Origin of the sequence: Sinomonas sp. ASV322 (assembly GCF_030908245.1) — a bacterium.
In the GTDB taxonomy this organism is placed as follows: domain Bacteria; phylum Actinomycetota; class Actinomycetes; order Actinomycetales; family Micrococcaceae; genus Sinomonas.
Genome location: NZ_JAVFJJ010000001.1, coordinates 1 through 55600 on the forward strand (window position 1 = coordinate 1; position 55600 = coordinate 55600).

Genomic DNA, 55600 nt, shown 5'->3' on the forward strand with positions numbered 1-55600 from the left:
ACACGCGCACCCGACCCCCCAGGGGGCCCGGACGCACCGCAACCCAGACATCCCACCCCCACCACAAAACCGGGGGCAGCGGAGAACAGGTTACGGCGGCCATAGCGTGGGGGAAACGCCCGGACCCATCCCGAACCCGGAAGCTAAGCCCCACAGCGCCGATGGTACTGCACCCGCCAGGGTGTGGGAGAGTAGGACACCGCCGGACAACACCACCCGAGGGCCCCACAACGACGTGGGGCCCTCACCCACTTAACAGGACCCCCCCGGAGCACCCGAGGCCCAACCCGCAGCACCCGAGGCCCGACCCCGGAGCACCCGAGGCGGGAACACGACTTCCCCATTAGACTGGATTGTCAGCTTTCGCCCGGCATCGGGCAGAGCGCCACAGGATTTATTGGCCGCGGCCGATCGCCGCGCTGTTTGCAGCCGCCCCATTGCGCCTGCACGAGGAGAGGAACCACATGGCAGAGGACTTCGGACGCGGTCAGGGCGGACGGGGGTTCGGTGGCCCGCGTCGCGGGGCCGGGTCGGGACGTGGCTCTGACCGCTCGGGTGGTGCCTTCCGCAGGACGAACAGCTCGGGCGGAGAGCCTCGCGGGTTCAGGGACCGTCGTCGCGATGGCGGCGAGGGCCGTCCTTACGGGGAGCGCAGCGACCGTCGTCCGTACGGTTCGGGGGAACAGAGTGAGGGCGGCGAGCGCCGCCCCTTCGGTGATCGCGAGCAGCGTGGTGAGCGTCGGCCGTACGGGGATCGCGGGGATCGTCCGCGGTTCGACCGCGGCGAGCGCGGCGAAGGCCGTCCCTTCGGCGATCGCGAGCAGCGTGGAGAGCGTCGTCCGTTCGGCGACCGTGACCAGCGTGGAGAGCGTCGTCCGTTCGGCGACCGTGACCAGCGTGGAGAGCGTCGTCCGTTCGGCGACCGTGACCAGCGTGGTGAGCGTCGGCCGTACGGGGACCGTGGGGATCGTCCGCGGTTCGACCGCGGCGAAGGCCGCCCCTTCGGTGATCGTGAGCAGCGTGGTGAGCGTCGCCCCTTTGGTGATCGCGAGCGTCGTCCGTTTGGCGATCGTGAGCAGCGTGGTGAGCGTCGCCCGTACGGGGACCGCGGGGATCGTCCGCGGTTCGAACGCGGCGAGCGCGGCGAAGGCCGCCCCTTCGGTGATCGCGAGCAGCGTGGTGAGCGTCGCCCCTTTGGTGATCGCGAGCGTCGTCCGTTCGGCGACCGCGAGCAGCGTGGTGAGCGTCGCCCGTACGGGGACCGTGGGGATCGTCCGCGGTTCGACCGTGGCGAACGCGGCGAAGGCCGTCCCTTCGGTGATCGCGAGCAGCGCGGTGAGCGTCGCCCGTTCGGCGACCGTGAGCAGCGTGGTGAGCGTCGCCCCATTGGCGATCGCGAGCGTCGTCCGTTCGGCGACCGTGACCAGCGCGGTGAGCGTCGCCCGTATGGTGACCGTGCCGAGCGCCCCGAGCGGCCGCCGCAGGATCGCGAGCGTCGCCCGTACGGGGACCGTGGGGATCGTCCGCGGTTCGACCGCGGCGAGCACGGCGAAGGCCGCCCGTTCGGCGACCGCGAGCAGCGTGGTGAGCGTCGCCCCTTCGGCGACCGTGAGGGCCGCCCGTTCGGCGACCGCGAGCAGCGTGGTGAGCGCCGCCCGTACGGGGAACGCGGGGATCGTCCGCGGTTCGACCGTGAGGACCGCGGCGGGCGGGGCGGCTTCGGAGGGCCCCGCCATGAGACGCGCGAGGACCGCGGAGAGGGTTTCCACCGCGAGCACAATGCTGCCGACCTGAGGGCTTCCAACCGCGCCGACCGGGAGCGTTCGCCCGAGATTGACCCTGACGTGACGGGCAAGGAGCTCGACCGCGGCACGGCCGGGCAGCTCCGGACCCTCGAGAGCCGCAGCGCTGAGTGGGTCGCGAAGCACCTCGTCATGGCTGGTCGCCTCATCGACCTTGATCCGGAGCTCGCGTTCCAGCACGCGCTGGCGGCGAGCCGCCGTGGTGGTCGGATCGGTGCCGTGCGGGAGGCCGTCGGCATGACGGCGTACGCGGCGGGCCACTACGACGACGCCCTGCGCGAGTTCCGCACCTTCCGGCGGATCACGGGCTCGAGCATCCACCTTCCGCACATGGCGGACTGCGAGCGCGGTCTTGGCCGCCCGGAGAAGGCGCTTGAGCTGGCCCGCTCCGAGGAGCAGAACATGCTCGACGCGGCCGGCAAGGCCGAGCTCGCGATTGTCGCGTCCGGCGCCCGCGCCGACCTCGGTGACTACCCGGGCGCGGTCGAGGAGCTTGAGATCCCGCAGCTTGACATCAACCGGGCGTTCTCCTTCAGCCCGCGGCTGTTCGAAGCCTATGCGGACGCGCTTTCGGCAGCTGGCCGTTCGTCCGAGGCCGCCAAGTGGTACCGCCAGATCGGCGTCGCGGAGAGCGCGCTCGGGGTCGGCGAGTTCGAGGAGCCGGACATCCTTGACCTCGGTTGGGACGAGGAGGAGGAGCGCCGCGAGGAGGAAGCCCGCCGGGATCGCGAGCACGAGGCTGCTCCGGCGGAAGGCGAGGCTGCTCGGGTGGAAGGCGAGGCTGCGGCCGAGGAAGTAGAGGAAGACGAGGAAGGCGTCGAGGACTCTGATGCCGACGAGCCCGCCCAGGGCCTCGCCGAGGATGAGATCGGCGTGACCGAGCGCGACGCGGCTGAAACAGAGGCATCCGCCGTTGAGGCAGCCGAGGCGATGGGCGTCGACGAAGAGCCTCGCGACGGCGGCGCCGAGCACGGCGCCTGACATGCGTGCGGCCTTCATCGACGCGTTCGACGCGGTCCTGTCCGATCTCGACGGCGTCGTCTATGCCGGCCCGCATGCGATCCCCGGGGCGCCAGAGGCGCTCCGGGGACTCGCGTCACGCGGAGTGCGTCTCGGCTATGTGACGAACAATGCGTCGCGTTCGCCCGCCGAGGTCGCCGCGCACCTGCGCGAGCTCGGGGCACCCGCGGAAGAGAACGACGTCGTCAGCTCGGCCCAAGCTGGCGCCGAACTGCTCGCGCGGAAGGTCGCTGCAGGCTCGAGAGTCCTCGTGACGGGCAGCGCGGCTCTCGCGCATGAGGTGGAGATCCGGGGGCTCGTCCCGGTGCGCTCGGCGCAGGACGGCCCGGTCGCCGTCATCCAGGGCTTCAGTCCCGACCTCGGCTGGCGCGATCTGGCCGAGGCATCCTACGCGGTTGCCGCGGGGGCCGTGTGGGTCGCGACGAACACAGACTGGTCGATCCCGCAGGCCCGCGGTATGGCGCCCGGCAACGGCACTCTCGTCCACGCGGTCCGCGCCGCAACCGGCAAGGAGCCGCTCGTTGCGGGCAAGCCCGAGGCGCCCCTGTTCCTCGCTGCGGCCGAGCGGCTCGGCGCCAAGCGGCCCGTCGTCGTCGGCGATCGCCTCGACACGGACATCCTCGGGGGCAACCGCGCGGGATTTGCGACGGCGGCGGTGCTCACGGGCGTCGACACGCCCGAGACGATCCTCGCGGCCCGTACGGCAGAGCGCCCTGGCTACATCCTCGCGACGCTCTCGGACCTCTACGCGCCCTACCCCGATGTCGAGGCAGTCGACGGCGGGTGGCGGGCTGGCGGTTCAACGGCCCGCGTCGACGGCAGGGTGCTGCGCGTGAGCGGGGCACGCGGCGATCTCGACGCGTGGCGCGCCGCGTGCGCCGCCTGGTGGGACGCGCGCCCGCACGCGGACGAGGCCGCGGCGCCTGAACTGGTCTGGGAGGACTGAAGATAGCCGCCTCGATAAGCTGGGGTGCATGAGCCACGAGCCTCTCGACGAACAGGCCGCGCCTCCGGCCGATGACGGTTCCGGCGTGGTGGACCGCGCGCTGAACCTGCTCGAGGCCGCGCAGGCGCTTCCGGGCGCCGAGCGCGCGGAGGCGTTCGAACGGTTCCACGATGCGCTCGCGTCAGCCCTCGACGAGGAGCCGGGGGCGTAGCGCGTGCCCCGACTCGATCTGGAACTCGTGCGGCGCGGGCTTGCGCGGTCGCGGACCCATGCGGCGAAGCTCATCGCCGACGGCCACGTCGCGGTGCGCGGGAAGGCCGCGGCCAAGGCATCGCTCGACGTTGCGGAGGACGATGCGATCGACGTCGAATCCTCCGACCACGACCGCTACGCGAGCCGCGCAGGCCACAAGCTTGCGGGGGCCCTCGCCCGCTTCCCCGACATCGATCCACGCGGCCTCCGCTGCCTCGACGCGGGCGCGTCGACGGGCGGGTTCACCGACGTCCTGCTGGAGCGCGGTGCGGCGCGGGTCGCCGCCGTCGACGTCGGGCACGGCCAGCTCGTTGACCGGCTCCGCGACGATCCGCGCGTCGACGTCTTCGAGGGGCTCAACGTCCGTGATCTGGTGCCCGAGTCCATCGGCGGGCCCGTCCAGCTCACGGTGGCGGATCTCTCGTTCATCTCCCTGACCCTCGTCGTCGGCCCCCTCGCGGGCTGTACCGTCCCGGGCGGCGATCTGCTCCTCATGGTCAAGCCCCAGTTCGAGGTGGGCCGGGAGCGGCTCGCGAAGACCGGCGTCGTCAGCTCGCCCCGCGAACGACGGCGCGCGGTCGCCACCGTGGCGCAGGCCGCGGTCGACGCCGGCGTTCGCCTTCGCGGGCTTGCGGAGAGTCCCCTGCCGGGTCAGGACGGCAACGTGGAATACTTCCTGTGGCTGACCAGGCCACGCGCGGACGACGCCCATCCCGACGGCGCGACGGCTATCGAGGAGCTCCTCGCGACCGTGTGGCCCGAGTCGACTGAACCAGCGGTACCGATTGCACGAGGAGAGGCACCACGATGAGTCGACGCGTCCTCGTCCTCGCCCACACGGGCCGGGAGGATTCGATGGTCGCCGCACGCGAGGCGTGCGCCCAGCTCCACGGCTCGGGACTCGTGCCGGTCATGTCCAACCAGCAGCAGCGGGACCTCGAGGTCCATTTCGGAAGCCTCGACCACCCCACCGAGATCCTCGGAGTGGACGTCGAGCTTGCCGAGGTGGAGCTCGTCATGGTCCTCGGCGGCGACGGCACCATCCTGCGGGCCGCAGAGCTCGTCCGTGGCGTCGATGTGCCGCTCTTGGGCGTCAACCTCGGCCACGTCGGGTTCCTCGCCGAAAGCGAGCGCGCCGACCTCGCGCAGACCGTCCAGTGGGTCGCGAGCCGGAGCTATTCGGTCGAAGAACGCATGACGATCGACGTCACGGTGTGGGTCCAGGGGCACAAGGTCGCGCACAGCTGGGCGCTCAACGAGGCCGCGATCGAGAAGGCCAGCCGCGAGCGGATGATCGAGATCGTGACCGAGGTCGATGGGAAGCCGCTCACGTCCTATGGCTGCGACGGGATTGTGCTGGCCACCCCGACCGGCAGCACGGCCTACGCCTTCTCAGCGGGCGCCCCCGTCGTGTGGCCGGAGGTCGAGGCGCTCCTCATCGCCCCCATCAGCGCCCACGCACTCTTCGCGCGGCCGCTCGTGGTGTCGCCGCATTCACGGCTCGCGGTGGAGGTGCTCAACCGCACCGATGCCCAGGGCGTCCTGTGGTGCGACGGCCGGCGGAGCTACGAGCTCCCACCCGGGGCGCGGGTCGAAGTGACCCGCTCGCCGCGACCCGTGCGGCTCGCCCGGATCAGCGCGACCCCGTTCTCGGCGCGCCTCGTGCGGAAGTTCGAACTGCCGATCCACGGCTGGCGCGGTCCGGTACCGGTCGGAAGCAACGGAAGCGGCCAGGTTCCGGAGCTGCCAGCTCAGCCGTGGGCCGGCAAGAGCCTCGGCCCGCGGAGGTTCGCGGGCGAGGACGGGAAGGAGATCGACGAGTGATCGAGGAACTCCGCATCCGCGACCTGGGCGTCATCGCCGACGCAACGCTTCCGCTGGGCCCCGGGCTCAGCGTCGTGACGGGCGAGACAGGCGCGGGCAAGACCATGGTGGTCACGGCCCTCGGCCTCCTGCTCGGCGGCCGCTCCGACGCGGGAGCGGTGCGGGTCGGAGCGAAGTCCGCGCTCGCCGAGGCGAGCGTTCGCCTCACGCCCGGGCACGCCGCCGTCGAGCGCGCGCTCGAGGCGGGCGCTGACGTCGAGGAGCACGACGGCGTCGCCGACCTCCTCGTGGCGCGCACCGTGGGCGCGGACGGCCGGAGCCGAGCGCACCTCGGCGGCCGAAGCGCCCCCGTCGGAGCGCTCGCCGAGGTGGGGCAGCAGCTCGTCGTCATCCACGGCCAATCGGAGCAGCTGCGGCTCAAGGGAGCGGCGGCCCAGCGCGAGGCGCTCGACCGGTTCGCGGGCGAGGAGTTCGGGGACCGGCTCGCCGACTACGCGTCCGTCTACGAGCGGTGGACGGCGGCCCAGCGCGAGCTCTCTGCGCTCACGAACGCCTCGCGCGAACGGATCCGCGAGGCGGAATCGCTCGAGGCGGCCCTCCGGGAGATTGAGGCCGTCGATCCCCAGCCCGGTGAAGACAACGAGCTCCGGGCCGAATCGCTCCGCCTCTCGAACCTCGAGGGGCTTCGCCTCGCCGCGCAGCAGGCGCACGAGGCGCTCGTCGCGGAGGACTTCGGCGAGGCCGGAGACGCGACGACGCTCGTGGACGCCGCGAAGCGCGCGCTCGAGCACGTCGCCGAACACGATCGGGCGCTCGGGTCGGCGGCCGAGCGGCTCGCCGAGGTCGGCTATCTCCTCGCGGACATCGCGAGCGAGCTCGCGAGCTACGGCGCGGCGCTCGACGCCGAGGGACCCCAGCGCCTCGCCGAGGTCGAGGAGCGGAGAGCCGCGCTCGGGAATCTCGTGCGGAAGTACGCGCCGTCCGTCGACGAGGTCATTGCCTGGGCCGAGACGGGCCAGAAGCGCCTCTACGAGCTCCAGGACGACGGCGGGCGCATCGAGGCGCTGACCGACCAGGTGGCGCACGATGAGGAGCGCCTGTGGGGCCTCGCCCGCGAGCTCACGGCGCGGCGCCGGGACGCGGCGGCGGATCTCGCGGCCCGCGTGAGCACCGAGCTGGCAGCGCTCGCGATGCCGGACGCGACACTCCAGGTCTCGATCGAGGAGACGGACACGCTCGGCTCCCGTGGCGCCGACGACGTCGCGATCCTGCTCCAGCCCCATGCGGGTGCGCCCGCACGCCCCCTCGGCAAGGGCGCCTCGGGCGGTGAGCTTTCGCGCGTCATGCTAGCGATCGAGGTCGTCCTCGCCGCCGTCGACCCCGTTCCCACGTTCGTGTTCGACGAGGTGGACGCGGGCGTGGGCGGGCGCGCCGCCGTCGAGATCGGACGCCGGCTCGCGATGCTCGCCCGGCACGTCCAAGTCCTCGTGGTGACGCACCTTCCGCAGGTCGCGGCGTTCGCGGACCGGCACATCCGGGTGACGAAGACGTCAGTTGCTTCAGCAGATTCAGCGGGGCGCGGGACTGATGGGATGGGCGGAGTCGCGGGCTTCACGTCGAGCGACGTCTCGCTCCTCGGCAACGACGAACGCGTCGTCGAGCTCGCCCGCATGCTCGCGGGCCAGGAGGATTCGGCGTCCGCGCAGGCCCACGCCCAGGAGCTCCTCGACGACGCGCGGAACAATGCAAGGCCCGCGACCCGCCAACGGGCGGGAAAGAGATGATAAGCTCGAATTCCGTGGTGCATCGTTCTCATTCCCGTTTCTCAGACGCCGACAAGACGACGAAGCAGATCTTCGTGACCGGAGGCGTCGCCTCCTCGCTTGGAAAGGGTCTGACGGCTTCGAGCCTTGGGCACCTTCTGCGGGGCCGCGGGCTCTCCGTCACGATGCAGAAGCTCGATCCCTACCTCAACGTGGATCCTGGAACGATGAATCCGTTCCAGCACGGCGAGGTGTTCGTGACCGAGGACGGTGCCGAGACGGATCTCGACATCGGCCACTACGAGCGTTTCCTCGACGAATCCCTCGACGGCTCCGCGAACGTCACGACGGGCCAGATCTACTCGACCGTCATCGCCAAGGAGCGCCGCGGCGAGTACCTCGGCGACACCGTCCAGGTCATCCCGCACATCACCGACGAGATCAAGCGCCGCATGCGCCTCCCCGCGGAGGGCTCGGACGCGCCGGACGTCATCATCACCGAGATCGGCGGAACGGTCGGCGACATCGAGTCGCAGCCATTCCTCGAGGCCGCCCGCCAGGTGCGCCAGGACATCGGGCGCGGCAACGTCTTCTTCCTGCACGTCTCGCTTGTGCCGTACATCGGCCCGTCGCAGGAGCTCAAGACCAAGCCCACCCAGCATTCCGTGGCCGCGCTGCGCTCTATCGGCATCCAGCCCGAGGCGATCGTCGTCCGCTCGGACCGCCAGATCCCGGACGCGATGCGGGACAAGATCGGCCGCATGTGCGACGTCGACACGGACGCCGTCGTGAACTGCCCCGACGCCCCGAGCATCTACGACATCCCCAAGGTCATCCATGCCCAGGGCCTCGACTCGTACATCGTCCGAGCGCTCGACCTCCCCTTCAAGGACGTCGACTGGACGAAGTGGGACCGCCTCCTCAAGGCCGTCCACGAGCCCCTCCACGAGGTCAACATCGCGCTCGTCGGCAAGTACATCGACCTCCCGGATGCCTACCTCTCGGTCACCGAGGCGCTCCGTGCGGGCGGCTTCGCGAACGACACGAAGGTCAACATCCGCTGGGTCGCCTCCGACGAGTGCCAGACCCCGGCCGGAGCGGAGCGCTCCCTCTCGGGCGTCGACGCGATCGTCGTGCCGGGCGGCTTCGGCATCCGCGGCCTCGAGGGCAAGCTCGGAGCGCTCACGTACTCGCGCGAGCGCGGGCTCCCGACGCTCGGCCTGTGCCTCGGCCTCCAGTGCATGGTGATCGAGTACGCGCGCAACGTCGTGGGCCTCGAGGGTGCCTCGTCGAGCGAGTTCGAGCCTGACTCGAAGTACCCCGTGATCGCGACCATGGCTGAGCAGTTGGACATCGTCGAGGGCAAGGGGGACATGGGCGGAACGATGCGCCTTGGCCTCTACGATGCGGTCCTCGAGGAGGGCAGCGTCGTTGCCGAGACCTACGGCGCGAGCAAGGTGTCCGAGCGCCACCGTCACCGCTACGAGGTCAACAACACGTACCGTGGCCAGCTCGCCGACGCGGGCCTCGTGTTCTCGGGAACGTCGCCGGACGGCAAGCTCGTCGAGTTCGTCGAACTCCCGCGGGACGTGCACCCGTACTACGTCGCGACCCAGGCGCACCCCGAGCTCGGCTCGCGCCCAACCCGACCGCACCCGCTCTTCGCCGGGCTCGTGCGCGCAGCGCTCGAGCGCAAGCAGGGCACGGCCGCCGACGCAGCCAAGGCCGCTCCGAAGAAGCCCGTCAAGGCCGCCGCGGCCCAGCAGCCCGAGTAGGCCGCCCGTGACGACGCACGCGCCGCGGCCGCACCTCGAGGATGCCCTCAGTCCGCGGCGCGTGCTCGCCTCGGAGCCCGTCTACCGCGGCAGGATCTGGGACGTGCGGTCCGACACGTTCGAGCTCGCGCCCGGCTCCGAGCCGCTTCATCGGGATTTCATCGACCACCCCGGCGCCGTCGCGATCCTCCCCATGGATCAGGACGGCAAGGTCCTCCTGCTCCGCCAATACCGTCACCCGGTCGGCATGGACTTGTGGGAGATCCCCGCGGGCCTGCTCGACGTGGACGGCGAGTCGAATCTTGACGCCGCGGCGCGCGAGCTCGCCGAGGAGGCGGACCTTGTGGCCTCCGAGTGGCACGTCCTCGCCGACTTCTTCAACTCCCCGGGGTCATCGAGCGAGGCGATCCGGATCTACCTCGCGCGGGGCCTCGCGGAGATCCCGCATCACGAGCGTCACGAGCGCACTCATGAGGAGTCCGAGATCGTGTTCGCGTGGGTGGACCTCGACGAGGCCGTCGGAGCGGTCCTTCAGGGCCGCCTGCACAACCCGAGCGCCGTCGTCGGCATCCTTGCCGCGCACGCCGCGCGCCGCTCCGGCTTCGCCGAGCTGCGCTCCGGGGACGCGCCTTGGCCTGCCCACCCGGCCCAGCGCTGATGGCGGGCGAGGCGGTCAGGGCATCGCCCGGGACAGCGCCGCTGTCGGCCCTTGACGTTGCCGTGGGCGACTATCTGCGGCATCTGTCGGTCGAGCGGGGCCTCGCCGCGAATACGCTCGCGGCCTATCGCCGCGATCTGCGCCGCTACACGGACTACCTCGCGTCGGAGGGGGTCGCGGCGCCCGGCGAGGTGGCGCGCCGGCACGTCGCGCGCTTCGCGGAGGCGCTGCGCGACGGCGCCGACGGCGGGACACCTCTCGGCGTGCGCTCGGCGGCCCGCGCCGTCGTCGCCGTCCGCGGCCTGCACCGATTCTGGGCTCTCGAAGGGACGACGGCGGGCGACCCGGCCGCGGACGTCCACCCGCCGCTCGCGGGGCAGCGGCTCCCCAAGGCGATCCCGGTCGACGACGTCGCGCGCATCCTCGAGGCGGCGTCCGCCGACACGCCGACGGGGCTCCGCGATCGCGCGCTCCTCGAGTTCCTCTACTCGACGGGCGCCCGCATCAGCGAGGCGGTCGGGCTCGACGTCGACGACGTCCGGCTCGCGGGAGAGGGCGACGGCGGACCCTCCATCGTCCGCCTGTTCGGCAAGGGCTCGAAGGCCCGGCTCGTCCCGCTCGGCTCGTACGGCGCGCGTGCTGTCGACGACTATCTCGTGCGCGCGAGGCCCATCCTCGCAGCCAAGGGAATGGGCACCCCCGCGCTCTTCCTCAACGCGCGGGGCGGCCGGCTCAGCCGCCAGAGTGCCTGGACGATCCTCAAGGACGCCGCCGAGCGTGCCAAGATCGGCCGCGACGTCTCTCCGCATACGCTGCGCCACTCGTTCGCGACGCATCTGCTCGAGGGCGGGGCCGACGTGCGTGTTGTCCAGGAACTCCTCGGACACGCGTCTGTCACGACGACGCAGGTCTACACGCTCGTGACCGCGGACACCCTGCGTGAGGTGTACGCGGCGGCTCATCCGAGGGCGCGGGGCTGATGGGCACCGCTGTCTGTTCTGGGGCGCGCGGCTGATGGGCGCCGCTGTATCAATTTGTTTCCTCCTCCGCGACGGCGCGGCAGGTCGTGAGGTACTGCTCGGCCGCAAGAAGCGCGGCTTCGGCCACGGCAAGGTCGTGGGGCTCGGCGGCCACATCGAGCCGGGGGAGACCGCGGCTCAGGCCGCCATCCGCGAGCTTTTCGAGGAGGCATGCGTCGTCCTCGACCCTGCCGCCGTCCAGCCCGGCGGGAGCGTCGACTTCCGCTTCCCGGCGAAGCCCGAGTGGGACATGGACTGCCGCATGTTCACGTGCACGGCCTGGACGGGCGAGGTGTGCGAGACCGAGGAGATCGCGCCCGCGTGGTACCGCGTCGACGCGCTCCCGCTCGAGGACATGTGGCAGGACGCCGACCACTGGCTCCCGATGGTCTTGGCAGGGACCGTCGCGGACTTCCTCGTGGAAATGGCCGAGGACAACGAAACGGTCGCCCGCTTCGCCGTCCTCGGATAGGTACTGGGCGACCTTCCCCGCAATGGTGCCGCGGGTTCGCGGCACCATTGCGGGTTAGGGCGCCGGCGCGGCCTCAGTCGAGGTGGCGTTCGTCGGGACCGTTGTACGCGCTGAGCGGGCGGATGAGCGAGTTGCTCTCGAGCTGCTCCATGATGTGAGCCGTCCAGCCGACAATGCGGCTCGCGACGAAGAGCGGCGTGAACGTCGGGATGTCGAAGCCGATGAGGTGGTAGGCCGGCCCCGTGGGGTAGTCGAGGTTCGGCTTGATGCCCTTGGCCTCGTCCATGGACTGCTCGAGCCCGTCGTAGAGGCCGAGGATCTCGGGGCGGCCGTAGTAGGCGATGAGATCGTCGAGGGCGGCCTTCATCGTGGGAACACGCGAATCGCCGTGCTTGTAGACGCGGTGGCCGAAGCCCATGACCTTCTTCTTCTGGGCAAGCGCGGCATCCATCCAGTCCTTCGCCCGGCGCTTCGCGTCCTCGTGGGATTCGCCCGGGTCGATGCCGATCTCCTCGAACGTCTCCATGACGGCCTCGTTGGCCCCGCCGTGGAGCGGGCCCTTGAGCGCGCCGATCGCCGCCGTGACGGCCGAGTGGAGGTCGGAGAGGGTCGACGTCACGACGCGGGCCGTGAAAGTCGAGGCGTTGAACGAGTGCTCCGCGTAGAGGATCATCGAGACCTCGAACGCCCGGACGACCTCGGGCGCGGGCTCTTCGCCGAACGCCATCCAGAGGAAGTTGGCCGAGTAGCCGAGGTCGGCGCGCGGTTCGATCTGCTCCTGCCCGTGGCGGCGGCGCTGGTCGTAGGCGACGACGGCGGGCATGGCCGCGAAGAGCTCGGCGGCCTTGGCGAAGTTCGCATCGCGCGAGGAGTCCTCCGCGCGGGGATCGCGGGCCCCGATCACGGACGCCGCGGTACGGCACACGTCCATGGGGTGCGACGACGTCGGAAGCTCGTCGATGACCTGCTTGATGACCGGATCGAGCGCCCTGCCCGCGCGCTCGAGCTGCTCGAATGCGGCGAGCTCCTCCTGCGTGGGGAGCTCCCCGCGCCAGATGAGCCACGCGACCTCCTCCATGCTGCACCGCGCGGCGAGCTCCTGCACGGGGTAGCCGCGATAGAGGAGGGAGTTGGTCTCTGGGTTGACCTTCGAAATGGCAGTGTAGTCCACCACCACGCCGGTGAGACCCTTCTTGATCTCGTCTGTGTTCGATTGCTGCGTCATGGCAGGGCTCCTTCGCTGGTGGCTGCCTGAGGCCTCAGTATCGGCCGGGAACCTGAAAATTGAAGACGCCGGTGTCGAAGCGGTTGTACGCCTCGTAGTCGACCAGCTCGTAGAGGCGGGAGCGAGTGAGCATTTTCTCCACCTCCGACTCCTGTGTACCGTGCGCAGCAATTGCTTCAAGCGTACGTTCTGCAGCGCCCATGGCAATCCTCAGCAGGGTGACGGGGTAGATGACGAGGTTGATCCCGACGCTCGCGAGCTCGCCCACGGTGAAGAGTCGGCTTTTGCCGAACTCGGTCATGTTGGCGAGGATCGGCACGTTCACGGCGTCGCGGATAGCCTTGAACTCCTCGAGCGTGCCCATGGCCTCAGGGAAGATCGCGTCGGCGCCGGCTTCGACGAGGGCCTTGGCGCGCTCGACGGCGGCGTCCAGCCCGCGCGCCCCGGTCTCCGTTGCACGGACGTCCGTGCGCGCCATGATGAGGAAGTTCGCGTCGCGGCGGGCGTCCGCGGCGGCCCGGATGCGCTGGAGCGCGGTATCGAGGTCGACGACGGCCTTGCCATCGAGGTGTCCGCAGCGCTTCGGGTTCACCTGGTCCTCGATGTGGCAGCCGGCCAGCCCGGCGTTCTCGAGCTCTTGGACGGTGCGGGCCACGTTCATAGGCTCGCCAAAGCCCGTGTCCGCATCGACGATGGCCGGGAGCTCCGTCATGCGGGCGATCTGCCCGGCCCTCGTCGCGACTTCGGTCAGCGTCGTGAGGCCGATGTCGGGAAGGCCAAGGTCGTTCGCGAGGACCGCCCCGGAGATGTAGACGCCGGGAAACCCCTTCTCCTCGATGAGCCGCGCAGACAGGGGATTGAACGCGCCGGGGAACAGTTGGATCTTCCCGGAGGCGAGCGCCTCGCGCAGGCGGATGCGCTTCTGTTCGGGGGTCGACGTGGAGTACAGCATCTAAAACAGTCCCTTCGGTGCTGACGCGAGGTCGATGACGCCGTCCTTCGCCACGATGTTGAGCTGATCGAGCTCGCCTGCGCGGAGGTCGGGGAGGCGCTGGGCGGCGGCGAGGAAGCGCTCGATCTCCTCCGGGGCAACCGCCTCCGAGGCGAGCATCCGGAACTTCGCGACATACTGCTCGCGCCCGAACGGGCGGGCTCCGAGCGGGTGTGCGTCCGCGACGGCGATCTCGTCTTCGATCACGGTCCCGTCGGCGAGAGTGATGACGACGGAGCCGCCGAATGCCTTCTCCGCGATGTCGAGCGAGTGGTACCTGCGCGTCCACTCGGGGTCCTCTTCGGTCGTGATCTTGTGCCACAGGGCCACGGTGTCCGGGCGTCCCGCGCGCTCGGGCGTGTAGGAGTCGACGTGGTGCCATGCGCCGTCCTGGAGGGCGACGGCGAAGATGTACGGGATCGAGTGGTCGAGCGTCTCGCGCGAGGCCGTTGGGTCGTACTTCTGCGGATCGTTCGCGCCCGATCCGATGACGAAGTGCGTGTGGTGGCTCGTGCGGATGAGGATGCTCCGCACATTCTGAGCGTCCGTGGCCTCGGGGTGCTCGCGGTGCAGCTTGCGGGCGAGGTCGATCCAGGCCTGGGCCTGGTATTCGGCCGAGTGTTCCTTCGTGTACGTGTCGAGGATTGCGCGCTTCGCCTCGCCGTCGGCCGGCAGGGGCACCTCGTACGAGGCTTCCGGCCCGTCGAGCAGCCACGCGATAACCCCGTCCTCGCCCTCGTAGATCGGCACGGGCGAGGTCTGGCCGCGCATCGCGCGGTCGACGGCCTCGACCGCCATCTTGCCCGCGAACGCGGGGGCGTGGGCCTTCCACGTGGAGATCTCGCCCTTGCGCGACTGGCGCGTGGCCGTCGTCGTGTGCAAGGCCTGGCCCACAGCCTGGAAGATCGTCTCGACGTCGAGCCCCAGAAGCGTGCCGATGCCCGCCGCCGCGGATGGGCCGAGGTGCGCGACGTGGTCGATCTTGTGCTGGTGGAGGGAGATCGCCTTGACGAGGTCGACCTGGACCTCGTAACCCGTCGCGATGCCGCGGATGAGGTCGCGGCCGTTCGATCCGACGTGCTGGGCGACGGCGAGGATCGGCGGAATGTTGTCGCCCGGGTGGGAGTACTCGGCGGCGAGGAATGTGTCGTGGTAGTCGAGTTCGCGCACGGCGACGCCGTTGGCCCATGCGGCCCACTCGGGGGAGACGCGGTCCTCGATGCCGAAGACCAGCGCACCGCGACCGCCCGACGACGGCGCGTGCGCGAGTGCCTGCGCGCGGGCGGCGACGATGGGCGCGCGGTTGAGCGACGCGATCGCGACGGACGCGTTGTCGATGATCCGGTTGATCACCATCTCGGTGACCTCAGCTGTGACCTCGACGGGATCCGCCGCGACCTTCGCGATCTTGTACGCGAGCTGGCCCTCGCGGGGAAGGTTCTCGTCGCTCTTGTAGACACGGACGTGGTGCATCTCAACCATGGGTGGCCTCCAGGTTCTCGTGGTGGGGCGGGCTGGGTGGGTGATTCTGAGTCGACTTGATGTGGTTCAGGCTGTTGTTCAGGTGGACGGCCGTCGCGGCGGACGCGAGGGGCGCATTGCCGTCGGCGATCGCGCTGGCGATGGCTGCGTGCTCGACGGCGGCCTGCCGCAGCCGCGCGGCGTCGTCCTTCGCGAGGCGCCGCACTCGGGCAAGGTGGACGCGCAGGCCGTCGAGCGCCTGGGAGAGGAAGGAGTTGGCGACGGCCTCGTCGATCGCCGCGTCGAGCTCGGCGGCGAGCGCGTAGTACTCGTGTCGTTGGGGATCCTCGTCGGTCAGCAGCGTTGGCGCGGTCGCGAACCGATCGCGCAGTGCCGCGAAGCGCTCGCGGTCGCCGCGCTGGGCGGCGAGCGCGGCCGCCTTGCATTCGAGGGCTTCCCGGAGCTCGAACAGCTCGTCCAGGTGCGCGACGGAGAGTTCGCTCACGACGACGCCGCGTCCCCTCAGCGCCGTGGCGAGGCCTTCGGCGGTGAGGCGCGCGAGGGCCTCCCGCAGAGGGGTGCGCGACACCCCGAGCCGCTCGGACTGCTCGACCTCGCCGAGCACCGTGCCCGGGGCAAGCCGCCACTCGACGATGTCCTCGCGGAGCGAGGCGTATGCGCGGTCGCTGGCCTTCATAATGTATACATTTACCGTGCTAGCGACAGATTTGCAAGGCAATCGGGGGAGATCTCCGAGGTTATGTATACATTGACGGGCCCAGGATGACCGGACCCCCATGGGGGACCCATGCTTCTCCCTCCACGGAGACAAGCTGATCGGTCACCACTGAGATGGGCACCGTGACCTGGTCCGCAGCACGGAAATCGCCGAGAAGCGCCACTGAATCTTGGCTGAGGCCATTGTTTCGCGATCGACTTCAACATGAGTTGCTGAGCACAATGGATACCGTGGGCTCGGCAAAGCAGAAGTCACCCAGACGTTACTGGATCGAACTCTCGGCAGCCTTCGCGGTGGCGTTGGATGTCTCCGTCGTCATGCCGGGACTTGCCTTGATGGCGGCCATGCTTCTCGGGCTTGTGGTGGCGACCTTCATCCACGCGGTCTACTACGGGCAGATCGGGCGGCACATCCAAGGGAAATTTGCCACGGCCACTCCGGGCATGGGACTGACCGGAATGCCGTTTGCTGCGGCCGCACTGCTGCTGCGGGGAACCGAGATCGCCTACTGGGCTGGGCCGCTGCTGGCTGCGGCTGGATTCGTCGTCATGTTCCTGTTTTTGGACAGGTTCGGCAAGTTCTATCCGACCTCCTCGCGCGACCCCGCCTGAGCGTCGACGATTACGCCCGCATCTCACCGAACGCGCCCTGGTCCGTGGCTTCGACTATCGAGGACGCGAGCGTCATCGAACGGCTCGTCCCGGTGCTGCGGCGATGGCGACACCAAAGGTTACCCCCGAGTAACATGAGGGCATGCACCTGCTTCTGCGCACGCTTTTGCTGCTCGTCACATCGCGGCGCCGACCGCAGCTGAGCCTGTGGGGCGACTCGTCCCTCCCTCTCCGAGTGCTCCCGACAGACATCGACATCGCGATGCACGTCAACAACGGCATGTACTTCTCGCTCATGGACCTTGGGCGCTTCGACCTCATGGTTCGGGCCGGTGCGTGGGATCGGATGCGTGCCAGGGGATGGAGCCCGGTCGTGAACCTCGAGACCATCACGTTCCGCAAGTCGCTGACGCTCTGGCAGAAGTACATGATCGAGTCCCGCATCATCGGGGTCGACGAGCGGGCCATCTACTTCGAACAGCGCATCGTCGCGCGCGGCGAGGTGTACGCGCGCGCCTACGTCGCGACGCGGCTCGTCTCCTCGGCCGGCCCAGTGAGCAACGAGGAGATCTTCGCTGAGGTCGGGCGGCCGCCCGCCGGCCTCGAGCTCCCGGAATTCCTGCACCGATGGCGCGAGGAGAACGCCCTTCCGAGCACCCGCCGCCCCGCGCCCCACGTGTGGTAGCCCGCGCGGGGGATCGGCCACGCGGTGGGCCGCCGCGTGCGGGCCTGGGAAGCGCCGCGGGGTGACGGCCTGGGCGGACTGGACCTTCCGGACCGCGATTCCTGGTGGGACGCTGTGGGCATGGAGAGCGACTCTGGCCGTCTCATCGTTGACCTGAGGGACCCCTCATCGGGCTCCGTGGCCCTTGCGGGTGGAAAGGCAGCCAATCTCGGCGAGCTCACGCGGGCCGGATTTCCCGTGCCTGACGGCTTTGTGCTCACGACCGAGGCCTATAGGATCGCAGCCCTTCAGGCCGATGCGAATCCCGATAGTCCCGCAAGTGCCGCCGCGAAGCTGCGCGCCGCAGCGGTGCCTCGCATCATCGCCGACGCCGTGCTCGATGCGTATCACGCGCTGGGATCGGGTCCGGTTGCGATTCGATCGTCGGCGACAGCCGAAGACTTGCCGGACGCGAGCTTCGCCGGGCAGCACGACACCTATCTCGGCGTCGTCGGCGACGAACCGGTTCTCGATGCTGTGCGCCAATGCTGGGCGTCCCTCTGGAACGACCGCGCGGTGGCCTACCGGCGGGCGAATGCGATCGACGGGCGGGATGTCGCCCTCGCGGTTGTCCTCCAGAAGATGGTGGACGCGTCTGCCGCGGGGGTATTGTTCACCGCAGATCCCGTGATCGGAACCCGGCGGCGCGCCGCCGTCGATGCTGCCGCCGGCCTCGGTGAAGCCCTCGTGTCGGGTGACATCGTCCCCGACCACTATCTTGTCGACACGGTCGCACAGGCCGTCCTCCGCCGTGAACCGGCCGAGGGCGCCGCTGCCGTCCTCTCCGACACCGAACTCGTCGAGCTTGCCCTTCTCGGCGACCGCGTCGAGCGGTTTTTCGGATCCCCGCAAGACATCGAGTTCGCGCTCGACGCCGAGCGCGCGCTCTGGCTCGTGCAATCGAGGAATATCACGACGCTGTACCCTGTGCCGGAGGGGGCCCCAGATCCGACTCGTGACCTTCGCGTCTACCTCTCCGCGAACGTGGTTCAAGGGTATTTCGAACCGATCACGCCCATGGGCATGCAGTTCTTTCGGCTGCTCGGGTCAGGGATGTCGAAGGCGTTCGGCGGCCGGGTCCAGGATCCGGCTGCGGGGCCGAGGATGATCGCCGACGCGGCTATGCGCTTCCACATCGACGTCACCACCGCCCTGCGAGATCCGGTAGGGCATCGATTGCTCAAGCTGGTGGCGCGCGTCGCCGAATCGCGCAGCTCGGTCGTCCTCTCTCAGCTTTCGAAGGATCCGCGCTTCAGCATCCGCGAGGGCTCGAGATTTGCTTCGATCCGGCGCATCGCCGAGCCTCTCGCACGCCTTCGGGTCCCTCTGGCGGTCCTGCACACTCTCGTGTCGCCTGATTCCGCGCGGCTCCGCCTAGCGCGCGACCTCGAGGCGATCTCGCCCCCCCACGCACCCGCGGACGGTGACGCGACCGGCTTCCTCGATGCCGTCGAGAGGCTCTTGATGGAGGCCCCGCCGCGGATGTTCCCACGCTTCGTGGGGACCGTCGCGCCCGCCATGCTCTCGCTGGGGCTGGCAGGCCGTGTTCTGCGCGGTCGGGCGAGCGCCGACGATATCAGAACTGTGACGAGGGGTGCCCCGGAGAACCCGACGACGGAGATGGACCTCGCCCTCTGGTCGGTCGGAGCGGCGGCCCGCGAGGACGCCGCATCGAAGCAGGCGCTTCTGGAACGGTCGCCCGCCGAGCTCGCAGAGGCCTATCGCACAGACTCGCTTCCGGACACGCTCCAGACACAGCTGGCCGACTTTCTTTCGCGCTACGGCTTCCGGTGCATCAGCGAAATAGACATCGGCACCCCGCGCTGGTCAGAAGACCCGACACATCTCCTGGGCGCCATCGCCAACTACGTGCGTCTCGGCGACGAAGTGCCCGACCCTGGGACTCAGTTCGCTGCGAGCGCGCTCGAAGCTGAAGCGATGGTTGAGAACCTGCTCCACCGCGTCCGGGGACCGCGGCGAATGGTCCTCCGATTCGCGCTGCGCCGCGTGCGCGTCCTCATCGGCACTCGGGAGGCGCCGAAATTCCACCTCATTCGGCTCGTGGCAACCCCCGCTCGCGAGCTTCTGAAGCCCGTCGGGGAGCAGCTTGCGGCACGCGGTCGCATCGCCGATCCCTCGGACGTCTTCTTCCTGACATTCCCCGAGGCCAGGCGTGCCGTTGACGGCGACGACCTCGCAGGGATCGTCACAGAGCGGCGGGCAGCCTTCGAGCGCGAACGCAAGCGCAAGCACATCCCGCGAGTGCTGCTCTCCGACGGAAGCGACGCGGAAGCCATGTTCGGTGTTCGTGCCGGCAAGGAATTGTCGGGTACGCCCGCATCGCCCGGGGTCGTGACGGGGCCGGCCCGCGTGATTCTCTCGCCCGAGGGCGCTCGGCTTGAACCGGGGGAGATCCTTGTGGCTCCCTCCACGAACCCGGGCTGGACGCCGCTCTTCCTCACCGCCGGGGGCTTGGTGATGGAAATGGGAGGGGCCATGTCCCACGGGGCCGTCGTCGCTCGCGAATTCGGCATTCCGGCGACGGTCGGCGTGGTCGGGGCCACTGAACGGATCAGAACCGGAACAGTGGTCACGGTTGACGGCTCGCAAGGCACCGTCTCGCTTGAGGAAGGGGCGCCACCGGCCGAGTAGGCCTCGACCGGCCAGCCCGGGTCGGCTACGCGCGCATCTCGCGGAACGCGCCCGAAAGCTGGGGGTAGCGGAACTCGAACCGCGCGGCCCTGAGCACGCCCGGCACCGCCCGCACGCTGTCGAGGGCGAGGTCGGGATTGGTGCGCAGGACGCCGGCGGCGAAGCGAAGGAGCGGCGCGGGCGCGGGGATCCCGACGGGGATGCCGACAAATTCCCGGAGGTGGGCCATGAGCTCGCGATTCTGCACGGGATACGGCGAGGTCGCGTTGACGACGCCGTCCGGCAGTTCCAGCGCGTCCTCGCCTGGAGCGGTGGTAAGGCCGAGCACGGCGCGGGCCGTACGGTTCCAGTCGGCTTCGTGGATCCAGCTGAACCACTGCTCGCCCGTGCCGAGCGGGCCTCCGCCGCCGAGCCGCGCGACGGCCGCGAGCCGCTCGAGGATCGCGGCCTCGCGTGCGAGCACGACACCCGTCCGCAGGATGACGCTCCGCCCGGCCGCCGCGCCGTCGAACGCTGCCTCCCAGGCGCGCACGACCGCCGCGAGCCCCGGGACCTGCGGCGCCGGTGTGGTTTCGTCCGATTCGGCATAGGAATCGCCGTAGATGCCGACCGCGCTCTGCTGGAGCCAACGTTCGACGGGCCGTGCCCACGTGCGGCTCGCCTCGACCAGGGCGCGCGTGGGCTCGACCCTGCTCGCCTCGAGCTTCGCGAGATTCTCGGGGGTGCCCGGCATGTCGAGGCTCACCCCGGCGAGGTTCACGAGGTTGAGTCGCGGCTCGGCGCCGAGCCGCTCGCTCCACGCGCCTGGCGTCCGGCCGTCCCACGCGATCTGCTCGAAGGGTGAGGGGCGCCGAGCCCGCGTGAGGAGGACGACGCGCTGCCCGTCGCACACGAGATCGGAGGCAAGCGATGTGCCGAGGGACCCTGAACCCCCGGCGATGGCCGTGAGCGGAGCGCGCTCGCCTTCCGCCACGGGGGCCGCGAGCCGATACAGGCGCGCGCACTGCGCCGCGAAGCCGCGGACGAGCGGCTCGCCTGCCGTGAGCCCGAACTGCTGGGCGAGCGGGCCGTCGAGGGTCACCCGCTGCGTGAACTCGGTGCCGCCGTTCCGTTCCTCAAGCGTCCACTCGACGTCCTGCCCGCCGCCCGGCTGCGGCTGGCGGAAGGCCAGACGGCGCCCCGGTTCGACGGCGATGACGCGGAAGGCGGGGGCGGTGCGCCGATGCAGCGGGCCCATGAGGGGGTGGGCGGGGGAGTAGTGCCCCGGGGCGCCTTCCCGCAGCGCGCCGACGACCGCGGCTGAGCCGACGGCGGTGTTCCACTCGGGCCAGCGGTCAAGCCGCTCGAGGACCGCCCAGAGGCGGCCGGCGGGGAGACGGAACCATTGCGTTGACGTGCGCTGCCAAGTCACCGAGTCAGTCTAAGGCGCTTAGGGAGGGGCAGTGTCGGGGGCTACTCGCCCTCGCAGGCCTCGCCGTCGGCGTCGAACACAGCGGCACAGCCGTCCTCGGCCTCGATAGCGGCGGTGATGCGCTGGCACGCCTCGCGCAGTGCTTCCTGCTGCTCCTCCGTGAGGGAATCGAACACGATGCTGCGCACGAAGCCGACGTGTCCGGGAGCCGCCTCGACGAGCGCGGCGCGACCCGCAGGGGTCAGGGCGATGTCCTGGCCGCGGCCGTCGTCCGCGGAGCATGCCCGGGAGATGAGCCCCTTGGCCTCCATGCGGCGCAGGAGGTGGGAGAGGCGGCTGCGGCCCCACCCGAGGGTCCGCGCCGCGGTGCCAGAGCGCAGCACGCCTTCGGGGTCCTCGGAAAGGGTTGCAAGCACGGAGTATTCGGGCCCAGAAAGGCTCGAATCGCGCTGGAGCTGGCGGTCGACGGCGGGTGTGAGTCCCCAGAGCAGATGACGGAGGGCGAGCCATACCTCGCGCTCGCGCGGATCGAGCCAGCGGGCTTCTGCTGCATGGGGAGCGGCCGCGTCGTGCGTGCCGACGCCGCCCTCGAACGTGTGTGCCTCCATGGTCCCCCGACTCTCAACGCAATGAAACTTGACGCATCAATCATATGGGTGTATCCCTGAATCACCCAAGTTTAGTTGATGTGTCAATCAGGAGGAAGCTCATGACCAGGATCGCCATCGTCACGGGCAGCACCCGAGACGGCCGGAAGAATCGCGAGGTAGCCGAATGGGTTTTGGCTCAGGCCCAGCGTCGCGCGGACGCGGACTTCGAACTCGTCGACATCGCGGACTACCGTCTCCCGCTCCTCGGCCAGCACGCCCCCGAGCAGTCCTCGTCCGGCATCGCCAAGTTCTCATCGCGAATGGGCGAGTTCGACGGCTACGTATTCATCACCCCCGAGTACAACCACTCGGTCTCGCCCGCGCTCGCCAACGCGCTGAGCTATCTCAAGCCTGAGCTCGCCAACAAGAGCGCGGGCATCGTCTCCTACGGCTCGGCGTTCGGCGTGCGAGCCGTCGAGCACCTGCGCGCGATCCTCTCCGAGCTCCAGATCGCCCACGTGCAGAAGACCGGCATGTTCTCGCTCTTCATGGACTTCCGCGATGGGCATTTCGCGCCGAGTGAACTCCAGGCCGCGTCGATCCTGCCCGTTCTGGACCAGACCGTCCTGTGGGCGCGGGCGCTCGAGTCCGTGCGCGCCGAGGCGGCCGTCGCCTGAGTAGGATTCTCAGGACCCCCATCGCTGTGTGGTCCGACCTTCCGGCCGCGTCACGACTCTGCTAAGCAGGGAGGACGAAAGGTCTGACAGGCCGCGGGACGCGGCCGGAAGGGTGTTCCATGAAGATCGCACTGACCGGCGGGAGCGGGAAGCTCGGCCGGGTCGCCGTCGACCATCTCCGCTCATCGGGCCACGAGGTGTGGAACCTCGACCGCGTAGGGGAGCGCGACCGGGGCTTCATCCAGACCGACCTGGCCGACTACGGGCAGGTGATCGACGCCCTCGGCGGCGTTGACGACCGCTACGACGGGATCGACGCCGTCGTCCACCTCGGTGCGATCCCGGCCCCGGGCCTCGCCCCGGACTCCGCGACGTTCCGCAACAACATGCTCTCGACCTACAGCGTCTTCGAGGCGTCGCGAAAGCTCGGCATCAATCGGATCGTGTACGCGTCGAGCGAGACCGTGCTGGGCCTGCCCTTCGACATCGATCCGCCGTACATCCCCGTCGACGAGGAATACGAGGCCCGGCCCGAGAGCACGTATTCGCTCGTCAAGCATCTCGAGGAGCAGATGGCGCGCCAGCTGTGCCGGTGGAATCCCGAGCTGAGCGTCTCGGCGCTCCGCTTCTCGAACGTCATGGTGCCCGCGGACTATGCGCAGTTCCCGTCGTTCGACGCCGATGCCCGCGCGCGCAAATGGAACCTGTGGGGCTACATCGACGCGCGGGACGGCGCACAGGCCATCGAGAAGGCCGTTCTCGCGGCCCGGCCGGGCTTCGAGGCGTATATCATCGCGGCCGCGGACACGGTCATGAGCCGTTCCTCGGCTGGGCTCGCCGCGGAGGTCTTCCCGAAGGTGCGCGTGACCAAGGAACTCGGCGAGCACGAGACGATGCTCGGCATCGACAAGGCTCGCCGGCTCCTTGGCTTCGATCCGCAGTTCAGCTGGCGCCAGGGGGCGTAGCAGCGCAGGGGCGCCCGGGTCAGCCGTGCGCCCCGCGTGCTCGCCCTCAGCAGCCCTCGTAGTCCGTGAGGACCTTGACCTTCGCGGCGGAGGCTGACGAAGGATCGAACGTGTAGCCGATCCACTCCCTCGCGAGCCGTCGCGCGAGCTCGAGGCCCACGACCCGTTGTCCCATGGCGAGCACCTGGCAGTTGTTGGACAGCACCGAGCGCTCCACCGAGAACGAGTCGTGGGCCGTCGCGGCGCGGATTCCCTCGACCTTGTTCGCGGCGATCGCGACGCCCAGGCCCGTGCCGCAGAACAGGATCGCCCGGTCGGCCTGCCCGTCCTTGATGAGCTGCCCCGCTGCCAGCCCCACGTACGGATACGGCTTCTCGAAGTCGTCGTCGCCTCGGTGCACGCCGATGTCGATGACCTCCGCTACGCGCGGATCGGCCTCGAAGTCCGCGACGACCGCGTCCTTGTAGTCGACGCCCGCCTCGTCTGAGCCGAGCACAATCCTCAGTCCGGTCATTGTTCTCTGCCTTTCGGGTCAGTGGGCCGCTGTCGCGGTCTGGGGGTCGAGTTCCGGCCCGATGGCCGCGAACACTGCCGCGAGCGAGATCGCGCCGGGGTCCGGGGTGCCGACGCTCTTCTCCGCGAGGGGACGTGCGCGTCCCTTCCGCGGGCGCAGCTCGGCGGTGGACTGCGCGGCGCTCGCCGCAGCGTCCGCCGCCGTCGTCCACGCCTCGCCAAGCGGCAGGCCGCGTTCGACGGCGGCGCTCAGCTCTGCGGTGAACGGGGCGAGGGCGTCGACAAGGGTTTTGTCGCCTGGCTGGGCGCCGCCCAAGGCGAGGATGCGCCCCGCGAACGCTGCAATGCCCGCCGCGAGCGCGCCGTCGTCGGGCCGCGCGTCGTCGCCGAGGGTCTCGCCCCATGCGCGCAGACCCGCGCCCCACAGGACGCCCGAGGTGCCACCGGCCTTGTCGGCCCACGCGTCGCCCGCGGCGGCGAGGAGCGAACCCGCGCCGCTCCCTGCCGCGGCGGCGTCCTGCGCCGCCGCAACCGCGGCGTCGACGCCGCGAACCATCCCGCGACCATGGTCGCCGTCGCCCGCGACTGCGTCGAGCGCGCCGAGCTCGGGCTCGAGCTCGTGCAGCGTGCGCTGCGCCGCGGCCAGGGCGGCGAGGCACTGCGCCGCGTACTCCCGCGACGCGGCGCTCGCGAGTCGCGCCTCGCTCACGTCGCGGGCGCCCGCGACCCCGGCGGAGCGGACCACGGGGGGCTCCGCGGTGGCCGGGCGCTCGTTCCGGACGACGGCGCCGCGGCGGTACGCCGGGGTTTCCGCGGGCGCGAGCCACAGCTCTTCGAGTTCTTCGTCGAGCCACATGAGCGTGAGGGAGACGCCCGCCATGTCGAGGCTCGTGACGAGCTCGCCGACTTCGGGCGCCACGAGCTCGAGCCCGCTGTCGCGCAGAAGCGGTGCGACCGTGCGCCACAGGACGAACAGCTCCTCGGCCTTCGTGCTGCCGAGGCCGTTGAGGATCACCACGACGCGGCGGCCCGCGCCTTCCGGGCGCTCCGCGAGCACCCCGGCGACGAGCTCCCGGCCCAGGTCCTCGGCGCGGGGGAGCGGGAGGTCCCTGAGCCCGGGCTCGCCATGGATGCCGAGCCCGAGGCCCATGAAACCTTCGGGGAGCGAGAACAGCGGATGCTCGGCGCCCGGGAACGTGCAGCCCGCGAACGCGGTGCCGAGCGTCCGCGTGGCGTGGTTGGCCTTGCGGCCCAGACGGACGACCTCGTCGAGGTCGGCACCCGACTCGGCCGCGGCGCCCATGACCTTGAACACCGTGAAGTCGCCGGCGATGCCCCGACGCCGCTCGAGTTCGGAGGGCGGCGCGCTCGCGACGTCGTCCGTCACGACGACGTTCTCGGCGCGGATTCCTTCGGCGCGCAGGCGCTCCGTGGCCACGCCGAAGTTCATGACGTCTCCCGCGTAGTTGCCGTACGCGAACACCACGCCGGCCCCGGAATCGGCGGCCCGGGCTACGGAAGCGGCCTGCTGCGCGGACGGCGACGTGAAGATGTTGCCCACGACCGCACCGTCGGCGAAGCCCGCGCCGATGAGCCCGGCGAAGGCGGGGTAATGGCCCGAGCCGCCGCCCAGCAGGACGGCGACCTTGGGCTGCGCGGGCCGGGAGCGGCGAACGGCCCCGCCCTCGACGCGCTCGACGAGGCTCGCGTATGCGTCACAGAAGCCGTCGAGGGCCTCGTCGGCGAAGTCGGCGGGATTGTTGGCGATGTGCGTCATGGATGTCTCCTTCGACTGTGTCTGCCTGCACTGGCGCCCGGGGGCGTCAGTGCATGTGGCTTCCGCCGTTGATGTCCACCGTGGTGCCCGTGAGGTACGCGGCGTCCTCGGAGGAGAGCCACGTGATGACGGCGGCGATCTCCTCCGTGGACGCGGTGCGGCCCACAGGGATGTCGCGAGCGATCGCGGCTTCCTGCTCGTCGGTGCTGCCCACGCGGATGTTCGTGTCCACGGCGCCCGGCGTGATGGCGTTGACGGTCACGCCCGTGGGGGCGATCTCGCGCGCGAGCGCCTTCGTGAAGCCGAGGATGGCTGCCTTCGCGGAGGAGTAGGGGACGCGGCCGAACACGCCGCCGCCGCGCTGGGCGGAGACGGAGGACATGTTGACGATCCGGCCCCAGCCGGCGTCGATCATGGCCGGGAGGAACGCCTTCGTCACGAGGTACGTGCCCGTCGCGTTGACGGCCATGACCTTGTTCCAGAGGGCGAGGTCCGTCTCGAGGAACGGGACGGGGGACGTAATGCCCGCGATGTTCGCGAGGGCGCCAATCACGGGGAGGCGGCCGGCGGCGGTCTCCGCCGCGACAGCGGCCTGCGCGGCCGCGACCGAGGCCTCGTCCGCGACGTCGGTCTCGTGGCCGAACGCCGGGACGTTGAACTCGTTCGCGATCTCCTGGGCGACCTTTGCGGTCTTCTCGCCGTCAAGATCGAGGACGACGACGCCCCAGCCTTCGCGGGCGAAGCGGCGGGCCGTCGCGAGGCCGATGCCGCGGTCGGACGTGGCGCCCGTGAGGACGGCGGTGCGCTGGATGCTGCGCTGTGTGGTGCTCATACGTGGTTCCTTGCTGGTCGTTTCGTGGGGCTGGCTCTTGGGGGTGGGCCGGGGGTGGCGGGATTCAGATGAGGCCGCTGATGAAGCTCGCTGCCTTGGCCGCGGCGGCCGGACGCTCGTCGTGGGTGAGGTCCCGCGTCTCGAGCTCGAGCGTGAAATGGCCGTCATAGCCGAGCTCGCGGAGCGCCCCGAGCCCGCCCGCGAAATCGACGTCGCCCGCCCCGATGCTGCGGTGGATGTCGCCGGGGACGGCGTCGCGGAGGTGGACGTGGGCGATGCGGGGCCCGAGCGCGCGGGCAGCGGCTTCGAAGCCGCCGCCCGAGGCGACCGCGTGGCTCGAGTCGAGCACATGCCGAACGCCCGTGCCGTCGAGCCGCTCGGAGAGCGCGAGCGCGCGGTCGAGGTTCCAGCTCAGGCGCAGGACGTGCAGCGACTCGGTCCAGAGGCCGAGGCCGCGCGCGGCCGCCGCCTCGGCGGCCGTGGAGAGTTCCGCCGCGACGAGGTCGAGGTCCGCGTCCAGGCTTGCGACCGGTTCGTGGTCGAGGGCGCCACACGGGAGCACGAGCGCCTCGGCCTCGACAGCTTCGGCGAGATCGAGCAGCCGGTCGAGGTGCTCGCGGCGTTCGCGGCGCGCCTCCGGGCTGAGAGGCGCGTTGAGGTCGCCGATATCGCCGTTGACCGATCGGACGCGCAGGCCACTGCGTGCCACGTCGGCAGAGACCGCAGCCACAGCTTCGCGATCGAGCGTGTAGGGGACGTGGTCGCACACGCCGGGCAGTGCGCCGAGGTCGATCTCCTCGAAGCCTGCACCCGCCATCGTGGCGAGCGCCGAGGGGAGATCGAGGTGGCGGAAGCTGATCGACGAACAGCCGAGCCGGGAGTGGTACATCATGGGGTCCTTTTCCGCACGGTGGCCTTCCAATGCCGGGGATCGACTGCTCCGCAACTGTCGTTTTGAGCTCTCAGAACGACAGTTGCGGAGCAGTCGATGGATGGGAGAGGTGAGCTGGATAACACCTTACGAGCGTTGACTGTTGACAGTCAACTCTAATAGTTGACGGTTGACACCAATCTGTGTCCCGCCGCACACTGGCTTATTATGTTGACTGTCGACAGCGACCGAGGGGGAAGTCTTCCCCGCGAGGCCCGTCGATCTTGGAAGGAACAGCAATGAGCAACGAGGCTCTGGCCCTGCGCGGCCCGGTCCACGGAACCCGAGACGCGCGCCGTGTGGCCATCGGCTCCAGCGTGGGCGCCGTCATCGAAACCTACGACTTCATCGGCTTCGGCACCGCCGCCGCCCTCTATTTCAGCAAGGCGTTCTTCCCGAACGCCGATCCCGTCACCGCAACGCTCTCTTCCTTCGCAGCGCTCGGCGTCGGCTTCGCTGCGCGGCCGCTCGGAGGCTTCATCGGTGGTCACCTCGGCGACCGTTTGGGCCGCAAGCCGGTCCTCGTCGCCTCGCTCATCGTCATGGGCCTCGCGACGTTCGCGATCGGCCTTCTCCCGACCTACGCGCAGGTGGGCCTACTCGCTCCGTCGCTGCTCGTGGCCGTCCGCATCATCCAGGGCATCGCGTTCGGCGCCGAATGGGGCGGCGCCATCCTCATGGCGTACGAGCACGCGCCGTGGAAGAGCAAGGGGAAGTTCACCGGGATCGTCCAGTCGGGCTTCCCCGTCGGCCTGCTCCTGGCAAACCTGACCTTCCTCGCGAGCGTGGGCCTCGGCGACCAGTGGGCATGGCGCGTCCCGTTCCTTGCGAGCATTGTCCTCGTCGCCGTCGGCCTGGTCATCCGCTCGAAGGTGCCCGAGTCCCCGGTCTTCGAGGACGTCAAGGACGCGGGCGCCCTCACGAAGGCGCCGATCGTCGACGTCGTCAAGAACGACTGGCGCAACATCCTGCGCGGCATCGGCCTGCGCATCGCCGAGACCGCGGGCTACGCCGTCTCGATCACGTACATGATTTCGTACCTCAACAGCGCCAAGCTTGCGGACAAGACGCAGACGCTCGTGGCGCTGTGCATCGCCTCGGCCATCGGCATCTTCGCGACGGCCGCATGGGCTCGGCTGACCGACAAGATCGGGCGCCGCCCCGTCTACCTCTGGTCTTGCACGTTCGCCGTGCTGTTCGGGGTGCCCATGTTCCTCCTCGTGAACACGGGCCTGTTCTTCTTCGTGATCGCGACGATCGTCATCTCGTACGCCGTGTGCCAGAACTCCCTCGCGGGGGTCCAGGGTGCGTGGTTCCCCGAGCTCTTCCGCGCCAACACCCGCTCCTCCGGCGCGTCCCTGGCCTACCAGATTTCCGCCATGGTCTCCGGCTTCACGCCGTTCATCACGACGATCCTGTTCGTCGCGCTCGGCTGGCTCGGCCCGGCGCTCCTGTTCAGCGTGTACGGCGCGATCGGCCTGTGGGCCGCGATCGCCACCCGCGAGACGTGGGGGAAGCGCGAGCGCAAGGCCGCCGAGGAGGCGTCAGCGGCCACCCCTCATCCGGTGAGCGCATGAGGGCCGAGGTGGCGGCGGGCCGCCGAGAGGCCGTCGAGGCAGCCGCCTACCGCATCCGCCAGCACGCGCTCGCGATGGGCGAGGTGCAGGGGCAGGGCTACGTGGGCCAGGCTCTCGGCGCGGCGGACATCCTCGCCGCCGTCTACGCCGACCAGCTCACGTACCGCGCCGAGGACCCCGCGTGGGACGGGCGCGACCGCTTCCTCCTTTCGACCGGGCACTACGCGATCGGGCTCTACGCCGCGTTCGCGGAGGCGGGTATCGTCCCCGTTGACGAGCTCGAGACCTACGGCTCCGACGGGTCGCGTCTCCCGATGTCCGGCATGTCGACGTACACGCCCGGCATGGAAATCTCGGGCGGTTCCCTCGGGCACGGCCTCGCGATCGCCGTCGGCCTCGCGTTGGGACTGCGCGCGCGGGGCAACGCCGCGCGCGTCCTCAATTTCCTGTCCGACGGCGAACTTGACGAGGGCTCGACATGGGAGGCCGCGATGGGCGCCGCCCATCACGGCCTCGGGCGGCTCACCGCCGTCGTCGACATCAACGCGCTCCAGGCGGACGGGCCCACGGCGGGCGTGCTCCGCACGGAGCCGGTCGCCGAGAAGTGGGCCGCGTGCGGCTGGCACGTCGAGCGGGTCGACGGCAACGACGTCGGAGCGCTCCTCGCAGCGTTCGACGCGATCGCTGCCCGGGCAGAAGGCCACGGCGCAGCCGACGGCGACGGCCACGGAGCACCGTCCGTGATCCTGTGCGACACGAGGGTGGGCCGAGGAGTCCAGCTGCTCGAGGAGCGCGAGAAGGCGCATTTCATGCGGATCGAAGAGCACGAGTGGGCCGTGTGCCGCGAGCAGCTCGCGGTGGGGTACGCGGGCGCAGCCGCGGAACAGGCCGGAGAGAAGGTGTCCCCATGACGACGACGGCACACGGCGCGCCCAGGCTCAAGACCTCGGCGATGATCGCCTCGTTCGCCGACCCCGGCCAACGGACCGCTCCCGCGCCGTTCGGTCACGCGCTCGCGGAACTTGCCGAGCAGGACGAGCGCATCGTCGGGCTCACGGCGGACCTGGGCAAGTACACCGACCTGCACGTTTTCGCCGAGCGTCACCCCGGGCGGTACTTCCAGATGGGCATGGCCGAACAGCTTCTCTTCGGGGCTGCGGCTGGCATGGCCCAGGCGGGCCTCGTCCCGTTCGCGACGACGTATTCGGTTTTTGCCGCCCGCCGCGCGTACGACTTCATCTGCCTCGACATCGCCGAGCCCGAGCTCAACGTCAATATCATCGGCGGGCTGCCGGGGCTCACGACGGGGTACGGGCCGAGCCACCAGGCCACCGAGGACGTCGCGATCTTCCGGGGCATGCCGAACCTCACGATCGTGGACCCGTGCGACGCCGTCGACATCGCCCAGGCGGTGCCGCAGCTCGCAGCTGCCCCCGGCCCGACGTATCTGCGGCTCCTCCGGGGCAAGGTGCCCTCGGTCCTTGACGAGTACGACTACTCGTTCGAACTCGGCAAGGCGAAGGTCCTCCGGGGCGGGCGCGACGTCGTCCTCGTCTCGTCGGGACTCATGACGATGCGGGCCCTCCAGGCGGCTGAGGCGCTCGCGGCGCACCACGTGGACGCCGCCGTCGTGCATACGCCGACGCTCAAGCCGTTCGACGAGGAGACGGTCCTGCGCGAGCTCGCGGGCGACCGCCTCGCCGTCACGCTCGAGAACCACACCGTGGTCGGCGGGCTGTTCGAGACCGTCGCGTCCGCGCTCGTCCGCAGGGGAGAGGCGCGCCGCGTCGTGCCGATCGGCCTTCCCGACCAGTTCCTCGACGCGGGCGCGCTGCCGACGCTCCACCACAGGTACGGGCTCTCCCACGACCGGATCGTCGAGCGGGTCCTCGCCGAGCTGGGCTGAACTACACCGGGCGAGGAGCGCCGGGGCGGGCGGCCCCCCCGGGGGGGGGGGCGGGGGGCGCCCCCCGCGGCCCCCGCCCGGGGGCTGGGCGGGGCCCCGGCGCGCCTATGATGACAGTTGACACTACCGTTGCGTTCGTGACGGTCGACAAACAGGAGGGCGCATGACCGCGACCGCTGCCCTGCTGGGGCTCGAGAAGACAAGCCTGCGTGAGCAGGCCCTCGTCGCGCTGCGCCGCGCCATCACGTCCGGCGACCTCGAGCCCGGCCGACACCTCGTGGAAACCGAACTCTCCGAGATGCTCCAGATCAGCCGCGGCACCCTCCGCGAGGCGCTCCGCCAGCTCCAGCAGGAAGGGCTCGTCTCGGCCGGGCCGCGTGGGCGCCTGAGCGTCCGGCATCTCGACGCCAAGGAGATCCGCGATATCTTCGCGGTCCGCGGCGCCCTCGAATCGCTCGCGGCCCGCACCCTGATCGAGCAGCCGCGCCGCGCGCGTACGGTTGGGGAACTCCGTGCAGCCATCGAGGTCATGGAGGACTCGGCGGAGGCCAGCTTCGCCGACCGCATCGAGGCCGACCTCGAGTTCCACCGGCTCCTGTGCCGCCTCGGCGGGAACGAGACCCTCGTGCACTCCTGGGAGTCGCTCGAAGGATCGATCCGCATGTCCATCATGTTCGCAGGCGCGGAGCGGGCCACGAGGAACATGGGCATCGGCCGTCACCGCGAGATCGTGGACGCGATCGAGTCGGGGGACACCGCCGTCGCCCGCCAGAAGATCCTCGACCACATGGACGAGGCGGCCGAGACCCTCGTCGGCTGATCCGAGGCGCGTCAGCGGTTCAGCACATTCTCCATGAGCTGGGCGAGGCGGAGGTGGCCGGCCGCGTTCGGGTGTTCGCCGTCGGGGCCGATGAGCTCGTCGACATGGTCCGCGATCCAGCCCTCGGCGATCGGGTCGACGAACGTCGAATGGGTCTGGAAGGCGGCCAAGCGCAGCGCATCGCGGACCTCGAGCAGTTCGCCGTCGGGGTTCAGCGTGTACGACGGCGGGCCGACGACGATGATCCTGGCGTTCGGCGCCTTCGCGCGCGCCGCTTCGAAGGTGCTCTTGGCCGCCTCCCTGATCTGCTCCGAGGTGCTTCCGACGTCGTTGTCCGAACCGAAGAACAGGACGACCTTCGCCTCGGGCGTCACGTACTGCGTGACCTCGGTCATGAAGGTTCCGTCGTCGTCGCCGGGCGTGACGTAGCCGCTCCCGTTCTGGGCCGCGTTCACGACCTCGAACTGGTCGAGGTGTGTCTCTTCGTCGTGCTCGACGAGCACCGGCCACGAATCGGTGGCGGAGGACCCCAGCCCCGTGCTGAGCGAGTCGCCGATGACGACGAGCCGCTCCCGCGTCGAGACAAGGGTGGATCCGGCGACCGAGAGCAGGACGACAAGCGACGTGGCGCCTCCAACGAGCAGGACCGCCCGCAGCGGACCGCGCCGCAGGCGCGGCGTGCGTGCGCTGTTCCCCACGGAGCCCCCGGCCATCAAATCCTGTCCGGCCTCGGTGCGGCCGGACTGCGTGCTGCGTTCAAGTATCCCGCAGCGGCGGCGGGCCGCGAGCGGCTCACTGACTCCGGGCCTCCGGCGCGCGGGCAGAACAGCGGAAGGGCCGGCCACACCGTGGCCGGCCCTTCCGGGGTATTGCCAAAGCTCGTCAGAGGGGGCGAACCTTCGCGGCCTGGAGGCCCTTCGGACCCTGCTGGGTCTCGAACTCGACCTTCTGGCCTTCCTGGAGCTCGCGGAAGCCCTTCGACTCGATCGCCGTGAAATGCACGAAGACGTCATCGGTGTTGTCGTCGGGAGCGATGAAGCCGAAGCCCTTTTCGCCGTTGAACCACTTGACGGTTCCTGTTGCCATGCTGTCCTCCTGGGACGTTGCCGACCCCGACCTTCGGGGTGCGTGCGCAGTCGTGTCCGTACCCGCCCATCAGAGTCAACACACAGCCTCCGGCGGAGGCCAGTATCGCCAAGATTCTGCGAAACACTTCAACTACGTATCCAGCTTACCCGTCCGAGCCGCTTTGGCGATCAATGTCTTCGTCTCCTCCGAGACCAGTGCAGTCAACAGGCTCTGCGGCGTGGGCTCGAAGATAGGGTCCTGCGCCGACGTCGCCGGCCAGAATGGCGCCCAAAGGCCCCCAATGCTCCCTGCCGATCAGGACCGGATGCCCAGGCGTGTTGCCGTAGATGGCCCGGCGCAGCGAGGAGGGCCCGACGGCGCCGCCCGCGACCCGTGCGAGGGCCTCGCCGTCGAGCCTGGGGAGATCGACGAGCGTGACGAGCGCCGCGACGATGGTCCTGTGCCGCCCGGCGAGGAGCTCGAGCGCCGCTCGAAGCGAGGCTCCGACGCCTTCGGCCCAGCCCTCGGCGACGATCGGCACGACGCGCGGATCGTCGGGGAGAAGTGCCAGGGCCTCGTCAGCCGAGGCTCCGAGCACCACGACGACGGGCGCGCAGCCCGCGGCCGTGAGCAGTTCGACGCCCCGCTGCAGCCAGCTGCCCGTCTCGGGGCTCGACGCAAGGGCTTTCGGGCCCCCGAAGCGGCGCCCTGCGCCTGCGGCCAGCAGGATTCCCGCGACGGGCGCACTCAGTTCGGCACGCACGTGTGCAGCCTACGCCAGGTCGCTGCCCCGCGATCGACCACTACGGTCACAGAAGTGACCGCCGGGGAGCACCGGGGTGAAAAACCAGTCACGCACCCATACCTGGTCATGGCATGCGGCTCCTAGAATCGCGAGTGGATCCCCAAACCCAGTGAGAGGGTGGTAGTCGTGGCCGATGAAAGCAGTCCCCGCGTCACACTGCGCGGGAGCGAGCGGGAGCCCCTGGGCGGCGTTGAGCCCCGGGGCCCGGTCCAACCCGACGAAGTACTGACGGTCACCGTGGTGCTCCGCCGGCCGCCGGGCGCGCGACCGGAAGGCACGCAAGGTGAGGCCGTGAGCCGTGAGGAGGCCGCGGCGTCGTTCGCGGCGTCGCCGGGCGACGTCGACGCCGTCGCCGGGTTCGCAGCCGACCACGGCCTCGAAATATCCGAGCGGATCGACGCGGCACGGCTTGTCAAGCTTCGCGGCCCGGCCTCCGCGATGTCCGCCGCCTTCGGTGTGAGCCTCGCCTACTACGAGCGCGACGGCGTCCTCTTCCGAGGGCGCGAAGGCGCGCTCACGGTGCCCGCGGGCCTCGACGGGATTGTGGAAGCCGTCATCGGGCTCGACTCCCGCCCGCAGGTGCGCCCGCATTTCGTCGCCGTCACGGAGGAACTGCCCGAGGGGGCCACCGCGGCGCCCACCGCCTTGAAGTCGTTCACTCCGATCGAGGTGGCCAATCTGTACGGGTTCCCATCGGGCACGGACGGAACGGGGCAGTCCGTCGGCATCCTCGAATTCGGCGGCGGCTTCCTGCAGTCCGACCTCGACGCCTATTTCTCGTCGCTCGGGCTGCAGACGCCGAAGGTCGTTGCGGTCGGCGTCGACGGCGCCGCCAACAGCCCCGGCGACCCGGCCGACGTCGAAGTCGTGCTCGACATCGACGTCGTGGGCGCCGTCGCGCCCAAGGCCGCGATCGCGGTCTACTTCGCCCCGAACACCGACCAGGGCTTCATCGACGCCGCCGCGGCAGCGATCCATGACACCGTCAACAAGCCCAGCGTCATCTCCATCAGCTGGGGAGCCCCCGAGCGCTTCTGGACCGCCCAGACCATGACCGCCCTCGACGGGCTCTTCGCGGATGCCCGCGCGATGGGCGTCTCCGTCATGGTCGCCGCGGGCGACCACGGCTCCGCCGACGAACCGCAGACCATCCGGCAGAACGGGATCGTTGTCAGGAATCCTGCCTACGACGGGCGGGCCCACACCGACTTCCCCGCGTCGAGTCCGAACGCGACGGGATGCGGCGGGACGAGGCTCGAGGCCGCGGGAGGCACGATCTCCGCCGAAACGGTGTGGAACGACAACAACGGCTGGGCCACGGGCGGCGGCGTGAGCGATGTCTTCGCCGTCCCGTTGTGGCAGCAGGGGCGCAACGTCCCGCCGTCGGTCAACCCGGGGCATCACGTGGGTCGTGGCGTGCCGGACGTCGCGGGAGACGCCGACAACCTCACTGGATACCAGATCTACGTCAACGGGCGGTCCGCGGTCGTGGGCGGCACGAGCGCCGTCGCGCCCCTGTGGAGCGGTCTCACCGCGAGGCTCCGCGAGCTCTCGGGCGGCACGCTCCGGCTCGACAACGCGTGGCTGTACGCTCGGTCGGCGTCCGCGTTCAGGGACATCACGTCCGGCACGAACGCCATCGCCGCGGCGAACTCGCAGCCACCCACGAAGGGCTACACGGCGGCTCCCGGCTGGGACGCGTGTTCGGGCCTCGGCGCGCCCAACGGCGCGGGGCTCGCGTCAGCCGCGCGAGGGGCCTGAGCGAGGTGACGCCCGGGGCGGGAGGGCCGGCCGCGCGGCCGGCCCTCCCGCGGCGCCGTCAGTCGTAGCCGAGGTGGCCGGCGGGGGTCGGGGCCACTGATTAGGCGTTGAGCTCGATGAGCCGCCGGGGGTTGTGGAGCGGATCGACCTCGTCGAGGAGTTCGGGATTGTCCGACGAACCCTCGGGTGCCTGGCTGTCGCGGCCGTCGAGGGGCTCGGTGAGGTCGTCGTCCTCGGTATTGCCATAGTCGACGCTGTGGGTCATGGCGCGGTCCTCTTTCCTGGACGACGGATTTCCTGGACGACGGAATGGGTCCTAACGGTGCGGCTATCCGGCGTCGAAGCGCTCGTCGTCGGCTTCGTCGTCGTCTCGGTCGTTGCCGGATCCGTCGGGAAGCGCGGCAACGTCCACTGTCCTCGCGGCGGTGCCGAAGGCTTCGGCCTCAGCCGCGGACCCAGGTGCTTCGGTATTCATGTGGCTCTCCTGTCCGCTCACGAGGGGGTGTTACCACGTTCAGACCCCTCGATTTAACGGTATTCCTGCGCCGACTCAGAGGGCAGTGCGGACGCGAAAAGCTTCGTGCGGAATCAGCCCGCCCAGCGGTATTCCTTCTCGGGACGGCCCGGCGTGCCGTAGCGGGCCGAGCGCGTGAGGACCCCGGCGTCGGCAAGGTGCTCGAGGTAGCGACGGGCCGTGACGCGTGAGACCCCGACGGCGTCCGTGACCTCGGTGGCAGAGACGGGCGCGCCGCGTTCGCGGACGAACGCCCGGATCGACTCGAGCGTTTCCGGGGAAAGCCCCTTCGGCAGCGGGGTGCCGACCGGCGCGCGCAGCGCCGCGAGCGCTTCATCAACGGAGTCCTGCGACGCCGTGCCGTCGGGGCCGGCGAGCGAGGCCCGGAACTGGCGGTAGTGCTCGAGCCGCTCGGCGAACGCCGCGAACGTGAACGGCTTGATGAGGTACTGCACGACGCCGGCCGAGATCGCCCTCCGCACGACGGGCAGTTCCCGCACGGCCGTGATCGCGAGGATGTCCGGATGGTGGCCGGCAGCGCGGAGCCGCCGTGCGACGTCGAGGCCGTGCAGGTCGGGCAGGTTCATGTCGAGCAGCACGAGGTCCGGCGGCGTGCCGGCCGCGGCGAGCTCCGCCGCCAGACGCAGGGCCGACGCGCCGTCGTGCGCCGTCCCGACGTGCGTGAAGCCCGTGAGCCTGCCGACGTAGGCCGCGTGCGCGGCGGCGGCGATAGGCTCGTCCTCGACGACGAGGACGCGCAGCTCGGTCACGGTTCTCCTTCCCTTGAGGGTTCCTGTGGGGCGGTCCTGTCCGTGCCGCGTGCCCGCGCGGGAATCGCGACGGTGAAGACTGCGCCGCGGTCGCCCGCGACGCCGAGCGTCCCGCCCAAGGCCTCGACCGAGCGGCGCACGAGGGCGAGTCCGAGCCCGCGGCCCGCCGAGCCGTGGGGCTTGGTCGAGTAGCCGAACTGGAGGACGCGCTCGCGTTCCGCGGCAGGCACTCCGGGACCCGAGTCCGAGACCTCGATGACCACGGCGCCGTTCTCCTCATGGATCTCGAGCGCGGCCCATTTGGGAGCGTCGCCGCCCGCCGCGGCGTCGATCGCGTTGTCGAGCAGGTTGCCGACGATGGTGACGAGATGCTTGGGCTCGAGGCCCGCGGCCTCGAGGCGTCCGCTGGCCTCGGCGTCGAGCTGCACGCCGCGCTCGTGGGCCTGGGCCGACTTGCCCATGACGAGGGCGGCGAGCACAGGCTCGTGGACCGCGACGACGAGCTCATTGGCGAGTGCCTGGCTGAGCGCAAGATCGTCGGTGGCGAACGCGAGCGCTTCCTCGGTCCGGCCGAGCTCGAGGAGCGAGACGATCGTGTGGAGCCGGTTGGCGTGCTCATGCGTCTGGCTGCGGAGCGCGTCGGAGAGAGTGCGCATCGTCGCGAGCTCGGAACCGAGGGTCTCGATCTCGGTCTGGTCGCGCAGGGTCGCGACAGAGCCGAGCGGCCGCGCGCGGCGGCCGGATGGGCCCGAGGCGGGCTCTTGATTGACGATGAGCACGCGGTCCTTGGTGAGGTGGAGCTCGTCGTGCGCCGTGCGGCCGCTCGCGAGCAGCTCTCGCAGGCTCTCGGGGAGGTCGAGGTCGTCGAGCAGGGGAGGGGGCGCGTCGGCGTCGGCGGCCGGGAGGCCCAGGAGCTCGGAGGCCTGGTCGTTCCGGATCACGAGCCGCCGCCGCGGGCTCACCATCACCACGCCCTCTCGCACCGAGTGGAGGACCGATTCGTAGTATGCGAAGAGCTGGCTCAGCTGCTCGAGTCCGTAGCCATGGGTCGCCGCCTCGAGACGCCGTTCGAGGAGCCTCGCGCCGAACGAGCCGAGGATCAGGATGACGACGGCGATCGCGAGCAACGCGGGGATGCGCGACGAGAGCGCGACATCGAGGTTCGTGACGGTCACGCCCGTCGCGACCATCCCGACGACGCGCCCGGTTCCGGGATCCTTGATCGGGACGATGGTCCGCACGGAGGGCCCGAGCGTCCCCGTCGTGGTCTCGGTGTACGCCTGCCCGGCCAGCGCCTGTGCCGTCGAGCCGATGTACTTGCCGCCGATCTCGGCGGGATTCGGGTGTGTCCAGCGCGTTCCATCGGGCGCCATGATCGTGATGAAGTCGAGGCCCCCGTCGGAGCTGACCTTGGCGGCGTAGGGCTGCAGGAGCGCCGAGGGGTCCGTGTGTGCGGCGCCGAGGGCGGCGCTGACGACGAATGGGCTGTTCGCGATGGCCTCCGACGCGGAGAGCGTCCGCTTGCCGGCGGCCTGGTGGAGCAGATCCCGCGCGTCGAGGAAGAACGCCGTGGCGATGAACGCCGTGAAGAGCACGACCGCGAAGACGAGCAGGAGGAACAGCCTTCGCGCAAGGCTCACGTGCCGCAAGCGCCTCAGTCCTCCTTCGCCCGGTGCAATCACAGTGTGTGCGACCAATATGACCGCAACCGTGGCCTTTCTCACACTGTACGGGAAGGTGGGATGGCCGCGGTCACCGAGGACGCGGACAGACTCGAGGAAGAGGATCCATGGCAACCGTGCCCCTGGCGCCGGCGGAGCAGCCGGCGAAGAAGAAGGCCGATCGCACCCACTGGCTGTACATCGCCGTCATCGTCGCGGTGGTGCTCGGCGTCGTCGTCGGCCTTGTTTTCCCCGGCAAGGACGGCTTCGCGGCCAACCTCAAGCCGCTCGGCGACGCGTTCGTCAACCTGATCAAGATGATGATCGCGCCGGTCATCTTCTGCACGATCGTGCTCGGCATCGGCTCGATCGCGAAGGCGACGACGGTCGGCAAGGTCGGCGGTCTCGCCCTTGGGTACTTCATCATCATGAGCACGTTCGCTCTCGGCATCGGCCTCGTGGTCGGCAACATCGTCCACCCGGGCGCGGGCCTCAACCTCAAGGATGCGACGTACAAGGCTCCCGAGGCCACGGACACGACCAACTTCCTGCTGGGGATCATTCCGAACACGCTCATCTCCTCGCTCACGTCGGGCCAGGTCCTCCAGACGCTCTTCGTTGCACTCCTCGTCGGCTTCGCGCTCCAGCGCATGGGCAAGACCGGCGCGTTGCTCCTCGACTTCATCCGCCAGGCGCAGACGCTCGTGTTCCGCATCCTCATCATGATCATGTGGGTCGCCCCGATCGGCGCGTTCGGTGCGATCGCCGCCGTCGTCGGCGCCACGGGCTGGAAAGCCGTCTTGAGCCTCCTGACGCTCATGATCGCGTTCTACATCACGTGCATCCTGTTCATCGTCGTCGTGCTCGGCACCCTCCTGCGCGCCGTCGCCGGAGTGAACATCTTCCGGCTCATGAAGTACCTCGCCCGCGAGTACCTCATCATCGTCTCGACGTCCTCGTCCGAGGCTGCGCTCCCGCGCCTCATCGCGAAGATGGAGCACCTTGGCGTGTCCAAGCCTGTGGTGGGCGTGACGGTCCCGACGGGCTACTCGTTCAACCTCGACGGGACCGCGATCTACCTGACCATGGCCTCGCTCTTCATCGCGACGGCGATGGGTCAGCCCATGAATCTCGGCGAGCAGATCGCGCTCCTCGTGTTCATGATCATCGCGTCGAAGGGCGCGGCCGGCGTGAGCGGCGCGGGACTCGCGACTCTCGCGGGCGGGCTCCAGTCCCACGCGCCGCAGCTCGTGGGCGGCGTCTCGTTCATCGTGGGCATCGACCGCTTCATGTCCGAGGCCCGGGCGCTCACCAACTTCACGGGCAACGCCGTCGCCACCGTGCTCATGGGCGTGTGGACGCGGGAGATCGACCGTGAACGCGCGGGTGAGGTCCTCTCCGGCCGGCTCCCGTTCGACGAGACGACGATGCTTGCGGCCCACGGGCATGGCAGCTCGCAGGGCACTGGGCAGGGCGAGGCGACGGACGACGGCGAGGGCTCGCCTCGCGCGGTCGGCGCACCGGAGCCGGCCCGCGCCTAACCGTTCAGAAGTCACCTCCCGTGGGTGGGACTTCATTCAAGAGTCACGTCCCGTGGGTTACGACCCACGGGACGTGACTCTTGAACGTCGAGAGGCGCCAACGTTGAGCCTCTACTTGAAGGTAAAGGCTCGCCGGAGTCGATTTGTCAAGGTCCACGGGAAGCGTGTCCCCGCTGTGTAGGCTGGGTTCTCAAGAAGCCGAAGCAAGCGAATCGAAAGCGTGGATGGATACGTGAGCACAGAACAGAGTTCAGCGACTCTGGACGGCATCTCCGAAGACCTCTCCGACGCCGTGCTGGGCCCGACGGGACGCCCCCAACGGGACTACCCGGTTCCGGCGCCCCTCGAATCGCATGGCCCCGCGCGCGTTATCGCGATGGTCAACCAGAAGGGCGGCGTCGGCAAGACGACGTCCGCGATCAACCTTGCCGCGGCGCTCGCCGACTACGGCCGCCGCGTGCTCCTCGTCGACTTCGACCCGCAGGGCGCCGCGTCCGCGGGGCTCGGGACGAACCCGCACGAGCTCGATCTCACGGTCTACAACGTCATGATGGATCGCCACGTGGACATCCGCGACGCCATCCGCCACACCGATATCGAGAACCTCGACCTCCTTCCGGCCAACATCGACCTCTCCGCGGCCGAGGTGCAGCTCGTGACCGAGGTGGCCCGCGAGCAGGTGCTCGCGAGCGCCCTGCGCAAGGTCGAGGACGAGTACGATGTCGTGCTCATCGACTGCCAGCCGTCCCTCGGCCTGCTGACCGTCAACGCGCTCTCGGCGGCCCACGGCGTCATCATCCCGCTCATCTGCGAGTTCTTCGCGCTGCGCGCCGTCGCCCTCCTCGTCGAGACGATCGACAAGGTCCAGGACCGCCTCAATCCGCGCCTCACCGTGGACGGCGTCCTCGCCACGATGTTCGACGCGCGGACCCTCCACAGCCGCGAGGTGCTCGCCCGTCTCGTCGAGGCGTTCGGGGACAAGGTCTTCGATTCCGTCATCAAGCGGACGATCAAGTTCGCCGACGCGACGGTCGCGGCCGAGCCGATCACGCGCTACGCGGCGACGCATCCTGGCGCCGAGGCGTACCGAAGGCTTGCGCGCGAGCTCGTGGCCCGCGGTGGCGCCCCCTAGCTCCGAGCCCGCTGGGCGAGCCGCCGAGGTCCCCGAACTCACCGGGTCCGACGTGCTCGATGCGTCCGGCACGGGATTCGAGGTCCGCCTCGAGAACTTCACGGGCCCCTTCGACGCCCTCCTCGGCCTCATCGCGAAGCGCAGGCTCGACATCACGGAGGTTGCCCTCGCGACCGTCACCGACGACTTCATCGGCTACATCCGCGCGATGCAGGACCGCGGCGAGGAATGGGCTCTCGACGAGGCGAGCGAGTTCCTCGTCATCGCCGCGACCCTCCTCGACCTCAAGGCCGCGCGCCTCCTGCCGCAGGGCGAGGTCGAGGACGAGGAGGACGTCGCACGGCTCGAGGCCCGCGACCTGCTGTTCGCCCGTCTCCTCCAGTACAAGGCGTTCAAGGAGATCGCGGCGATCTTCGACGAGACCTTCGAGGCGGAGGGCCGCCGCTTCCCGCGCGCGGTGAGCCTCGAGCCCGCGTTCGCGGCGCTCCTGCCGGAGCTCGTGTGGCAGCACACCCCCGAGCAGTTCGCGGCGCTCGCGGCGAAGGCGTTCGCGCCCAAGGAGGCGCCGCCGTCGGAAGTCGGCCTCGCGCACCTCCACGCGCCGCCGGTGAGCGTGCGCGAACAGGCCGCGATCCTCGGCGCGCGGCTCCGGGCCGGGGGAGTGCAGAGCTTCCGGGCGCTCACCGCGGACGCGGAGTCGCGCCTCGTCGTCGTGGCCCGCTTCCTCGCGCTGCTCGAGATGTTCCGCGACCGGGCGGTCACGTTCGAGCAGGCCGCGCCGCTCGGGGAGCTGAGCGTGCGCTGGACGGCGGGCGAGGACTGGACGGCCGAGCGCCTGAGCGAAGAGTACGACGACGGCGGCGCGCCCCTGCCGGACGAGGTCGCCGCCGGGGCGGAACACGACGCGATACGGGAGGAACAGCATGCAGGGTGACCGGAGGGCTGCCGCCCTCGAGGCGGTGCTCATGGTCGTCGACGAGCCGGTCAGCGCAGCCGAGCTCGCGGCCACGCTCGAGCTCCCGCAGCCCGAGGTCGAGGACCTCCTCGCCATGCTCGCAGCCGAGTACGACGCCGAGGGCCGGGGCTTCGAGCTGCGCGCAGTCGCCGGCGGATGGCGGTTCTACTCGCGGCCGGAGTTCGCCGACATCGTCTCGCGCTACGTCCTCGAGGGTCAGACGGCCCGGTTGACGCAGGCCGCGCTCGAGACACTCGCCGTCATCGCCTACCGCCAGCCCGTTGCGCGGTCGCGCGTTGCGGCGATCCGCGGCGTCAACGTCGACTCGGTCGTCCGGACCCTCGTCTCCCGCGGCCTCGTCGAGGAGGCCGGCACGGACCCGGAGTCGGGCGCGATCCTGTACCAGACGACGTCGTACTTCCTCGAGCGCCTCGGCGTCGGCTCCGTCGCGGACCTTCCCCAGCTCTCGCCCCACCTCCCGGGGCTCGACGACCTCGCGTCGATCTCGCTCGAGTGATAGCCCCGGGCCGGGCGCACCGCCCGAATTCCCCAACGCTTGGCCCGAATCACCCAACATCACGGACGGGCGGCTGGCCCGACTTCGGCGTGTCGGGGCGGCGCGCCGCAGGACGCGTCCAGAACCCGGGGAAGCCGGAGGAGAACCTGGGGAGCCGGGCGGGATCGGTGCATCCGGTATCGTAGATCGGGGCCGAATGCCCATCCCGCGTTGGCGCGGGCACTGATTCTCTTTCTTCACAACACATCGAGGCCGGGTCATGACACAGGCGGGACGCCAGGGTTCACCACGCAATAGAGGGCAGCGAGCTGCCCAGAACGGCGCCTTCGGGGCGCAAGGCAACGCAGCGCGCGGAAATGCAGCGCGCGGGGGCGCGAAGGGCGCGCCGAAGTCACCGCAGCGCAAGCGGGGCGAGCGGCCGCAGCCGAAGGGCACGGAGGCGGCGCCGTTCGCGAACGAGCGCTTCGGCCGGAACCTCGGCCCTGTCCGCAAGGGCGCCGCCGGCAAGGCTCCGACTCCGCTTCCGCAGCACAAGCCCCGCACCCGGTCGCAGCTCAACGACGACGGCGTGCGCCTCCAGAAGGTCATGGCCAACGCGGGCGTCGCGTCGCGCCGCGTGTGCGAGGAGCTCATCGAGCAGGGGCGCGTCGAGGTCAACGGCCAGATCGTGACCGAGCTCGGTTCGCGCGTCAACCCCGAGACCGACGTCATCCACGTGGACGGCGTGCGCATCCAGACCAACGAGCACCTCGTGTACATGGCCTTCAACAAGCCGCGCGGCGTCGTCTCGACGATGGACGACCCCGAGGGCCGTCCGTGCATCTCGGACTACCTCCGCCCCGGCTCGCCCGAGCGGCTCTTCCACGTGGGGCGCCTCGACACCAACACCGAGGGGCTTCTGCTCCTGACGAACGACGGCGAGCTCGCCAACCGCCTCACGCATCCCTCGTACGAGGTGCCCAAGACGTACGTCGTGCAGGTGCGCGGCCCGATGCCGCAGGGCGTCGGCGCCCAGCTGCGCCGCGGCGTCGAGCTCGAGGACGGCATCGCGAGGGTCGATTCGTTCCGGCTCGTCGACTCGACGCCGGGCTTCGTGCTCGTCGAGGTCGTCCTGCATTCGGGCAAGAACCGGATCGTTCGCCGCATGTTCGACGCCGTCGGGTTCCCCGTGCAGCGCCTCGTCCGCGCGAAGATCGGGCCCATCGGGCTCGGCGACCAGAAGCAGGGGACCATCCGCAAGCTCGGCAAGCAGGAAGTCGGCCACCTCATGGCCTCGGTGGGTCTCTAGGCCAGGGCAGAACAGGATGGCTTCCACGCATCTCGCCGGGCCGGTCGTGGTGATCGGCACCGGCCTCCTCGGCACGAGCATCGGCCTCGGGCTCGAGCATCGGGGCGTGCCCGTGTTCCTCGAGGACACCTCGCCGACCAACCAGGCCGTCGCCGTCGACATCGGCGCGGGCCGGCCTGTCGCCGAGCTCGAGGCCGATCGGGGCGCCCAGCCGCAGCTCGTCGTCGTTGCCGCTCCGCCCGACGTGACCGCCGACGTCGTCGAGCGCTCCCTCGTGCGGTGGCCGCGCGCCGTCGTCGTCGACATCGCGAGCGTCAAGGCGGGGATCCTCGCGGAGCTGCGCAAGCGCGGCGTCGATCTGGCCCGCTACGTCGGGACGCACCCCATGGCGGGGCGCGAGAAGTCCGGGCCCGTTGCGGCCCGCGGCGAGCTGTTCACGTCGATGCCGTGGGTCGTGTGCGCCCATCCGGACGCGTCGGACGACGCTGTGCGGCTCGCCAAGGCGCTCGGATCGGACCTCGGGGCGATCGTGACGGAGTTCGACGCCGACGAGCACGATGAGGCCGTCGCGCTCGTGAGCCACCTCCCGCAGGTCATGGCCTCGCTCCTCGCGAGCCGGCTCCAGGGCACCGACCTGCGCCTCCTCTCGCTCGCTGGCAACGGCCTGCGGGACACGACGCGCATCGCCGCGAGCGATCCGGGCCTCTGGGTGCAGATCCTCGGCGCCAACGCGGACAAGCTCGTCCAGCACCTGTACGGTGTCCGGGAGGACGTCCAGCGGCTCATCGGCACGCTCGAGGCGCCGACGGCGCCCGGCGCACGCCTCGACCTCGCCCAGCTCATGAGCGAGGGCAACGCGGGCCAGGCGCGGATCCCGGGCAAGCACGGCGGGCCGCCGCAGGCGTTCGCGTGGCTGACAGTGCTCGTCGATGACCGCCCTGGGCAGATCGCCAAGCTGCTCACGGAGATCGGCGAGATCGGGGTCAACCTCGAAGACCTGCGCCTCGACCACTCGTCGGGGCGGAACGTGGGCATGGTGGAGATCTCCGTGCTCCCGAGCAAGCACGATGGACTGGTAGCGGAACTGGAGGAGCGGGGATGGCGGGTGCTGCAGTGACGGAATTCGAGGCCTCGGGGGAAGCGGGCTGGGAAGCCGGTACGGAGATCAGTGCCGCGAGCACCGCGCGGGGAACGACGGTGCGATACATGCCCGGCGGGGAGCCCGTCCGGGTCGGGCGCCCGCTCGTCATCGCGATCGACGGCCCGTCCGGGTCCGGCAAGTCGAGCGTGTCGAAGGAGGTCGCCCGCCGGCTGCGCCTCGCGTACCTCGACACGGGCGCGATGTACCGGGCCGTGACGTGGGACTGCCTCGACCGCGAGCTCGACCTGGGCGACAGCGCGCTCGTCGAGGCCTCGGCCCGCGCGCTCGACCTCGAGCTCAGCACGAGCGCCGAGCTCGAGTATGTCGCCGTCCGCGGGAACGACGTCACGGCCGCCATCCGCGAGCCGCACATCTCGGCGTCCGTGAGTGCCGTCGCGACCAACCTCGGCGTCCGCGACGAGCTCATCCGGCGCCAGCGCGCGCTCATTGCCGCGCACGGCCGCCGCATGGTCGTCGAGGGCCGCGACATCACGACGGTCGTCGCGCGCGACGCCGAAGTGCGGCTCTTGCTCACGGCCTCGGAAGAGGCGCGGCTGCGCCGACGCGGGCTCCAGCTCGGCGGGACGCAGAGCGCCGAGGAGCTCGTCCAGCAGGTCGTCGAGCGGGACGCACGCGATTCGACGGTCGCGAGCTTCACGCAGGCCGCCGACGGCGTGTACACCGTCGATTCCTCTGACCTCGACTTCGAGGAGACCGTGAGCGCGGTCCTCGACGTCGTCCAGGCGGCCGTTGGCCGCCCCGCCGGTGCCTGATCCGGCGACCCCAGACAACCACTGCTGCGTAACTGTCGTTTTGGCTCCTCAGAACGACAGTTTCGGAGCAATCGATGAAGGAGAACCAGCATGAGCGACGCCTTGGGCGATATCGCCGCTGACGACTACGAGCCCGAGGGCGCGGACGAGATCGCCGAACACCTCGCGGCGATGGACGACGACGAGGCGGACCAGCGCGCCGCCGTCCTGCGGGCGGGCCTCGACGACTACGAGCTCGACGACGAAGACGCGGCCCTCCTCGAGGGCATGGACGAGTACTGGGACCCGGACGCCCCGACCCGCATCGACCCCATCCTCGCGATCATCGGCCGGCCGAACGTGGGCAAGTCGACGCTCGTCAACCGCATCCTCGGCCGCCGCGAGGCCGTCGTCGAGGATGTCCCCGGTGTGACGCGCGACCGCGTGTCCTATCCCGCCGAGTGGAACAGCCGCCGCTTCACGCTTGTCGACACCGGGGGATGGGAGCACGACGCGAAGGGCATCCACGCGTCGGTCGCCGAGCAGGCCGAGATCGCCGTGAGCATGGCGGACGCCGTCCTGTTCGTCGTCGACTCGACCGTCGGGGCGACCGCGACGGACGAGGCGGTCATGCGCATGCTGCGCAAGTCGAAGAAGCCCGTTCTGCTCGTGGCCAACAAGGTGGACGACTTCGCTCAGGAGGCGGACGCCGCCGTCCTGTGGGGGCTCGGTTTCGGCCAGCCGTACGCGGTCTCCGCGATGCACGGGCGCGGCGTGGCCGACCTGCTCGACGCGGCCATGGACGTGCTTCCCGAGTTCTCCGCGATCGCCGGTCTCGAGCGCTCGGGCGGTCCGCGCCGCATCGCGCTCATCGGCCGCCCGAACGTGGGCAAGTCCTCGCTGCTGAACAAGCTCGCGGGGTCCGAGCGCGTCGTCGTGAACGAGCTCGCCGGAACGACGCGCGACCCCGTCGACGAGTACATCGAGCTCGGCGGGCGCGTGTGGCGTTTCGTCGACACGGCGGGCATCCGCCGTCGTCAGCACATGGCCAAGGGGGCCGAGTACTACGCCTCCCTGCGCACGCAGGCCGCGCTCGAGAAGGCGGAGGTCGCCGTCGTCCTTCTCGGAGCGGACGAGGTGCTCGCGGAGCAGGACGTGCGCATCATCAATCTCGCGATCGAATCTGGCCGCGCGCTCGTGATCGCGTTCAACAAGTGGGACCTCATGGATGAGGAGCGCCGCCGCTGGCTTGAGCGGGAGATCGAGAAGGATCTCGCGCACGTCGAGTGGGCGCCGCGCGTCAACCTTTCGGCGAAGACGGGCTGGCACCGCGACCGCCTTGTCCCCGCGCTCGACAAGGCGCTTGCCGGCTGGGACACCCGCATCCCGACCGGGAAGCTCAACGCGTTCCTCGGCGAGCTCGTGGCCGCGCATCCGCACCCCGTGCGCGGAGGCAAGCAGCCGCGCATCCTGTTCGGCACGCAGGCGCAGAGCCGGCCGCCGAAGTTCGTCCTCTTCACGTCCGGATTCCTTGACCCCGGCTACCGCCGCTTCATCTCGCGCCGGCTGCGTGAGACGTTCGGCTTCGAGGGCACGCCGATCGAGATCAGCATGCGCGTGCGCGAGAAGCGGGCGAGGAAGAAGTAGCACACGCGTGCCACGGCGCCCCGGTCGCCTTCCGCTGGAAGGTGACCGGGGCGCCGTCGTCCGTTTTTCGGGGCCTCAGACCTCAACAGCCGTGGGCTGGTTGCGGAAGCGCCCGACGGCGATGAGCAGCGCCCCGACGACCGCCCACCCCGCAAGCACGAGCCACGGGAAGGCCGCGTCCGCGGAGGGGAAGTAGGAGAGCTCGCGCAGGAGCGTCCCTGAGGCGCCTGGGACGAACCATTGGCCGACGTCGCCCCAGGGCGCGGGGAGGAACTCCCTCGGCTGCGTGAGCGAGGAGATGGGGTTGCCGATGAGGATCGTGATGACCGCGCCGAGCGCGATCCCGGCACGGCCGATCAGCGCGTTGAGGCCTGTGATGATGGCCGCCGTCGCGGCGATGCCGAGGCCGATCGCGGCGGCGTTGAGCAAGTAGCTCGACTGCAGGATGTGGAACCAGCCCTGCAGGATGCCCGCGAGGCCGAGTCCGCCCGCCACGCCGTACGCGAGGACGGCGCCGAACCGCCGCCACGTCCCCGAGACGAGCAGGGAGATGAGCACGCCGCCGAGGATCCCGCCGATGACGAGGGGCAGGCCGGCGATGGCGAGGCCCGTGCCGCGTGGATCGTCGGAGGAGAGGGGAGCGACGTCGGTCACCGTGACCGTCGGCACGGCCTGCGATCCGGCCGCGGGTGTGGCTCCCTGCGGGGCGCCTGTCTGCGGTGCGCCTGCCTGCGGGGATTGGGCGCGCTGTTGCGCCTGCTGGAGGGCCTGCTTGAGCTGCGCGATGACCTGCTGCTGGATACCCTGCTGCATCTGAGCGCCGATCTGGGTGAGCGCTTGCGACGCCACGGGGCTGGCGGCGCTGGCCACGAGGATCTCGGGGGACTTGCCGAGCACGATCGCGCCGTAGACCTCGCGCCGCTGGATCTGTGCGATTGCGTCGTCGCGGCTTGAGGCGGTGCGGACGTCGAGGGCGCCCTGTGGGGCCTTGGACGTGACCTGCGAGATCTGGTCGGGGCTCCCGACGGCGGCGATCGGCAGGTTCTGGACCTTCGCCGTGACGCTCGGCCACGCGAAGGCGATGAGGACGACGCAGACGATCGCCGCCGCGAGCGCGGCGGCGCGGAGGGCGTGAGCCCACGGGGTGTGCGCGCCCGTTGTGGTGTCGGCACGGTGTGCGTGTTGCGGGGCCTGGGCGATGCTCTGGGTGGACATGGCAGGTCCTCTCCTGGCTTGCTGGGGCTTTGGTTCGGAAGAAAACGAATGCTCATTCACTATTCTGCGCACTCGCGGTACGCTGTCAAGAACGGACATTCGTTTTCTTGTAGGGTGAGGCCATGCCGAAGGTCAGTGAAGAGCATCGGGAGGCCATGCGCCGCCGCATCCAGGACGCCGCGCTCGCGTGCGTGGGCCGCAAGGGGTTCGCGGCGGCGTCGATGGCGGACATCGTCGCGGAGGCCGGGCTGTCCGCGGGCGCCGTGTACGTGTACTACAAAGGCAAGGAGCAGCTCACGGTCGACGTCGGCCGGCGAGTTCTCGAGGACCGGCTCGCCGCGCTCGCGCTCGTGGAGGGGCTGGACCCGGTGCCCCCGCCGCACGAAGTCATCCCGGAGATCATGGCCGGGCTGCCGAAGACCGCGTTCTTCCCCGGCATCGCCCTTCAGGTCTGGGGCGAGGCCGTGCACAATGCGGAGCTCGCGGGCATCGCGCAGAGCATTATCGGCGAGGTCACCGGACGCTTCGCCGAGTATCTGCAGGCGTGGCTCGAGTCCTCTCGCGGCCTCTCTCGCGATGAAGCTCGGGCTGAGGCGGAGCGCCTCGCGCCCAGCGTCGTCGGGCTCGTGCAGGGGTATATCCTGCAGGTCGCGTTCGTCGGCGGGGGCATCGAGGAGCGCTACCTTGAGTCGGCCCGGGCCCTCCTCGAAGGGCTCTGACAGCGGCGCACCGATTCGCGCTCCGGCGGGCCGTCGTATATGCTGAAGCGGTTGCTTGAACGGGCGCGAACAGCGAGAACGGGCAGGCACTTTCGGGCTGTAGCGCAGCTTGGTAGCGCACTTGACTGGGGGTCAAGGGGTCGCAGGTTCAAATCCTGTCAGCCCGACCACGAGGCCGCGGAAACCCAAGGGTTCCCGCGGCTTCTGCGTTGGTGAGATTTGAACCGGCCATCTAATACCCATCTAAAACCCCGCCCAGATGGGGCTCTAGCGGCCCCGGCATTCGGCCCGGCGGCGTTGGCCCCGGACGCTCCCGGATGGCACGGGACGCCGGGTGCACCTGCTGGGCATGACTGCTCCAGCACCGCTCCCGCCTTCTTCCGGACTGCCGCCGCTGCTCGGCATCGGCGAGCTCTCGGCCTACCTCGGCGTCCCGGTCTCGACGATCTACGACTGGCGCGCCCGCGGGCTCGGGCCGCGCGCGTACCGGTTCGGCAAGCACCTGAAGTTCGCGGTGGACGACGTGACCGCCTGGATCGAGGCGCAGCGCGACCCGGCGCCGCAGCGGGATCGGCGGTGACCCCGGTGAGCCGCCCTCGCGTGACGATCGGCACCTACGGCGAGATCACCACCCGCCGCCGCCCGAGCGGCCTGGTCGAGGCCCGCACCCGCTATCGGGACTGGGACGGCGTCGCGCGGCTCGTGCAGGCCAGCGCCGCCAGCGCCGCGGCCGCGACCCGAGCGCTGAAGGCCAAATGTGCCGAACGCAACCTGCTCGCCCCGACGGCCGGTACGCTCGCGCCCGACAGTCCCTTCCCCGACCTGGTCGCGTACTGGCTCGAGGACATCGACCTCGAGGGCCGGCTCGCGACCGCGACCCGGCAGCTCTACGAGCGCGACATGCGCACCCTCGTGCTCCCTGCCTTCGCCGGGCTCACGCTCCGGGAGATCGGCGTCGCCCGCTGCGACCAGTTCCTCAAGCAGCTCGCGAAGCAGTCCTACGCCAAGGCCAAGCACGCCCGCGTCGTGCTGCGGCTCGCCCTCGCCCTGGCCGTCCGCCACGAGGTCCTGCCACGGAACCCGGTCGACCACGTCGCCCGCCTGCACCGCCCCGGGCAGGTCCCCGACGCGCTCTCAGCCGCGGAGGTCGACGCGATCCGCGCCGCGATCGCCTACTGGGAGGCGGGCCGCCCGGTCTCCGGCCCCAAGCCCGACGGCCAGCTCGGCGCGATCGTCGAAGTCATGCTCGGCACCTCCGCCCGGATCGGCGAGGTGCTCGCGATCCGCCGCCGCGACATCGACCTGACCGTGCCGTCGATCCGGATCTGCGGCACGATCGTCAGCCCCCGCGGCGAGCCGACCGTGCGGCAGGACCACCCGAAGACGGCGAAGTCGCGTCGGACCGTGAAGATCCCGTCCTTCACCGCCAGCGCCGTGAGACGGCGCCTGCTCCAGCTCGGCACGATCGACCCCGAGGCGCTGCTGTTCTGCTACCGCGAGGGAACCCCGCTCACGACCAACAACGTCCGCCGGCAGCTACGCCACGTCATGGACCTCGCCGGGCTCTCCGGCGTCACGCCGCACAAGTTCCGGCGCACGGTGGCCACCGCGATCAACGAGCACGCCGGGGTCGAGCTCGCCGCCGAACTGCTCGGCCACACGGACCCGAAGATCACCATCCAGCACTACATCCGCCGCAACGAGATGGTGAACCCCGCCACCGCGGCAATCCTCGACGCCGCCTTCGCGAGGCAGGGCGCACCGTGAGCGGGCCGGAGGCGGGGATAACGCGGTCCGGCCGCGGCGCGGCATCTCGCACGAACACTGGCGTCGTCGTAGCATGGAAGCGTTGCGGGCCGAGCCAGGTTCCCGGAGCGGGCGGCAGAGGACCCGGTCGTCATTACTCCTCCGGCAGAGCGGGCGCCGCGCTGGCTTTCGGGGTTTCGGAGCGTTTTCGCAGGTCACACGGTGGCGCCACCGTGGCACCACCGTGTCCCTGAAGGATGAGCCTTGTCGGGCGGCCATGCCGTGGCCGCGTCCAGCGCAGGCAGGGCTGCGTTTCGCCGCAGCAGACTGCCGGACCCGCGGTACCCGGTCCCGGGAGGCCGCGCGAGCCCTGTTCCCATCGATGACCCCGCCCGCCACACGACCGACGCCCTCCTTCGGTTCGCAGCGAGGCCCTCATCCGACACAGCTGCTCCGCCCGGGGATCCGCCTTCAGCTGACCCGTCACCCACCGGGGTTCCCGGATCCGCGGCTGGACGCGAATACGGGCGCCGCGAGGCCAAGGACGAGCGGAGGCTGCGCGAGAAATGGGGTCGGTTCGGCGGCCTCGGCGTGGCGCTCTCCGACGAGCGGCAGAGCACCAAGGCGTTGGAGCAGGGCGCGATCGGCGAGGAACGCCTCGGGGCCCGGCTCGACTCCCTCGCCGACTAGGGAATCGCCGTCCTCCACGACCGACGCCTTCCCGGCCCGAAGGCCAACATCGACCACATCGCCATCGCCCCCCAGCGGGTCTGGGGGATCGACGCCAAGCGATGAGAGGGCCGGCCCGAGCTGAAGGCCGATGGCTTCCTCCTCCCGCACGTCGAGACGCTCCTCGTCGGCCCCCGCGACTGCACCAAGCTCATCGACGCGGTCCTCAATCCTCAAGCAGATGGAGGCGCGCACCCATGCAGCGGATGCGGTGATCGCGGGGACACTCCGCGTCGGCGAGGTTGATTGGCCCCCTGAACGGCGGCTTCTTCTCCGCCCGGGGGGCCAGGCGCTATCGCCGCGACGGTTGGCCAAACTGCTCGCCCAAGAGACGGCAGGCCAGATCGAGATCCCAAGGTCTGACGACGCCGTCGCCTCACGATTCGAACGAGCATGACTCCTACCGGGCGCAACCTCACGGCTTCACCAAAACGTTCGTATTTGGGACATGGGGCCTGCCACCTGCTCAGTCCTTCGACTACAGGATCACGCGCATCGTCAGTAGCGCGAGAGAGCGCGCGACTAACGCGTGAGCCTCTCGTCTCGACTACCCCACAGAATGAGCCCTCGGGACGGTAGCCTCGTTCTGTGGAGACCCGGCTTGGAGGGGGATGAGTATGGAGCCACAACAGGAGGTGTCAGCGGCGGCCACTTCCACCGTCCCTCAGGACATCGGTGCGGTATTCCTGAAACATCGCGACGCGATGTACGGCGTCGCCCACGCCATGCTGCGCACCGACCGACACCACCGGGCTGAGGACGTAATCAGCGAGGTTATGGTCTCGATCCTCAAGAATCCGCCCGGATCCGTCAGGAACTGGGAGTCATTCTTGGTCCGCGCAGTCCAGAACAAGGTTCGGGACCTCTGGCGGTCCTCCGGGTACCGTCACGAGCAGCCTGTGCTTGCCGAGGGCAGCCCGATTGAGGGCGACCCTCTTGTAGGCGACCACGTCGAGGACGACCTTGCACTCGAGGTCATCGAGGCGATCGACCGTCAACAGACCGTTCAGAAAGTGCGTGAGGTGATGGCGGAGTTGGACGCCTGGGATCCCCAGGCGGCCTATGTGCTTTGGCAGTGCAAAGGACTGGAAAGAACGTCCCAGCAGGTCGCTGACGAGCTGGAGGTGTCGAGCTCGCGGGTCAGACAGATCTTGTCGAAGGCATTAACGAGATTTAGGAGCCTCTTGGAGGCCAAGGAGGTGAAGTTATGAGCGAGGAGACCGACCGGCTGGTGGAACAGCTGTTGGAGGAACCTCCGGGCCCGCAACGTGAGCAGATGCTCGCCCGTTTCGACGATGATCAGCGCGAGAAGCTCCTGCCGCTGCTTGCCGCCGGAGACCTCGTCTGGGAAGCGGCACACAGTGCGCCGCCCTTGGAAGATGATCCCGTAGCGGCGCTGCTGGGCGTGGTTCCAGATCCGAATGTCCAGCTTGATGGCAAGGCGCTCTTTCGGGCCTGCCAGGCAAGCCGGGTCAAGCCCACGGCTCTTGCGGCCCGGCTGATTGCCCGGGGGTGGAAGGTCGACGCATCGGATGTCTTCCGGTGGCAAACACGTGCCGCCCCGGACGTTCCTCCGGCGCTGATCAAGGCCATCGCCGAGGAGGTGCGCATAGATTCCGGGCGTCTTGTTTCGAGACCCCAGCAGCCGCGAACCAACCTCCTCGGACTCACCAAGGAGGTCTCGGCCACTCAGCTTTTCCGTGACCTCGTCCAACGATTCGCCAAGGTACAGCGAATCTCAGTTGAGATGGCGGAGTCGGCTCTGAGGCAACGAATGCTGGCCACGGTCCATCGTGGGGACATGCCCGATGCAGAGCAGATGCTTGCCTCCTTGGAGTCTCTCGTCGACACGCTTGAGGGAGGCCAAGAGTCTGATGAAGACGCTTGAGGATTGCGTCGAGGCAGCGCTGTCGGAACTGTCGGCCGAGGTTCGCGCCCAATTCGCTGCCGATCCGAAAGCGGTTCTCCGCGGCACCTTTGGCCTGAAGGTCCAGCTCGCCGAGCACCTTAGCGAACAGCGCGGCGATGGCGGGGCGTGCGATGGGGTCTCCTTCCTCCAGGACGGAGTGATCCTCTATGCCCCGACTCCCCGGAGCCGACGGGAGAACTTCACGTTGGCACACGAACTCGGCCATTGGCTGGTCAACCAGAATCCGGCCATCTACGACTGGCTGGTCGAGCAGCCTGAGCCGAACGAAGAACTCGAGACGATCTGTGACCGCATCGCCCAGCGCCTGTTGCTTCTCCAAGCGGACATTGACGACGTCCTGCACGGTGCCCCCGTGGAGGCCCGGCATGTCCTCGACCTCTATGGACGCAGCAACGCCAGCCTGCCGGCGTGTGCCATCGCCTTGGCTTCGAGACTTCCTGGACTCGGTGCTGTTCTGATCATTGACCTCGACGGGGACCTCGACGCGGCCAGAGTGCGCTACGCAAGCGTTCGCCCTGATCCAGAGCGGGGATGGCCGAAGGTCCACCCATGGCCCGGCCACGCCGTCCCAGCGGGACATCCCCTCCAGCGCATCCGAACGGGGGGCGCCATCCGGCGTCGCAGCTTCTGGGAGATGCCCTGGGGCGAACGGGCCGATTTCTACCTCGACGCCGTCGAGTTTCGCGACCGCTGGGTAGTCGTGATGGTGGACACTGACCTCTGGGGTGCGGAGAGGTTCCACCCGCCGGCACCTCGCGAGTTCGATCAACGCCCAGAACGAGAGGTCCGCTGCTGTGGGCAGACCCGGAAAGTCCGTGGCTACCCATGCCCGAAGTGCGATGAAGTGCCGTGCCCCGACTGCGGCAAGTGCCGCTGTGACCGGGAGGACGCCGAGTTGGTCATGTGTGCTGGCGATTGCTTCCTGATGTTCCGGCCGAGTCTCCTCGTCAACGGTTTGTGCGAGGAGTGCCGCTAACACTTCGAGCCGCCATCTCGACTACCTGCTGAGAGGACGCCGGGACAGGCCCGGCGACTCGGGTAACAGCAAGGAGACAAAGACATGGCTCACGACGAGATGATCACCTTCACGGTCGACAACGTCCAACTCACGGTGACCGACAAGCACCAGACCGCCCGTTCGATCCTCACTCTCGCCGGCCTGGACCCTGCGATGTACGACCTGGCCAAGCTGCACGGCGAAGGCGACTCGTACAAGGACGACCAGCAGGTGATCGTCCTCCAGGGCGATGCCTATGTCACGGTGCGCACCAGCGCGCCGGTGGCCTGAGGAGGCAGTGATGGAGCACGGGATCAACGCCCTGACGAAGTCTCTCGAAGCACTCGGAGCCACGCCCGTGCTCCGTCACGGGCTTCTCACCTACACCGTCATCCCAACCCACGGCGCCCGTGCGGGCCAGATGGTCGAAACGGGGATCGCCGAAGCCGAAGCCCAGGTGTGGCCCGCAACTCCCCCACATTGGGTGCACATCCCAGCTGAAGTCACAATCCCCGGGTCGAACACACAGCCCTCCCCACACCCCGGTTGGCTCGGCCACTCGCGCGACATCCAAGGCTGGGCCAACGAGGTCAATCACGCTGTGGCCTGGCTCTCCCATGTGCGTAGCGTGATGGCAGGAGCCATCTCGTGAAAGCCCGACGCATGTCGGTCGCGATGACCGACGAAACCCACGACACTCTGAGGCGACACCTCATCCGTGAGGACGGCGACGAGGACCTCTGTCTCGCCATGTATGCCTCTTCGACCGGCACGCGCCG

At 69.8% G+C, this 55600-nt stretch carries 57 protein-coding genes, 1 tRNA gene and 1 rRNA gene (1 of these 59 cut by a window edge); 40 read left to right on the forward strand and 19 right to left on the reverse strand.

Going from position 1 to position 55600, the window contains the following annotated elements; all coding sequences use genetic code 11:
* Nucleotides 1–91 precede the first annotated feature (91 nt).
* A 5S ribosomal RNA gene (gene rrf / locus RBS12_RS00005) occupies nt 92–208 on the forward strand.
* Between the two features lie 148 nt (nt 209–356).
* Here rrf and RBS12_RS00010 read toward each other — a convergent pair.
* Nucleotides 357–1769 carry a hypothetical protein gene (locus RBS12_RS00010; protein ID WP_307964000.1) on the reverse strand — a complete coding sequence of 471 codons (1413 nt, stop codon included), beginning with the start codon at nt 1767–1769 and terminating at the stop codon, nt 357–359.
* A gap of 75 nt (nt 1770–1844) precedes the next feature.
* Here RBS12_RS00010 and RBS12_RS00015 point away from each other — a divergent pair, with 75 nt between their 5' ends.
* From RBS12_RS00015 to RBS12_RS00060, 10 genes are read left to right on the forward strand one after another with little or no spacing between them, the layout of a single operon-like run.
* Complete coding sequence (locus tag RBS12_RS00015) at nt 1845–2783, forward strand: hypothetical protein (RefSeq protein WP_307964001.1); 939 nt, start codon at nt 1845–1847, stop codon at nt 2781–2783.
* Between the two features lies 1 nt (nt 2784).
* Nucleotides 2785–3768, forward strand: coding sequence for an HAD-IIA family hydrolase (locus tag RBS12_RS00020; protein WP_307964002.1), 984 nt, complete (start codon nt 2785–2787; stop codon nt 3766–3768).
* A gap of 28 nt (nt 3769–3796) precedes the next feature.
* The gene (locus RBS12_RS00025) at nt 3797–3979 is read left to right on the forward strand and encodes a hypothetical protein (protein WP_307964003.1); all 183 of its coding nucleotides are present in this window, start codon (nt 3797–3799) and stop codon (nt 3977–3979) included.
* A gap of 3 nt (nt 3980–3982) precedes the next feature.
* The gene (locus tag RBS12_RS00030) at nt 3983–4831 is read left to right on the forward strand and encodes a TlyA family RNA methyltransferase (RefSeq protein ID WP_307964004.1); all 849 of its coding nucleotides are present in this window, start codon (nt 3983–3985) and stop codon (nt 4829–4831) included.
* Nucleotides 4828–5844: an NAD kinase gene (locus RBS12_RS00035; RefSeq protein ID WP_307964005.1), complete on the forward strand. Its 1017-nt coding sequence runs from the start codon at nt 4828–4830 to the stop codon at nt 5842–5844. The genes RBS12_RS00030 and RBS12_RS00035 overlap by 4 nt, the downstream gene beginning before the upstream one ends.
* On the forward strand, nt 5841–7628 hold the full coding sequence (recN, locus tag RBS12_RS00040; RefSeq protein WP_307964006.1) for a DNA repair protein RecN: 1788 nt from the start codon (nt 5841–5843) through the stop codon (nt 7626–7628). Before RBS12_RS00035 ends, recN begins: the two co-directional genes overlap by 4 nt.
* Nucleotides 7625–9382: a CTP synthase gene (locus RBS12_RS00045; RefSeq protein WP_307964007.1), complete on the forward strand. Its 1758-nt coding sequence runs from the start codon at nt 7625–7627 to the stop codon at nt 9380–9382. The genes recN and RBS12_RS00045 overlap by 4 nt, the downstream gene beginning before the upstream one ends.
* A gap of 7 nt (nt 9383–9389) precedes the next feature.
* Nucleotides 9390–10040: an NUDIX hydrolase gene (locus RBS12_RS00050; protein WP_307964008.1), complete on the forward strand. Its 651-nt coding sequence runs from the start codon at nt 9390–9392 to the stop codon at nt 10038–10040.
* Entirely contained in the window at nt 10040–11020 is a 981-nt protein-coding gene (gene xerD / locus RBS12_RS00055) for a site-specific tyrosine recombinase XerD (RefSeq protein WP_307964009.1), read from the forward strand. The genes RBS12_RS00050 and xerD overlap by 1 nt, the downstream gene beginning before the upstream one ends.
* A gap of 34 nt (nt 11021–11054) precedes the next feature.
* Entirely contained in the window at nt 11055–11531 is a 477-nt protein-coding gene (locus RBS12_RS00060; protein WP_307964010.1) for an 8-oxo-dGTP diphosphatase, read from the forward strand.
* A 73-nt stretch (nt 11532–11604) separates the two neighbouring features.
* Here RBS12_RS00060 and RBS12_RS00065 read toward each other — a convergent pair whose 3' ends face one another.
* From RBS12_RS00065 to RBS12_RS00080, 4 genes are read right to left on the reverse strand one after another with little or no spacing between them, the layout of a single operon-like run.
* Nucleotides 11605–12756: a bifunctional 2-methylcitrate synthase/citrate synthase gene (locus RBS12_RS00065; RefSeq protein WP_307964011.1), complete on the reverse strand. Its 1152-nt coding sequence runs from the start codon at nt 12754–12756 to the stop codon at nt 11605–11607.
* Between the two features lie 34 nt (nt 12757–12790).
* Nucleotides 12791–13708: a methylisocitrate lyase gene (gene prpB, locus RBS12_RS00070; RefSeq protein WP_307964012.1), complete on the reverse strand. Its 918-nt coding sequence runs from the start codon at nt 13706–13708 to the stop codon at nt 12791–12793.
* Complete coding sequence (locus tag RBS12_RS00075; protein ID WP_307964013.1) at nt 13709–15229, reverse strand: MmgE/PrpD family protein; 1521 nt, start codon at nt 15227–15229, stop codon at nt 13709–13711.
* Nucleotides 15222–15905: a GntR family transcriptional regulator gene (locus tag RBS12_RS00080; RefSeq protein ID WP_307964014.1), complete on the reverse strand. Its 684-nt coding sequence runs from the start codon at nt 15903–15905 to the stop codon at nt 15222–15224. The genes RBS12_RS00075 and RBS12_RS00080 overlap by 8 nt, the downstream gene beginning before the upstream one ends.
* Before the next feature lie 272 nt (nt 15906–16177).
* On the opposite strand from RBS12_RS00080, the gene RBS12_RS00085 reads away from it, so the two are divergent.
* From RBS12_RS00085 to RBS12_RS00095, 3 genes are all read left to right on the forward strand, one after another.
* Nucleotides 16178–16558 (forward strand): hypothetical protein, encoded by a 381-nt coding sequence (locus tag RBS12_RS00085; protein ID WP_307964015.1) that lies wholly within the window; start codon nt 16178–16180, stop codon nt 16556–16558.
* Between the two features lie 142 nt (nt 16559–16700).
* Complete coding sequence (locus RBS12_RS00090; RefSeq protein WP_307964016.1) at nt 16701–17243, forward strand: acyl-CoA thioesterase; 543 nt, start codon at nt 16701–16703, stop codon at nt 17241–17243.
* Nucleotides 17244–17363: 120 nt separating this feature from the next.
* On the forward strand, nt 17364–19934 hold the full coding sequence (locus RBS12_RS00095; protein ID WP_307964017.1) for a PEP/pyruvate-binding domain-containing protein: 2571 nt from the start codon (nt 17364–17366) through the stop codon (nt 19932–19934).
* 25 nt (nt 19935–19959) lie between these two features.
* Here RBS12_RS00095 and RBS12_RS00100 read toward each other — a convergent pair whose 3' ends face one another.
* Nucleotides 19960–21345: a DUF1731 domain-containing protein gene (locus RBS12_RS00100; protein WP_307964018.1), complete on the reverse strand. Its 1386-nt coding sequence runs from the start codon at nt 21343–21345 to the stop codon at nt 19960–19962.
* A 41-nt stretch (nt 21346–21386) separates the two neighbouring features.
* Entirely contained in the window at nt 21387–21953 is a 567-nt protein-coding gene (locus tag RBS12_RS00105) for a MarR family winged helix-turn-helix transcriptional regulator (RefSeq protein ID WP_307964019.1), read from the reverse strand.
* A 101-nt stretch (nt 21954–22054) separates the two neighbouring features.
* On the opposite strand from RBS12_RS00105, the gene RBS12_RS00110 reads away from it, so the two are divergent.
* Both RBS12_RS00110 and RBS12_RS00115 read left to right on the forward strand, forming a co-directional pair.
* A complete protein-coding gene (locus RBS12_RS00110; RefSeq protein WP_307964020.1) occupies nt 22055–22612 on the forward strand; it encodes an NAD(P)H-dependent oxidoreductase in 558 nt (185 codons plus the stop codon).
* A 119-nt stretch (nt 22613–22731) separates the two neighbouring features.
* A complete protein-coding gene (locus tag RBS12_RS00115; RefSeq protein ID WP_307964021.1) occupies nt 22732–23577 on the forward strand; it encodes an NAD(P)-dependent oxidoreductase in 846 nt (281 codons plus the stop codon).
* A 46-nt stretch (nt 23578–23623) separates the two neighbouring features.
* Here the strand turns inward: RBS12_RS00115 and RBS12_RS00120 are convergent, their stop codons facing one another.
* The 4 genes from RBS12_RS00120 to RBS12_RS00135 form a co-directional block, all read right to left on the reverse strand.
* A complete protein-coding gene (locus RBS12_RS00120; protein ID WP_307964022.1) occupies nt 23624–24091 on the reverse strand; it encodes a ribose-5-phosphate isomerase in 468 nt (155 codons plus the stop codon).
* Nucleotides 24092–24109: 18 nt separating this feature from the next.
* Nucleotides 24110–25867, reverse strand: coding sequence for a dihydroxyacetone kinase family protein (locus RBS12_RS00125; protein ID WP_307964023.1), 1758 nt, complete (start codon nt 25865–25867; stop codon nt 24110–24112).
* 46 nt (nt 25868–25913) lie between these two features.
* Complete coding sequence (locus tag RBS12_RS00130) at nt 25914–26699, reverse strand: SDR family NAD(P)-dependent oxidoreductase (protein ID WP_307964024.1); 786 nt, start codon at nt 26697–26699, stop codon at nt 25914–25916.
* Nucleotides 26700–26763: 64 nt separating this feature from the next.
* A complete protein-coding gene (locus RBS12_RS00135; protein WP_307964493.1) occupies nt 26764–27588 on the reverse strand; it encodes a sugar phosphate isomerase/epimerase in 825 nt (274 codons plus the stop codon).
* Between the two features lie 281 nt (nt 27589–27869).
* Here RBS12_RS00135 and RBS12_RS00140 point away from each other — a divergent pair, with 281 nt between their 5' ends.
* From RBS12_RS00140 to RBS12_RS00155, 4 genes are all read left to right on the forward strand, one after another.
* Nucleotides 27870–29207 carry an MFS transporter gene (locus tag RBS12_RS00140; protein WP_307964025.1) on the forward strand — a complete coding sequence of 446 codons (1338 nt, stop codon included), beginning with the start codon at nt 27870–27872 and terminating at the stop codon, nt 29205–29207.
* Complete coding sequence (locus tag RBS12_RS00145; protein WP_307964026.1) at nt 29204–30118, forward strand: transketolase; 915 nt, start codon at nt 29204–29206, stop codon at nt 30116–30118. Before RBS12_RS00140 ends, RBS12_RS00145 begins: the two co-directional genes overlap by 4 nt.
* Nucleotides 30115–31113 carry a transketolase C-terminal domain-containing protein gene (locus tag RBS12_RS00150; protein ID WP_307964027.1) on the forward strand — a complete coding sequence of 333 codons (999 nt, stop codon included), beginning with the start codon at nt 30115–30117 and terminating at the stop codon, nt 31111–31113. The genes RBS12_RS00145 and RBS12_RS00150 overlap by 4 nt, the downstream gene beginning before the upstream one ends.
* A gap of 163 nt (nt 31114–31276) precedes the next feature.
* Complete coding sequence (locus RBS12_RS00155; RefSeq protein ID WP_307964028.1) at nt 31277–31933, forward strand: GntR family transcriptional regulator; 657 nt, start codon at nt 31277–31279, stop codon at nt 31931–31933.
* A gap of 11 nt (nt 31934–31944) precedes the next feature.
* Here RBS12_RS00155 and RBS12_RS00160 read toward each other — a convergent pair whose 3' ends face one another.
* The 3 genes from RBS12_RS00160 to RBS12_RS00170 all read right to left on the reverse strand — a co-directional run bounded on the left by RBS12_RS00160 (nt 31945) and on the right by RBS12_RS00170 (nt 33764).
* Entirely contained in the window at nt 31945–32631 is a 687-nt protein-coding gene (locus RBS12_RS00160; protein WP_307964029.1) for an SGNH/GDSL hydrolase family protein, read from the reverse strand.
* A gap of 184 nt (nt 32632–32815) precedes the next feature.
* Nucleotides 32816–33019: a cold-shock protein gene (locus RBS12_RS00165; RefSeq protein ID WP_307964030.1), complete on the reverse strand. Its 204-nt coding sequence runs from the start codon at nt 33017–33019 to the stop codon at nt 32816–32818.
* Nucleotides 33020–33164: 145 nt separating this feature from the next.
* Complete coding sequence (locus tag RBS12_RS00170; RefSeq protein WP_307964031.1) at nt 33165–33764, reverse strand: nucleotidyltransferase family protein; 600 nt, start codon at nt 33762–33764, stop codon at nt 33165–33167.
* Nucleotides 33765–34097: 333 nt separating this feature from the next.
* Between RBS12_RS00170 and RBS12_RS00175 the strand changes: the two genes are divergently transcribed.
* Nucleotides 34098–35567: a S53 family peptidase gene (locus RBS12_RS00175; protein WP_307964032.1), complete on the forward strand. Its 1470-nt coding sequence runs from the start codon at nt 34098–34100 to the stop codon at nt 35565–35567.
* 100 nt (nt 35568–35667) lie between these two features.
* Here the strand turns inward: RBS12_RS00175 and RBS12_RS00180 are convergent, their stop codons facing one another.
* The 4 genes from RBS12_RS00180 to RBS12_RS00195 form a co-directional block, all read right to left on the reverse strand.
* Complete coding sequence (locus RBS12_RS00180; protein WP_307964033.1) at nt 35668–35832, reverse strand: hypothetical protein; 165 nt, start codon at nt 35830–35832, stop codon at nt 35668–35670.
* 63 nt (nt 35833–35895) lie between these two features.
* Nucleotides 35896–36042: a hypothetical protein gene (locus tag RBS12_RS00185; RefSeq protein WP_307964034.1), complete on the reverse strand. Its 147-nt coding sequence runs from the start codon at nt 36040–36042 to the stop codon at nt 35896–35898.
* Between the two features lie 113 nt (nt 36043–36155).
* Nucleotides 36156–36851: a response regulator gene (locus tag RBS12_RS00190; protein WP_307964035.1), complete on the reverse strand. Its 696-nt coding sequence runs from the start codon at nt 36849–36851 to the stop codon at nt 36156–36158.
* Nucleotides 36848–38491, reverse strand: a complete 1644-nt coding sequence (locus RBS12_RS00195) for a sensor histidine kinase (RefSeq protein WP_307964036.1) — start codon at nt 38489–38491, stop codon at nt 36848–36850. The genes RBS12_RS00190 and RBS12_RS00195 overlap by 4 nt, the downstream gene beginning before the upstream one ends.
* Before the next feature lie 149 nt (nt 38492–38640).
* On the opposite strand from RBS12_RS00195, the gene RBS12_RS00200 reads away from it, so the two are divergent.
* The 8 genes from RBS12_RS00200 to der all read left to right on the forward strand — a co-directional run bounded on the left by RBS12_RS00200 (nt 38641) and on the right by der (nt 47485).
* The gene (locus RBS12_RS00200; RefSeq protein WP_307964037.1) at nt 38641–40053 is read left to right on the forward strand and encodes a cation:dicarboxylate symporter family transporter; all 1413 of its coding nucleotides are present in this window, start codon (nt 38641–38643) and stop codon (nt 40051–40053) included.
* Between the two features lie 232 nt (nt 40054–40285).
* The gene (locus tag RBS12_RS00205) at nt 40286–41185 is read left to right on the forward strand and encodes an AAA family ATPase (protein WP_307964038.1); all 900 of its coding nucleotides are present in this window, start codon (nt 40286–40288) and stop codon (nt 41183–41185) included.
* Between the two features lie 52 nt (nt 41186–41237).
* Nucleotides 41238–42119, forward strand: coding sequence for a segregation/condensation protein A (locus RBS12_RS00210; protein WP_307964494.1), 882 nt, complete (start codon nt 41238–41240; stop codon nt 42117–42119).
* On the forward strand, nt 42109–42657 hold the full coding sequence (gene scpB, locus RBS12_RS00215; protein WP_307964039.1) for an SMC-Scp complex subunit ScpB: 549 nt from the start codon (nt 42109–42111) through the stop codon (nt 42655–42657). The genes RBS12_RS00210 and scpB overlap by 11 nt, the downstream gene beginning before the upstream one ends.
* Nucleotides 42658–42916: 259 nt before the next feature.
* Nucleotides 42917–43945: a pseudouridine synthase gene (locus RBS12_RS00220; protein WP_307964040.1), complete on the forward strand. Its 1029-nt coding sequence runs from the start codon at nt 42917–42919 to the stop codon at nt 43943–43945.
* A gap of 16 nt (nt 43946–43961) precedes the next feature.
* Entirely contained in the window at nt 43962–45062 is a 1101-nt protein-coding gene (locus RBS12_RS00225; protein WP_307964041.1) for a prephenate dehydrogenase, read from the forward strand.
* Between the two features lie 89 nt (nt 45063–45151).
* A complete protein-coding gene (gene cmk, locus RBS12_RS00230; protein WP_307964495.1) occupies nt 45152–45859 on the forward strand; it encodes a (d)CMP kinase in 708 nt (235 codons plus the stop codon).
* A 90-nt stretch (nt 45860–45949) separates the two neighbouring features.
* Nucleotides 45950–47485 carry a ribosome biogenesis GTPase Der gene (gene der, locus RBS12_RS00235; protein ID WP_307964042.1) on the forward strand — a complete coding sequence of 512 codons (1536 nt, stop codon included), beginning with the start codon at nt 45950–45952 and terminating at the stop codon, nt 47483–47485.
* A 75-nt stretch (nt 47486–47560) separates the two neighbouring features.
* Here der and RBS12_RS00240 read toward each other — a convergent pair whose 3' ends face one another.
* Nucleotides 47561–48700, reverse strand: coding sequence for an ABC transporter permease (locus RBS12_RS00240; RefSeq protein WP_307964043.1), 1140 nt, complete (start codon nt 48698–48700; stop codon nt 47561–47563).
* A gap of 122 nt (nt 48701–48822) precedes the next feature.
* Here RBS12_RS00240 and RBS12_RS00245 point away from each other — a divergent pair, with 122 nt between their 5' ends.
* From RBS12_RS00245 to RBS12_RS00295, 11 genes are all read left to right on the forward strand, one after another.
* Nucleotides 48823–49419: a TetR/AcrR family transcriptional regulator gene (locus tag RBS12_RS00245; protein ID WP_307964044.1), complete on the forward strand. Its 597-nt coding sequence runs from the start codon at nt 48823–48825 to the stop codon at nt 49417–49419.
* A 93-nt stretch (nt 49420–49512) separates the two neighbouring features.
* Nucleotides 49513–49589 (forward strand) — tRNA-Pro (locus tag RBS12_RS00250).
* A 179-nt stretch (nt 49590–49768) separates the two neighbouring features.
* Entirely contained in the window at nt 49769–49999 is a 231-nt protein-coding gene (locus RBS12_RS00255; protein WP_307964045.1) for a helix-turn-helix domain-containing protein, read from the forward strand.
* 5 nt (nt 50000–50004) lie between these two features.
* The gene (locus tag RBS12_RS00260) at nt 50005–51186 is read left to right on the forward strand and encodes a tyrosine-type recombinase/integrase (RefSeq protein ID WP_307964046.1); all 1182 of its coding nucleotides are present in this window, start codon (nt 50005–50007) and stop codon (nt 51184–51186) included.
* A gap of 717 nt (nt 51187–51903) precedes the next feature.
* The gene (locus RBS12_RS20195; protein WP_373886458.1) at nt 51904–51960 is read left to right on the forward strand and encodes a hypothetical protein; all 57 of its coding nucleotides are present in this window, start codon (nt 51904–51906) and stop codon (nt 51958–51960) included.
* A gap of 551 nt (nt 51961–52511) precedes the next feature.
* A complete protein-coding gene (locus RBS12_RS00270; RefSeq protein WP_307964048.1) occupies nt 52512–53105 on the forward strand; it encodes a sigma-70 family RNA polymerase sigma factor in 594 nt (197 codons plus the stop codon).
* Nucleotides 53102–53782 (forward strand): hypothetical protein, encoded by a 681-nt coding sequence (locus RBS12_RS00275; RefSeq protein ID WP_307964049.1) that lies wholly within the window; start codon nt 53102–53104, stop codon nt 53780–53782. The genes RBS12_RS00270 and RBS12_RS00275 overlap by 4 nt, the downstream gene beginning before the upstream one ends.
* Entirely contained in the window at nt 53769–54800 is a 1032-nt protein-coding gene (locus tag RBS12_RS00280; RefSeq protein WP_307964050.1) for an ImmA/IrrE family metallo-endopeptidase, read from the forward strand. Before RBS12_RS00275 ends, RBS12_RS00280 begins: the two co-directional genes overlap by 14 nt.
* 84 nt (nt 54801–54884) lie before the next feature.
* Nucleotides 54885–55112: a hypothetical protein gene (locus RBS12_RS00285; protein ID WP_307964051.1), complete on the forward strand. Its 228-nt coding sequence runs from the start codon at nt 54885–54887 to the stop codon at nt 55110–55112.
* A gap of 10 nt (nt 55113–55122) precedes the next feature.
* A complete protein-coding gene (locus RBS12_RS00290) occupies nt 55123–55473 on the forward strand; it encodes a hypothetical protein (RefSeq protein WP_307964052.1) in 351 nt (116 codons plus the stop codon).
* Nucleotides 55470–55600 carry the 5' portion of a ThiF family adenylyltransferase gene (locus RBS12_RS00295; RefSeq protein ID WP_307964053.1) on the forward strand. 1342 nt of this gene lie beyond the right edge of the window, so 131 of the gene's 1473 nt are visible here — the first part of the coding sequence; the start codon lies at nt 55470–55472; its stop codon lies beyond the right edge, outside the window. The genes RBS12_RS00290 and RBS12_RS00295 overlap by 4 nt, the downstream gene beginning before the upstream one ends.

What these genes read in the sequence shown, in the direction of transcription:
- RBS12_RS00020 (WP_307964002.1), top strand. Translation starts at nt 2,785, where the DNA reads ATGCGTGCGGCCTTCATCGACGCGTTCGACGCGGTCCTGTCCGATCTC.
- RBS12_RS00025 (WP_307964003.1), top strand. Translation starts at nt 3,797, where the DNA reads ATGAGCCACGAGCCTCTCGACGAACAGGCCGCGCCTCCGGCCGATGAC.
- RBS12_RS00035 (WP_307964005.1), top strand. Translation starts at nt 4,828, where the DNA reads ATGAGTCGACGCGTCCTCGTCCTCGCCCACACGGGCCGGGAGGATTCG.
- RBS12_RS00045 (WP_307964007.1), top strand. Translation starts at nt 7,625, where the DNA reads ATGATAAGCTCGAATTCCGTGGTGCATCGTTCTCATTCCCGTTTCTCA.
- xerD (WP_307964009.1), top strand. Translation starts at nt 10,040, where the DNA reads ATGGCGGGCGAGGCGGTCAGGGCATCGCCCGGGACAGCGCCGCTGTCG.
- RBS12_RS00060 (WP_307964010.1), top strand. Translation starts at nt 11,055, where the DNA reads ATGGGCGCCGCTGTATCAATTTGTTTCCTCCTCCGCGACGGCGCGGCA.
- RBS12_RS00065 (WP_307964011.1), bottom strand. Translation starts at nt 12,756, where the DNA reads ATGACGCAGCAATCGAACACAGACGAGATCAAGAAGGGTCTCACCGGC.
- prpB (WP_307964012.1), bottom strand. Translation starts at nt 13,708, where the DNA reads ATGCTGTACTCCACGTCGACCCCCGAACAGAAGCGCATCCGCCTGCGC.
- RBS12_RS00075 (WP_307964013.1), bottom strand. Translation starts at nt 15,229, where the DNA reads ATGGTTGAGATGCACCACGTCCGTGTCTACAAGAGCGACGAGAACCTT.
- RBS12_RS00080 (WP_307964014.1), bottom strand. Translation starts at nt 15,905, where the DNA reads ATGAAGGCCAGCGACCGCGCATACGCCTCGCTCCGCGAGGACATCGTC.
- RBS12_RS00090 (WP_307964016.1), top strand. Translation starts at nt 16,701, where the DNA reads ATGCACCTGCTTCTGCGCACGCTTTTGCTGCTCGTCACATCGCGGCGC.
- RBS12_RS00095 (WP_307964017.1), top strand. Translation starts at nt 17,364, where the DNA reads ATGGAGAGCGACTCTGGCCGTCTCATCGTTGACCTGAGGGACCCCTCA.
- RBS12_RS00105 (WP_307964019.1), bottom strand. Translation starts at nt 21,953, where the DNA reads ATGGAGGCACACACGTTCGAGGGCGGCGTCGGCACGCACGACGCGGCC.
- RBS12_RS00110 (WP_307964020.1), top strand. Translation starts at nt 22,055, where the DNA reads ATGACCAGGATCGCCATCGTCACGGGCAGCACCCGAGACGGCCGGAAG.
- RBS12_RS00115 (WP_307964021.1), top strand. Translation starts at nt 22,732, where the DNA reads ATGAAGATCGCACTGACCGGCGGGAGCGGGAAGCTCGGCCGGGTCGCC.
- RBS12_RS00120 (WP_307964022.1), bottom strand. Translation starts at nt 24,091, where the DNA reads ATGACCGGACTGAGGATTGTGCTCGGCTCAGACGAGGCGGGCGTCGAC.
- RBS12_RS00125 (WP_307964023.1), bottom strand. Translation starts at nt 25,867, where the DNA reads ATGACGCACATCGCCAACAATCCCGCCGACTTCGCCGACGAGGCCCTC.
- RBS12_RS00130 (WP_307964024.1), bottom strand. Translation starts at nt 26,699, where the DNA reads ATGAGCACCACACAGCGCAGCATCCAGCGCACCGCCGTCCTCACGGGC.
- RBS12_RS00135 (WP_307964493.1), bottom strand. Translation starts at nt 27,588, where the DNA reads ATGTACCACTCCCGGCTCGGCTGTTCGTCGATCAGCTTCCGCCACCTC.
- RBS12_RS00140 (WP_307964025.1), top strand. Translation starts at nt 27,870, where the DNA reads ATGAGCAACGAGGCTCTGGCCCTGCGCGGCCCGGTCCACGGAACCCGA.
- RBS12_RS00145 (WP_307964026.1), top strand. Translation starts at nt 29,204, where the DNA reads ATGAGGGCCGAGGTGGCGGCGGGCCGCCGAGAGGCCGTCGAGGCAGCC.
- RBS12_RS00150 (WP_307964027.1), top strand. Translation starts at nt 30,115, where the DNA reads ATGACGACGACGGCACACGGCGCGCCCAGGCTCAAGACCTCGGCGATG.
- RBS12_RS00155 (WP_307964028.1), top strand. Translation starts at nt 31,277, where the DNA reads ATGACCGCGACCGCTGCCCTGCTGGGGCTCGAGAAGACAAGCCTGCGT.
- RBS12_RS00165 (WP_307964030.1), bottom strand. Translation starts at nt 33,019, where the DNA reads ATGGCAACAGGAACCGTCAAGTGGTTCAACGGCGAAAAGGGCTTCGGC.
- RBS12_RS00180 (WP_307964033.1), bottom strand. Translation starts at nt 35,832, where the DNA reads ATGACCCACAGCGTCGACTATGGCAATACCGAGGACGACGACCTCACC.
- RBS12_RS00185 (WP_307964034.1), bottom strand. Translation starts at nt 36,042, where the DNA reads ATGAATACCGAAGCACCTGGGTCCGCGGCTGAGGCCGAAGCCTTCGGC.
- RBS12_RS00200 (WP_307964037.1), top strand. Translation starts at nt 38,641, where the DNA reads ATGGCAACCGTGCCCCTGGCGCCGGCGGAGCAGCCGGCGAAGAAGAAG.
- scpB (WP_307964039.1), top strand. Translation starts at nt 42,109, where the DNA reads ATGCAGGGTGACCGGAGGGCTGCCGCCCTCGAGGCGGTGCTCATGGTC.
- RBS12_RS00220 (WP_307964040.1), top strand. Translation starts at nt 42,917, where the DNA reads ATGACACAGGCGGGACGCCAGGGTTCACCACGCAATAGAGGGCAGCGA.
- RBS12_RS00225 (WP_307964041.1), top strand. Translation starts at nt 43,962, where the DNA reads ATGGCTTCCACGCATCTCGCCGGGCCGGTCGTGGTGATCGGCACCGGC.
- cmk (WP_307964495.1), top strand. Translation starts at nt 45,152, where the DNA reads ATGCCCGGCGGGGAGCCCGTCCGGGTCGGGCGCCCGCTCGTCATCGCG.
- der (WP_307964042.1), top strand. Translation starts at nt 45,950, where the DNA reads ATGAGCGACGCCTTGGGCGATATCGCCGCTGACGACTACGAGCCCGAG.
- RBS12_RS00240 (WP_307964043.1), bottom strand. Translation starts at nt 48,700, where the DNA reads ATGTCCACCCAGAGCATCGCCCAGGCCCCGCAACACGCACACCGTGCC.
- RBS12_RS00245 (WP_307964044.1), top strand. Translation starts at nt 48,823, where the DNA reads ATGCCGAAGGTCAGTGAAGAGCATCGGGAGGCCATGCGCCGCCGCATC.
- RBS12_RS00255 (WP_307964045.1), top strand. Translation starts at nt 49,769, where the DNA reads ATGACTGCTCCAGCACCGCTCCCGCCTTCTTCCGGACTGCCGCCGCTG.
- RBS12_RS00270 (WP_307964048.1), top strand. Translation starts at nt 52,512, where the DNA reads ATGGAGCCACAACAGGAGGTGTCAGCGGCGGCCACTTCCACCGTCCCT.
- RBS12_RS00275 (WP_307964049.1), top strand. Translation starts at nt 53,102, where the DNA reads ATGAGCGAGGAGACCGACCGGCTGGTGGAACAGCTGTTGGAGGAACCT.
- RBS12_RS00280 (WP_307964050.1), top strand. Translation starts at nt 53,769, where the DNA reads ATGAAGACGCTTGAGGATTGCGTCGAGGCAGCGCTGTCGGAACTGTCG.
- RBS12_RS00285 (WP_307964051.1), top strand. Translation starts at nt 54,885, where the DNA reads ATGGCTCACGACGAGATGATCACCTTCACGGTCGACAACGTCCAACTC.
- RBS12_RS00290 (WP_307964052.1), top strand. Translation starts at nt 55,123, where the DNA reads ATGGAGCACGGGATCAACGCCCTGACGAAGTCTCTCGAAGCACTCGGA.